General features: G+C 56.5%; 48 protein-coding genes and 1 pseudogene (2 of these 49 only partly in view). 26 read left to right on the forward strand and 23 right to left on the reverse strand.

Going from position 1 to position 57,671, the window contains the following annotated elements; all coding sequences use genetic code 11:
* Positions 1-1,139, forward strand: partial view of a CHAT domain-containing protein gene (locus PHX60_RS00265; RefSeq protein ID WP_300072959.1) — the 3' portion only. Its footprint begins 1,162 nt before the window's first position; only the last 1,139 of its 2,301 coding nucleotides appear in the window; its start codon lies off the left edge, out of view; it ends in the stop codon at positions 1,137-1,139.
* Here the strand turns inward: PHX60_RS00265 and PHX60_RS00270 are convergent.
* The 3 genes from PHX60_RS00270 to PHX60_RS00280 form a co-directional block, all read right to left on the reverse strand.
* Positions 1,136-2,452 (reverse strand): hemolysin family protein, encoded by a 1,317-nt coding sequence (locus PHX60_RS00270; RefSeq protein ID WP_300072961.1) that lies wholly within the window; start codon positions 2,450-2,452, stop codon positions 1,136-1,138. The two genes, PHX60_RS00265 and PHX60_RS00270, sit on opposite strands and share 4 nt — an antisense overlap.
* A 114-nt stretch (positions 2,453-2,566) precedes the next feature.
* Positions 2,567-2,890 (reverse strand): Grx4 family monothiol glutaredoxin, encoded by a 324-nt coding sequence (grxD, locus tag PHX60_RS00275; RefSeq protein WP_300072964.1) that lies wholly within the window; start codon positions 2,888-2,890, stop codon positions 2,567-2,569.
* 63 nt (positions 2,891-2,953) lie between these two features.
* Entirely contained in the window at positions 2,954-5,827 is a 2,874-nt protein-coding gene (locus PHX60_RS00280) for an ATP-binding protein (protein ID WP_300072967.1), read from the reverse strand.
* A gap of 89 nt (positions 5,828-5,916) precedes the next feature.
* Here PHX60_RS00280 and PHX60_RS00285 point away from each other — a divergent pair, with 89 nt between their 5' ends.
* Positions 5,917-7,035 (forward strand): ABC transporter substrate-binding protein, encoded by a 1,119-nt coding sequence (locus tag PHX60_RS00285; RefSeq protein WP_300072970.1) that lies wholly within the window; start codon positions 5,917-5,919, stop codon positions 7,033-7,035.
* A gap of 4 nt (positions 7,036-7,039) precedes the next feature.
* Here PHX60_RS00285 and prmC read toward each other — a convergent pair whose 3' ends face one another.
* The 5 genes from prmC to PHX60_RS00310 form a co-directional block, all read right to left on the reverse strand.
* On the reverse strand, positions 7,040-7,882 hold the full coding sequence (prmC, locus tag PHX60_RS00290; protein WP_300072973.1) for a peptide chain release factor N(5)-glutamine methyltransferase: 843 nt from the start codon (positions 7,880-7,882) through the stop codon (positions 7,040-7,042).
* An 8-nt stretch (positions 7,883-7,890) separates the two neighbouring features.
* On the reverse strand, positions 7,891-8,979 hold the full coding sequence (prfA, locus tag PHX60_RS00295; RefSeq protein ID WP_300072976.1) for a peptide chain release factor 1: 1,089 nt from the start codon (positions 8,977-8,979) through the stop codon (positions 7,891-7,893).
* Positions 8,980-9,056: 77 nt separating this feature from the next.
* Entirely contained in the window at positions 9,057-10,358 is a 1,302-nt protein-coding gene (hemA, locus tag PHX60_RS00300; RefSeq protein ID WP_300072979.1) for a glutamyl-tRNA reductase, read from the reverse strand.
* Between the two features lie 79 nt (positions 10,359-10,437).
* Positions 10,438-10,923, reverse strand: a complete 486-nt coding sequence (locus tag PHX60_RS00305; RefSeq protein WP_300072981.1) for a DUF1854 domain-containing protein — start codon at positions 10,921-10,923, stop codon at positions 10,438-10,440.
* A gap of 15 nt (positions 10,924-10,938) precedes the next feature.
* Positions 10,939-13,251 carry an ABC transporter ATP-binding protein gene (locus tag PHX60_RS00310; protein WP_300072983.1) on the reverse strand — a complete coding sequence of 771 codons (2,313 nt, stop codon included), beginning with the start codon at positions 13,249-13,251 and terminating at the stop codon, positions 10,939-10,941.
* Between the two features lie 115 nt (positions 13,252-13,366).
* Between PHX60_RS00310 and cphA (PHX60_RS00315) the strand changes: the two genes are divergently transcribed.
* The 8 genes from cphA (PHX60_RS00315) to PHX60_RS00350 are packed head-to-tail and all read left to right on the forward strand — an operon-like array spanning position 13,367 to position 25,294.
* Positions 13,367-15,592: a cyanophycin synthetase gene (cphA, locus tag PHX60_RS00315; protein WP_300072987.1), complete on the forward strand. Its 2,226-nt coding sequence runs from the start codon at positions 13,367-13,369 to the stop codon at positions 15,590-15,592.
* A 39-nt stretch (positions 15,593-15,631) separates the two neighbouring features.
* Entirely contained in the window at positions 15,632-18,199 is a 2,568-nt protein-coding gene (gene cphA, locus PHX60_RS00320; RefSeq protein ID WP_300072989.1) for a cyanophycin synthetase, read from the forward strand.
* 40 nt (positions 18,200-18,239) lie between these two features.
* The gene (locus PHX60_RS00325) at positions 18,240-18,734 is read left to right on the forward strand and encodes a CreA family protein (protein WP_300072992.1); all 495 of its coding nucleotides are present in this window, start codon (positions 18,240-18,242) and stop codon (positions 18,732-18,734) included.
* Positions 18,735-18,782: 48 nt separating this feature from the next.
* Complete coding sequence (locus tag PHX60_RS00330; protein WP_300072995.1) at positions 18,783-20,516, forward strand: site-specific DNA-methyltransferase; 1,734 nt, start codon at positions 18,783-18,785, stop codon at positions 20,514-20,516.
* A gap of 4 nt (positions 20,517-20,520) precedes the next feature.
* On the forward strand, positions 20,521-21,042 hold the full coding sequence (locus PHX60_RS00335; protein ID WP_300072998.1) for an AAA family ATPase: 522 nt from the start codon (positions 20,521-20,523) through the stop codon (positions 21,040-21,042).
* A complete protein-coding gene (locus tag PHX60_RS00340) occupies positions 21,039-21,260 on the forward strand; it encodes a hypothetical protein (protein WP_300073001.1) in 222 nt (73 codons plus the stop codon). The genes PHX60_RS00335 and PHX60_RS00340 overlap by 4 nt, the downstream gene beginning before the upstream one ends.
* Entirely contained in the window at positions 21,257-23,962 is a 2,706-nt protein-coding gene (locus tag PHX60_RS00345; protein WP_300073003.1) for a DEAD/DEAH box helicase family protein, read from the forward strand. The genes PHX60_RS00340 and PHX60_RS00345 overlap by 4 nt, the downstream gene beginning before the upstream one ends.
* Positions 23,963-23,971: 9 nt before the next feature.
* A complete protein-coding gene (locus tag PHX60_RS00350) occupies positions 23,972-25,294 on the forward strand; it encodes an SPOR domain-containing protein (protein ID WP_300073007.1) in 1,323 nt (440 codons plus the stop codon).
* On the opposite strand, the gene PHX60_RS00355 is transcribed toward PHX60_RS00350, so the two are convergent.
* From PHX60_RS00355 to PHX60_RS00380, 6 genes are all read right to left on the reverse strand, one after another.
* Entirely contained in the window at positions 25,282-26,625 is a 1,344-nt protein-coding gene (locus tag PHX60_RS00355; RefSeq protein ID WP_300073011.1) for a hemolysin family protein, read from the reverse strand. The two genes, PHX60_RS00350 and PHX60_RS00355, sit on opposite strands and share 13 nt — an antisense overlap.
* A gap of 94 nt (positions 26,626-26,719) precedes the next feature.
* Positions 26,720-27,928 carry an HDOD domain-containing protein gene (locus PHX60_RS00360; RefSeq protein ID WP_300073014.1) on the reverse strand — a complete coding sequence of 403 codons (1,209 nt, stop codon included), beginning with the start codon at positions 27,926-27,928 and terminating at the stop codon, positions 26,720-26,722.
* A gap of 18 nt (positions 27,929-27,946) precedes the next feature.
* Positions 27,947-29,353 (reverse strand): flagellar hook-associated protein FlgL, encoded by a 1,407-nt coding sequence (gene flgL, locus PHX60_RS00365; RefSeq protein ID WP_300073016.1) that lies wholly within the window; start codon positions 29,351-29,353, stop codon positions 27,947-27,949.
* Positions 29,354-29,376: 23 nt separating this feature from the next.
* Positions 29,377-31,389, reverse strand: a complete 2,013-nt coding sequence (gene flgK, locus PHX60_RS00370) for a flagellar hook-associated protein FlgK (protein ID WP_300073019.1) — start codon at positions 31,387-31,389, stop codon at positions 29,377-29,379.
* A gap of 25 nt (positions 31,390-31,414) precedes the next feature.
* Positions 31,415-32,338 carry a flagellar assembly peptidoglycan hydrolase FlgJ gene (flgJ, locus tag PHX60_RS00375; protein WP_300073022.1) on the reverse strand — a complete coding sequence of 308 codons (924 nt, stop codon included), beginning with the start codon at positions 32,336-32,338 and terminating at the stop codon, positions 31,415-31,417.
* 2 nt (positions 32,339-32,340) lie between these two features.
* Entirely contained in the window at positions 32,341-33,486 is a 1,146-nt protein-coding gene (locus PHX60_RS00380) for a flagellar basal body P-ring protein FlgI (RefSeq protein ID WP_300073025.1), read from the reverse strand.
* A gap of 597 nt (positions 33,487-34,083) precedes the next feature.
* On the opposite strand from PHX60_RS00380, the gene PHX60_RS00385 reads away from it, so the two are divergent.
* The 4 genes from PHX60_RS00385 to PHX60_RS00400 all read left to right on the forward strand — a co-directional run bounded on the left by PHX60_RS00385 (position 34,084) and on the right by PHX60_RS00400 (position 40,519).
* Positions 34,084-36,576: a hypothetical protein gene (locus PHX60_RS00385; RefSeq protein ID WP_300073029.1), complete on the forward strand. Its 2,493-nt coding sequence runs from the start codon at positions 34,084-34,086 to the stop codon at positions 36,574-36,576.
* Positions 36,577-36,707: 131 nt separating this feature from the next.
* On the forward strand, positions 36,708-38,444 hold the full coding sequence (locus PHX60_RS00390; protein WP_300073611.1) for a tetratricopeptide repeat protein: 1,737 nt from the start codon (positions 36,708-36,710) through the stop codon (positions 38,442-38,444).
* Positions 38,441-39,832, forward strand: coding sequence for a methyltransferase domain-containing protein (locus PHX60_RS00395; RefSeq protein ID WP_300073032.1), 1,392 nt, complete (start codon positions 38,441-38,443; stop codon positions 39,830-39,832). The genes PHX60_RS00390 and PHX60_RS00395 overlap by 4 nt, the downstream gene beginning before the upstream one ends.
* A 15-nt stretch (positions 39,833-39,847) precedes the next feature.
* Positions 39,848-40,519: a methyltransferase domain-containing protein gene (locus tag PHX60_RS00400; protein ID WP_300073035.1), complete on the forward strand. Its 672-nt coding sequence runs from the start codon at positions 39,848-39,850 to the stop codon at positions 40,517-40,519.
* A 1-nt stretch (position 40,520) separates the two neighbouring features.
* Here PHX60_RS00400 and PHX60_RS00405 read toward each other — a convergent pair whose 3' ends face one another.
* Positions 40,521-41,321: a hypothetical protein gene (locus PHX60_RS00405; RefSeq protein ID WP_300073038.1), complete on the reverse strand. Its 801-nt coding sequence runs from the start codon at positions 41,319-41,321 to the stop codon at positions 40,521-40,523.
* Positions 41,322-41,367: 46 nt separating this feature from the next.
* Entirely contained in the window at positions 41,368-42,306 is a 939-nt protein-coding gene (locus PHX60_RS00410) for a glycosyltransferase family 2 protein (protein WP_300073041.1), read from the reverse strand.
* Positions 42,307-42,373: 67 nt separating this feature from the next.
* On the opposite strand from PHX60_RS00410, the pseudogene PHX60_RS00415 reads away from it, so the two are divergent.
* Positions 42,374-43,103, forward strand: a pseudogene (locus PHX60_RS00415) (IS1 family transposase).
* Positions 43,104-43,210: 107 nt separating this feature from the next.
* On the opposite strand, the gene PHX60_RS00420 reads toward PHX60_RS00415, so the two are convergent.
* A complete protein-coding gene (locus PHX60_RS00420) occupies positions 43,211-44,581 on the reverse strand; it encodes an HlyD family type I secretion periplasmic adaptor subunit (RefSeq protein WP_300073044.1) in 1,371 nt (456 codons plus the stop codon).
* Between the two features lie 11 nt (positions 44,582-44,592).
* Complete coding sequence (locus PHX60_RS00425; protein ID WP_300073047.1) at positions 44,593-46,740, reverse strand: peptidase domain-containing ABC transporter; 2,148 nt, start codon at positions 46,738-46,740, stop codon at positions 44,593-44,595.
* 94 nt (positions 46,741-46,834) lie between these two features.
* On the opposite strand from PHX60_RS00425, the gene PHX60_RS00430 reads away from it, so the two are divergent.
* The 6 genes from PHX60_RS00430 to PHX60_RS00455 all read left to right on the forward strand — a co-directional run bounded on the left by PHX60_RS00430 (position 46,835) and on the right by PHX60_RS00455 (position 51,041).
* Entirely contained in the window at positions 46,835-47,116 is a 282-nt protein-coding gene (locus PHX60_RS00430; protein ID WP_300073050.1) for a hypothetical protein, read from the forward strand.
* Between the two features lie 64 nt (positions 47,117-47,180).
* A complete protein-coding gene (locus PHX60_RS00435; protein ID WP_300073053.1) occupies positions 47,181-48,146 on the forward strand; it encodes a PhoH family protein in 966 nt (321 codons plus the stop codon).
* A gap of 15 nt (positions 48,147-48,161) precedes the next feature.
* The gene (gene ybeY, locus PHX60_RS00440) at positions 48,162-48,620 is read left to right on the forward strand and encodes an rRNA maturation RNase YbeY (RefSeq protein ID WP_300073056.1); all 459 of its coding nucleotides are present in this window, start codon (positions 48,162-48,164) and stop codon (positions 48,618-48,620) included.
* Between the two features lies 1 nt (position 48,621).
* On the forward strand, positions 48,622-49,389 hold the full coding sequence (locus PHX60_RS00445; protein WP_300073060.1) for a sulfite exporter TauE/SafE family protein: 768 nt from the start codon (positions 48,622-48,624) through the stop codon (positions 49,387-49,389).
* A gap of 134 nt (positions 49,390-49,523) precedes the next feature.
* A complete protein-coding gene (gene htpX, locus PHX60_RS00450) occupies positions 49,524-50,399 on the forward strand; it encodes a protease HtpX (RefSeq protein WP_300073063.1) in 876 nt (291 codons plus the stop codon).
* A gap of 9 nt (positions 50,400-50,408) precedes the next feature.
* Positions 50,409-51,041 (forward strand): LysE family transporter, encoded by a 633-nt coding sequence (locus PHX60_RS00455; protein ID WP_300073066.1) that lies wholly within the window; start codon positions 50,409-50,411, stop codon positions 51,039-51,041.
* Positions 51,042-51,051: 10 nt separating this feature from the next.
* Here the strand turns inward: PHX60_RS00455 and hypD are convergent, their stop codons facing one another.
* From hypD to PHX60_RS00470, 3 genes are read right to left on the reverse strand one after another with little or no spacing between them, the layout of a single operon-like run.
* Positions 51,052-52,221 (reverse strand): hydrogenase formation protein HypD, encoded by a 1,170-nt coding sequence (gene hypD / locus PHX60_RS00460; protein WP_300073069.1) that lies wholly within the window; start codon positions 52,219-52,221, stop codon positions 51,052-51,054.
* The gene (locus PHX60_RS00465; protein ID WP_300073072.1) at positions 52,218-52,463 is read right to left on the reverse strand and encodes a HypC/HybG/HupF family hydrogenase formation chaperone; all 246 of its coding nucleotides are present in this window, start codon (positions 52,461-52,463) and stop codon (positions 52,218-52,220) included. The genes hypD and PHX60_RS00465 overlap by 4 nt, the downstream gene beginning before the upstream one ends.
* A 6-nt stretch (positions 52,464-52,469) precedes the next feature.
* On the reverse strand, positions 52,470-53,291 hold the full coding sequence (locus PHX60_RS00470; RefSeq protein ID WP_300073074.1) for a carbamoyltransferase HypF: 822 nt from the start codon (positions 53,289-53,291) through the stop codon (positions 52,470-52,472).
* 47 nt (positions 53,292-53,338) lie between these two features.
* Between PHX60_RS00470 and PHX60_RS00475 the strand changes: the two genes are divergently transcribed.
* From PHX60_RS00475 to PHX60_RS00495, 5 genes are read left to right on the forward strand one after another with little or no spacing between them, the layout of a single operon-like run.
* Positions 53,339-54,280: an IS5 family transposase gene (locus PHX60_RS00475; RefSeq protein WP_300073076.1), complete on the forward strand. Its 942-nt coding sequence runs from the start codon at positions 53,339-53,341 to the stop codon at positions 54,278-54,280.
* 20 nt (positions 54,281-54,300) lie between these two features.
* Complete coding sequence (locus PHX60_RS00480) at positions 54,301-55,797, forward strand: Ni/Fe hydrogenase subunit alpha (protein ID WP_300073079.1); 1,497 nt, start codon at positions 54,301-54,303, stop codon at positions 55,795-55,797.
* Between the two features lie 8 nt (positions 55,798-55,805).
* Positions 55,806-56,258, forward strand: coding sequence for a hydrogenase maturation protease (locus tag PHX60_RS00485; RefSeq protein ID WP_300073082.1), 453 nt, complete (start codon positions 55,806-55,808; stop codon positions 56,256-56,258).
* Positions 56,259-56,291: 33 nt separating this feature from the next.
* The gene (locus tag PHX60_RS00490) at positions 56,292-56,453 is read left to right on the forward strand and encodes a hypothetical protein (RefSeq protein ID WP_300073085.1); all 162 of its coding nucleotides are present in this window, start codon (positions 56,292-56,294) and stop codon (positions 56,451-56,453) included.
* Positions 56,454-56,507: 54 nt separating this feature from the next.
* On the forward strand, positions 56,508-57,398 hold the full coding sequence (locus PHX60_RS00495; RefSeq protein WP_300073087.1) for a M23 family metallopeptidase: 891 nt from the start codon (positions 56,508-56,510) through the stop codon (positions 57,396-57,398).
* A gap of 8 nt (positions 57,399-57,406) precedes the next feature.
* Here the strand turns inward: PHX60_RS00495 and PHX60_RS00500 are convergent, their stop codons facing one another.
* Together PHX60_RS00500 and PHX60_RS00505 are read right to left on the reverse strand one after the other, a co-directional pair.
* Complete coding sequence (locus tag PHX60_RS00500; RefSeq protein ID WP_300073090.1) at positions 57,407-57,646, reverse strand: DUF2442 domain-containing protein; 240 nt, start codon at positions 57,644-57,646, stop codon at positions 57,407-57,409.
* A 9-nt stretch (positions 57,647-57,655) separates the two neighbouring features.
* Positions 57,656-57,671: the 3' portion of a DUF4160 domain-containing protein gene (locus PHX60_RS00505; RefSeq protein ID WP_300073093.1), read on the reverse strand. Its footprint extends 254 nt past the window's final position; 16 of the gene's 270 nt are visible here — the last part of the coding sequence; the start codon falls outside the window, past its right edge; the stop codon is at positions 57,656-57,658.

Consider the following 57,671-nt stretch of genomic DNA (forward strand, 5'->3'; position numbering starts at 1 on the left):
AAGAAATTCGGGTGCAAGGGGCCAGCGATGCCGCCCAAAGCGTGCGTACCCGTGGACGCTGGAGCCAAACTACCAGCCAATTGCGCCAGCAGCGGCCCGAGTTGGCCTCGTTGGTGACGGTGGCCCCGGCTTCTTTGCCTGCCATCCAGCAACGCCTGCGCCCAAATGAAGTGCTGTTGGAGTTTTACGGCTCCAAAGATACCTTGGTGGCTTTTGTCGCCGATGGCCAAGGGGTGAAGGCAGTCACACTAGACCCGGCGCGCTTAGAGGAAGACATCCGCGCCCTGCGCCAAGCCATGAAAGAACCGGAAGAGTCGGCTGAGTTGGTGCAAGGCTTGGCCCAAGGGTTGCACCAGCGCTTATTGGCACCGTTGGGCCAACAATTGGCAGGCAAAGACTTGCTGATTGTGCCGCATGGTATCTTGCATTACCTGCCGTTCTCGATGCTGCACGATGGCAACGCGCCTCTGGTGGCACGCTCCAATTTACGCATCTTGCCCAGCTCTAGCGTGTTGCTGTATTTGGCCAGCGCTTCCCAGCGCCCCAGCAAACCCTTGCTGGTGTTTGGCAACCCTGATTTGGGCGATGCCAAGTTGGATTTACCCAGCGCTGAGGCGGAAGCACGCCATATCGCCCAAGGGATGGCACAAAGCACGCTGCTGGTGCGTGCTGCGGCCACCGAAACCGCTTTCAAGGAGCAAGCCCCCGCGCACCGCTATGTGCATGTGGCCTCGCACGGGCAGTTCAATGCCAGCACGCCCTTGGCTTCGCGCGTGTTACTGAGCAAAACGCCGCAAGACGATGGCTCCCTCACGGTGAACGAGTTGTACAACTTGCGTTTGAGCGCAGATTTGGTGGTGCTGTCGGCCTGCGAGACCGGCCTAGGCGGCATCATGAGCGGCGATGATTTGGTCGGGCTGACGCGCGCCTTTATTTACTCTGGGGCGCACAATGTAGTCGCCAGCTTGTGGGCGGTGGACGACGAAACCACCGCCGAGTTAATGCAAGATTTTTACCAAGCCGTGGCCGCTGGCATGGGCAAAACCCAAGCCTTGCGCCAAGCGCAAAACAAATTGCGGGCGCGTTATCCACACCCGTTTTATTGGTCGGCGTTTTACCTCACAGGCTCGGGCAGTTAGGCGGCTGGGGCCGTGGGGCTGCTGGCCCCAGTGTGTAGCAGCCGTGACACCATCACTTGGTCGATGCGGTAGCTGTCCACGTCCAGCACTTCAAATTTGTAACCGGCACAGGTCACGCTGTCGGTGCGCCGGGGCACGCGGCGTAGCATCACCATTAAAAAACCGGCCAAGGTTTCATAATCGCCGTCGTGCGGTAGCTCATCCAAGTGCAGCACCCGCAGCACATCACCAATCGGGGTGGCACCATCAATCAGCCAAGAGTTGGCATCGCGTTGCACAATTTGCTCTTCATCAAACGGCGAGACCAAACCGCCCATGACGGTACTCATGACATCGTTGAGCGTTACCAAGCCCACCACCAAGCTGTATTCATTCACGATGACGGCAAAATCTTCGTGTGCTTGGCGAAACTGGGTCAGTACCTCGGCCAAAGTAAGTCGGTCGGGGATGATTAACACCTTACGCACCAAGCTATCGTCCTGCAAAGAAATGGGCTGGTTGTTGAGTACGCGCTGAAACAGGTCTTTGGCATCCACATAGCCAATCACATGGTCGATGTCGCCCTCGCACACCGGGTAGGTAGAAAAGGGCTCGGCGGCAATGCGTAGCCGAATCACCGCGTCGGATTCATCGCGCCGAAAAAACGAAATGCGCTCGCGTTGCGACATGGCACTGCTGACCATGCGCGTATCGAGTTCAAACACATTGGTAATCACTTGCTGCTCGTTGGCAGCCAACACGCCCGCTTGGGTGCCCGCTTCCATCATGGCCAAAATATCATCCGAAGTGATACGCTCATCGCGCAGAGACGATAAGCCCAGCAGCCGAAACAAGGCATCGGCACAGCGGCTGTAAAACCAAACCAGCGGGCGCAGCAGCGCCATGCACAACAGCATGGGCGCGTGCAGGCGCAGAGCCAAACGCTCAGGTTCAGCCATGCCCAAGCGCTTGGGGAGTAAATCGGAAAACAGGATAAACAACGAGGTAATGAGCAAGAAGGAGCTCAAAAAACCGGCGGTGTCGGCCATCGACACCGGCAGCCACCACGCGAAAAAAGCCGTCAGGGACGGACTGAGCGCCCCCTCACCCACAATACCGCCCAAAATAGCCACCGCATTTTGGCCAATTTGCACCACGGTAAAGTAATCTCCCGGCTGCTCTTGGGTGCGTAAGACACCAGCGGCACGCGCGTTGCCATCGTCGGCCAGTTGGCGCAGGCGCAAGCGGCGCGAAGCGGCCAAAGAAATTTCGGCGGCAGAAAAAAAAGCACTGGTGGCAATCAGGGCCAGAATAAACAACAGGTGGTAGTGCATGGGGAGGCAGAAACGCAGCGTGGGCCGGGCTGTGTGTTGCAGCAGACAAGTGTAGCCGCTGGCGATGGGCGCAAAAAAGCCGCCCGTGGGCGGCTGCTGGTGCCTCTGGGGACTTTAGGCTGCTGTAATAACCTGCTGCAACTCGCCCGACTCGTACATCTCCATCATGATGTCGGAGCCGCCAATAAACTCGCCCTTGATGTAGAGCTGTGGAATGGTGGGCCAGTGGCTGTATTCTTTGATGCCTTGGCGGATGGCATCGTCTTCTAACACGTTGACCGTGACGATGGTTTTGGGGTCCACGCCACAGGCTTTGAGGATTTGAATCGCCCGGCCCGAAAAGCCGCACTGTGGAAAGCTGGCCGTGCCTTTCATGAACAGCAAAATCTGGCTGGATTTGACCAAGGTGTCGATGCGTTGTTGGGTGTCGTCGCTCATGGGAATATTCTCTGTTGGGGTTCAATCTACGAAGGAATACCCGATTATTTCATGCTGGGCGGCTCATGCTGGCGGTGGGGTTTCCGGGCGGGCAGCCAAGGCGGGCGGTTCCGACACCGGTAACCACAGCGTGACGGTGGTGCCTTGGCCCAAGCTGCTGTCAATCTCCAAATGCCCGCCACTGAGTTCGACAATTTCTTTCACGATGCTCATACCCAAGCCGGTGCCCGGAATTTGCCCCGAGGCATCGGCGCGGTAAAAGCGCTCGCAGACGCGCTGCACTTGTTCGGGTGTCATGCCGATGCCTTGGTCTTGTACCTCCACGCCCACTTGTGGGCCGTGGCCTTCGGTATGGGCATGGCAGTAGCGCAATTGCACCTCGCCGCCTTGCGGTGAGTATTTGTAGGCGTTAGACAAGATATTGAGCAGCGCCTGCTGGAGTTTTTTGCGGTCAATTTGTACCCACAGCGGCGCTTGGCTAGAGGGCAAATGGGGCGGCAAGCGCTCGGCGGGGGGCTTGTAGCCCGCCACCACTTCGGCCAGCACTTCTTGCAGGGCCACCTGCTCCAGCACAAAATCTTTGCCCCGGCGCGATTCGATGCGCGCTAAATCCAGCAGTTCATTGATGATGGAAGACATCAGCTCCGATTGGCGCGATACCGTCTCTAGCAGTTGATTGCGCTTGGGCGCATCAAACTCGCGCATCCGCAGCAGCTCGACATAGCCGTAAATGCTGGCCATCGGGGTGCGTAGCTCGTGTGCAGCGGTAGAGAGGAACTCGCTTTTCATGCGGTCCACTTCGGTCTCGTGGGTGACATCGCGGAAATACAAAATTTGCGACACCGTGGCCGCCTCGGACATGCGAATCAACACTTCAATCACCCGGCTGGCCGGGGCGGCCAGTTCAAACAGTTGGCGCTGCTCGTGCGTACTGGCATCACTGCTTTGCTGCGCTTGGCGTTGCTTTTTGTGCGCGGTGCGTAAGGCAGCTACCCCCGGAAAACTGGCCTGCGCCAAACATTTGCGCGCCAATAAGGCAGAAAAATCGTTTTCATCCAAACCCAGCACCTGTTCAGACTCCAGTTCCAGCATGTGCAAAAAAGCCCGGTTGGCAAAGGCGACTTTGAGGCGGCGGTTAAACAGCACAAAACCATCGGGGCTGAGGGCAAAAATGGTGTTGAGCTGTTCGGAGCGGTCTTGCAGTTCTTTGGTGCGCTGCACTACCAGCCGTTCTAAGTCCAAACGGTACAGCTCCAGCTCGGTCTGGATGGCGTAGCGCTCGGTAATGTCGCGCAGCAGCACCAGCACAAAGGTGCGGTCGCTCCAGTAGGCGCGGCTCAGGCTCAATTCTGCTGGGAAGGTGCTGCCATCTTTGCGCCGCAGTGTGGTTTCTAAAAAACGGCCATGTTCGCCTATTTCGGCCAGTAAAACAGTGATTTCGGCACGGCTATAGTGGGCTTCCCAGTCGTAGAGGTGCATTTGCTGCATCTCGTGCGGAGGATAACCCAGCAAAGCCGCAGAGCGCGGGTTGGCTTCAAAGACGCTGCCATCGGGGTTAAGAATCAATACGCCATCGCGTTCATGCTCAAACAGGGCGCGGCGGCGCGAGGCTTCTTCGACAATATGGGCCTGGGCGGCTTGTTGCTGGGCATTTTGGCGCTCAATGGTATCGAGCAGGGCATCAAAATGGCGCATCAGTTGCCCCAATTCATCCTCGTATTGGGGCGGGCCGACGCGGGCCGTGCGCTGGCCTTGGCTAATCGCCACCATCGTGTTACTGACCGCGTGCAGGCGTGAGGTCAGGGCGCGGCCAGCGCGCACAAACACCAGCGACAGCGCCAGCATGGCCAATGCCAGCAAGCCCGCTACCAAGGCCAGCAGCATGAGCATCATTTTTTGGTAGGGGCTGTAAGGAAAGGCGACCGCTATCATGCCAATGCGTTGGCCGTGGCCATCGCGGATAGATTCGTAGCCTGTCAGGTGTTGCTCATCGTTTAAAAAAATTTTACCGAGCCAACTTTGGCCTTGCTCTAGCACGGTGTGAACCACCTCAGGTATAGCCAAAGCCCCGACATCGTAGCTGCCGAGTTGGCGCTGGCGGCTAATGGCCACCCGCACGCCATCGACAAAAATAGCCGCCATGCCTTCGGCATCGTCGGGCAAGCTGCCGACCGGAAAAATCAGCTCGCGCATGTGCTCAATCAGTGAAGCATTTTGGTTGAGCAAAATTCCACCGACCAAAATCACATCCGGATTGTCCACCCCCAACGGAAAATGGGCCGCCGCATTCAGCAGCAGGCCGCGCACCGGGGCAGGCGGGGGCGCATTGGCAGCACGCGGGGCCGAAGGTGGCAACGCAACTTGGGCCAGTTGGGGAAACTGCGGCGAAAACGCAGCCAGTTCTGCTAATTCAAAGCGCTCGTAGGCGGCGTTGGTGACACCAATTTGCGCTTGCCGAACGACATACGATGTGCTGGGCAAACGGCTACCGCGCTGCAAGCCGGTGCTAGAGGCAATCACGGTGCCATCGGATTGGGCAATCAGCAAAAAATTCAGTCCGCCCCCTTTGGCGGCGGTATTCAAGGCTTCGTTGATGTCGGCTTCGGGGGCGCGTTGGCTAAGCAACTGGTTGATCCGTTCGGTATGCACCAGCTGCTCTACGCGCAAGCCCACATCGGTTTTGATTTGGTCTAAATAATTGCGACTGCTGGCCAAATTGCCACGCAGATTAGACAGCAACAGGTGGTTGGCGCGTTCGCCCCCCAGCAGCACCAAAACCCCAATCACGGTCGGAAACACCACCAGCAGGGGCATCAGCCCCAGCGCTAACAGCCGAAAGCGTAAAGAGGCATTCCAAGCCTGCCGCCAGCGCTGCACTAACGGCAACAAGGCACCAGCAGGCGCAGAGGCCGAAGGGGGCAAAGCAGAAGGGGGCATGGTATGCAGGGCAAGGGGCGCTAAATTGTATCTAAATGATAAAATGGACAAGGCGCAATCTGCTTTTGGGTGCAATTTTGGGAGTTAGCATGTCTTTTTTGCAGGGATTGCAGCGCGGGTGCTGGGTCATATTGGCTATTTTTTTGGCTGCCTGTGGGCCTAAGCCAGCCATCCAAATAGGATTTATTGGTGGCCTGTCCGATCGTAATTCGGATAATGGTCAAGCCGGGCTGCATGGGGTGATTTTGGCGGTAGAGCAATTTAACCGTGCCGGGGGAGTGGATGGCCGCATGGTAGAGCTGCTGCCACGCGACGATGCCCAAACCAAAGAAGTGGCCGCGCGCTCGGCGCAAGAGCTGGTCGATGCCCAAGTAGAGGCCGTGATTGGCCCTTTTACCAGCAGCATGGCCGAAGTGATTGTGCCTATCACGGGCAAGGCGGGTATTTTTCAGGTCAGTCCTACCATTACCTCGATGGCGTTTTATGGCCAAGACGATAACCTGTTTCGTATTAACCGCACCACCAGTGACAACGCGCACGACTATGCCCGAGTGATGTTAGGCCGTGGGCAGCACCATATTGCCGTGGCTTACGATTTACGCAACCGCAACTTTACCGAATCATGGCTGGCCGAGTTTCGCCATGCAGTCACCAAAGACAGCCGGGGCCAAGTCAGTGCGGTGCCCTATGATTCTGGCCCCAACACCGATTTTGCCCAAGTGGTGGCGCAGATGGTGCAAACCCGGCCCGATGCGCTGTTTTTTATCTCGGGGGCTTTGGATGTGGCCCGACTGGCGCAACAGGCGCGCAAACAAGCGCCCCAGTTGCCGATTGGTGCTGCCGAATGGGCCGCCACCGAGCAATTGGTCGAGTTGGGTGGCGAAGTGGTGAATGGTTTGCTGATTGTACAAAACTACGACCGCGATGACACCTCGCCACGCTTTAAAGAATTTACCGAGGCTTACTTCAAGCGCTTTCAGCGGATGCCGGGTTACAGTTCCGTCTCGGCCCACGATGCCGCCACGGTGGTACTGACGGCGCTGAAAAACCGCCAATCGGGCGAAACCGTCAAGCAAGCGGCGCTACGCAGTAGCCCATTCCAAGGCTTGCAACAGCAAATCACGTTTGATGCCAATGGCGACACCCAGCGCAAGGTATTTTTTACCGAAATCCACGGCGGGCGTTACGTGCAGGTGCCGGTGAAATAAGCGTTTAACCAAGCGGTCGTTGGGCACCACTGCAACGCTCGATGCCTGCCAAATCACAGCGCGATTGCACTTGGCACAGCCCGGCTTGGGACAGCAGCGCACGCACACTGGCGGCTTGGTCCCAGCCATGCTCTAGCAGCAGCCAGCCCCCCGGTGGTAAATGGGCCGGTGCTTGGGCCACAATGTGGCGGATGTCGTCCAGCCCGTCGGGGCCACTGGCCAAGGCTTGCAGGGGTTCGTGTTGCAAGCTGGCCAAATGGGGATCACCGCTCGGGATGTAGGGCGGATTCGAGACGATGGCAGCAAAGCGCCCCTCTAATCCTTGCAACCAATGGCCGTGCTGAAATTGCACCGCCAATCCCAAGCGCTGGGCGTTGGCTTGGGCCACCGCCAAGGCATCGGTGCTGGCATCCAGCGCCAGCACTTGGGCATCGGGGCGTTGTTGTTGCAGCGCTAAGGCAATCGCTCCGCTGCCGGAGCCCAAATCCAGCACCTTCGGTGTAGGCACGGCTTGCAACACTTCCAAAGCCCAATCGACCAAAGTTTCGGTATCCGGGCGGGGGTCTAACACGCGCGCATCCACCTGCAAGGGCAAACCGTAGAACTCTTTGACTCCCGTCAGGTAGGCCACGGGTTCACCGGCAGCGCGGCGCTGGCACAGGGCCAAAAATACGGCACTGGCCGCTGTGGGCAGGGTGTCGGTATCGTGGGCCAGCAGCCAAGCCCGGTCGTGCAGCGGGCGGCCCACGCTGTGCAGTAGCAGTATTTGGGCGTCGATGCGGGCCAAGCCAGCAGTATGTGCTTGGCGCAGGGCGGCGGCCACGGTGGTGGGGGCAAAAGCGGACATAGCCCGGTTCAACCCAATTGGCTGGCTTCGAGTTCGGCCAGTTGTTCGGCCTCGTGGGCGTGTTGTAGCGCTTGCAGTACATCGCCCAAATCACCTTCCATCACATACAGCAGTTTGTACAGCGTCAGGTTGATGCGGTGGTCGGTCAGGCGGCCTTGTGGGAAGTTGTAGGTGCGGATGCGGTCGCTGCGGTCGCCGCTGCCAATCAAGCCTTTGCGTAAGGCGGCTTCTTTGGCGGCACGTTCGCTGCGCTCTTTTTCTTGGATGCGTGCTTGCAGCACTTGCAGGGCTTTGGCCTTGTTGCTGTGCTGGCTGCGGCCATCTTGGCATTCGGCCACGATGCCGGTGGGCAAATGCACTACGCGCACCGCAGAATCGGTTTTGTTGATGTGCTGGCCACCGGCACCGCTGGCGCGGAAGGTGTCGATGCGTAAATCAGCCGGATTGAGCTTGATAGCTTCGGTTTCATCCGGCTCGGGCATCACGGCCACGGTACAAGCGCTGGTGTGGATACGGCCTTGGGTTTCGGTGGCGGGCACGCGCTGCACCCGGTGGCCGCCGGATTCAAACTTGAGCGCCCCATAGACGTTATCGCCCACGATACGTAACACAATTTCTTTGTAGCCGCCCAATTCCGCCGCGTTTTCGCTCACGGTTTCGACTTTCCAGCCCACGTTGGCGGCGTAGCGCATGTACATGCGTGCCAAATCTCCGGCAAACAAGGCCGATTCATCGCCACCCGTACCAGCACGGATTTCTAAAAAGGCATTGCGGCCATCGTCGGGGTCTTTGGGCAGCAGCAGGCGTTGCAGTTCGTCTTCTAACTGTACCAATTCGGCGCTGGCGCTGGCGATTTCTTCTTGCGCCATCTCGGCCATGTCGGGGTCGGCCAACATCTCTTGCGCTCCGGCCCAATCGCTTTCGCGTTGCAGGTAGCGCCGGTAACGGCCCGCAATGGCAGTGACTTCGGCGTGTTCGCGCGACAGGATGCGGTATTGGGCCATATCGGCCATGATGTCATCGCGCGAGAGCAAAAAGTCCAGCTCGCCGAGGCGCTGGGCATAACGCTCCAGTTGGCTTCTTAAAAAGGGTTTCATCGGGAAAAAATAGTGAAGGCCAAGCACCGATACAGGCGCTGGCGGTAGCAAAAAAATGGGCTGCCTGAACCGGCCAGCTAACGGCGGCCAGTGCCTTGTTGTTGGCGCAAAAACAGGCGCGAGACAGTGCGCGCCGTTTGCTGCCGGGTAGCTGCATCACCTGCGTGCAGCTCGACCAAGGTGCCATGCAGTAGCTTGTTGCTTAGCCCCTTGGCCAGTGCATCTAGCACGGTTTGGATGTCTTCGCCCTGCGCCAAGCGTTTGTGGGCGCGGGCAATTTCTGCCGCCTGCCAAGCTTCGGTTTGGGCGTGGATTTGCTGGATGAGGGGCACGACACCATGCTGTGGGTCGCGCTCGTCCAGCCAGTGCATAAAGCTTTGCACCCCGGCATCAATAATCGCTTCGGCTTGGGCTACGGCGGCTTGGCGGTTGGCTTGGGCAGTTTGCACCACCGTGGCCAAATCATCGACCGTGTAGAGATAGACATCTTCTAGTGCCTTGACTTCTGGCTCGATGTCGCGCGGTACGGCCAAGTCCACCATGAACATCGGACGGTGGCGGCGCTTTTTTAAGGCTCGCTCTACCGCACCCAAGCCCACAATGGGCAAACTGCTGGCGGTGCAACTGACCACAATGTCGAACTCGTGCAGGCGCTCGGGCAAATCGGCCAAGCGCATCACCTCGCCACCAAAGCGGGAGGCCAACTTTTCGCCGCGCTCAAGGGTGCGATTGGCAATGGCAATGGTTTGCGGGCTGCGCGCGGCAAAGTGCGTGGCCGTGAGTTCAATCATCTCACCCGCACCGACAAACAACACCTTGGTGCGCGCCAAATCTTCAAACAACTGGCTGGCCAAGCGCACCGCGGCGGCAGCCATGCTGATGGAGTGTGCGCCAATCTCGGTCGAGGTACGCACCTCTTTGGCCACAGCAAAGCTGCGCTGGAACAACTGGTTGAGCGTGGAGCCTAAAGCGCCCGCATCTTCGGCGGCGCGCACGGCACTTTTCATCTGGCCCAAAATTTGCGGCTCGCCCAGCACCATCGAATCGAGGCCGCTGGCGACGCGAAAGGCATGGCGGGCTGCGGGGCCGTTTTGTAGCACATAAGAGTGCGAACGCAACACATCGGGGCTAACCCCGCCACTGTGGGCCAGCCAGCCAAAAGTGCGCTCTAGCGCGCGTGCATCGCCCGCGCAGTAAATTTCGGTGCGATTGCAGGTGGACAAAATGGCCGACTCAATGCCTTGCTGGGGGCTGTCGGGGGCCAGCGCTTGGCGCAGGCCGTGCAGCGTAGGGGCGATTTGATCGAGCGCAAACGCAAAGCGGCCACGCAGGTCGAGCGGCGCGGTGGTGTGGTTAATGCCTAAAGCCCAGACTGCCATATTGGCCGCGATTATAAATTTTTGCCGCAGGCACTGTAGCGCGCTGGGGATAGCCGGGTGCTGCTACGCTGTGGGCCGCTTACAAAAACCGCTCCAACAAGCGGCGCGAAGCCTTGTCCAGCGTGTTGGTGTCGTCAATTTTGAACTGCACGCCATCGGCGCTGGCAATCAACAAACGGGTGCGCCCTGCCAGTTTGCGGATGTCTTCTTCGGCTTTTAGCACCAATTGGGTGGGGCCTCGGTCGGTTGCTACCTGCCAAGTGCTGGGGGTAGAAAAGCCAGAGACAGCGCCAATTTTTTGAATGGTTGGCACAAATTCGCGCACCGCCAATTCTGCTTCAATCAGCTGGCGCGGCACAGCGGGTACATCGGCCAAGCGTTCAATCCAGAGCAGTTCATGGCCGTCGCTGCCCACCAACGACAGCCCCTCGTCGGGGGCGGCAATGGGAAAGGCGCGCACCGGCTGCACATCGGTATGCTGGGTGCCATTGGGCAAAGTTAAGACTAAACGCCCGTGGGCATTGCGCTCCAGCAAGACGCTGGCGGTAGAAGAAATGCTACTCATAACATGGTGGCTTGGTTAGGAATTGCCCGCTGGGTGGGCTGGGTGAAGCTGGCTGCTGTCAATTACCAGCCCGGCGGCTTGGGCATCTTCTTCGGCGCGGCGCGCTTGGGCTTCGTACAAGCGCCAGTAAGCGCCTTGTTTTTCCATTAGCTCATCGTGCGGCCCCACTTCGACGATTTCGCCTCTGTCCATCACCACCAACCGGTCGGCCTTGCGTAGTGTGGACAAGCGGTGGGCAATGGCGATGGTGGTACGGCCTTGCACCAGATTGTCCAGCGCTTTTTGGATTTCCTTTTCCGTCTCGGTATCCACCGCCGAAGTAGCCTCGTCCAAAATCAGGATGCGCGGGTCAATCAGCAGGGCGCGGGCAATGCTGATGCGCTGGCGTTCGCCACCCGACAAGCCCTGACCGCGCTCGCCCACCAACGAATCGTAGCCATGCGGCAGGCGCAAAATGAACTCATGCGCGTGGGCGGCACGGGCTGCGGCCACAATCTCGGCGCGCGTGGCTTCAGGTTTGCCGTAGGCGATGTTTTCGGCAATCGTGCCAAAAAACAAAAACGGCTCTTGCAACACCAGCCCAATATGGCGGCGGTAGTCGGCCACCGCCATGCGGCGCACATCGACACCATCCAATTGAATCGAGCCATCGCTCACATCGTAAAAACGGCAAATCAGATTAACCAGCGTGCTTTTGCCCGAACCGCTGTGGCCCACCAAGCCAATCATTTCGCCGGGGCGGATATTCAAATCCAGCCCCTTAATTACTGCCCGGCTACCATAGCGAAAGCCGACATTTTGTAGCGTAATCGCCCCTTGCACTTTGCCTACTTTGACGGGCTGTGCTGGGTCGGGCACGTTGCTGACGTGGTCTAAGATGTCAAAAATACGCTTGGCCCCAGCAGCGGCTTTTTGCGTGACCGAGACAATGCGGCTCATCGAATCGAGGCGGCCATAAAAGCGGCCAATGTAGGCGATAAAGGCAGTCAAAATACCAACGGTGATTTCGCTGTGGGCTACCAACCAAATACCAAAACCCCAAACCACCAACAGGCCCATTTCGGTCAATAAAGACACCGTGGGGCTGAACAAAGACCAAGTTTTGTTCAGCTTGTCGTTGACTTCCAAATTGTGTTGATTGGCATCGTGAAAACGCTGCGCTTCGCGTTGCTCTTGGGCAAAGGCTTTGACCACGCGAATACCGGGGATGGTGTCGGCCAGCACATTGGTGACTTCGGACCAAACGCGGTCAATTTTTTCAAAACCGGTACGCAGGCGGTCGCGCACGGTGTGAATCATCCAGCCAATAAACGGCAGCGGCACCAGTGTCACCAGCGCCAGCCACGGGTTGATGCTGAACAAAATGGCGGCGGTCATGAAAATCATCAGCACATCGGTTAAAAAATCCAAGGCGTGCAGTGATAAAAACACGTTGATGCGGTCGGTCTCGGAGCCAATGCGCGCCATTAAATCGCCGGTACGCTTGCCGCCAAAATAATCCAGCGATAGCTTGAGCAAATGCTCGTAAGTGGTGGTGCGTAAATCGGCCCCAATGCGCTCGGACACCAGCGCCAAAATATAGGTGCGCGCCCAACCCAAGCCCCAAGCCGCCAGGGCCGACAAAAATAAGCCGCCAAGGTACATCAGCACCAGCATCGGGTCGATTTGCTTGCCGTTTTGGAACGGAATCAAAATATCGTCCATCAGCGGGATGGTCAGGTAAGGCGGCACCAGCGTGGCGGCGGTAGAAGCCAGCGTCAGGCCAAAACCAGCGGCCAATTGCCAACGATAGGGCCGGGCAAAGCGCCACAGGCGCAGCAGCACCCAAGTAGAGGTTTTGGCCGGTTGGGCGCGCGCGCAAGCGGGGCACTCTTCGCTATCGGGCGGCAGCGCGGTATGGCAGACCGGGCAAGCGGGCGCGGCCTCGGTAGTTTGTTGCACCGCATCGCCCGATTGCAAGTGCGCGATTTGCTGCTCAAAGCGCTGCACCAGTTGCAAGGCCGAGGCGTGCAGCCCCATCGTGAAGCGCCACAGCGCCAAGCGCTGCTGGGCATCGTGCAGCTCTAGGGTGGCTACGCCGCCATAATCGACCAAACGCAGGCTTTGGCCGGGGGCCAAGGCCCATACTTGCACCTCGGGGCTATCGGAAGTTTGGGCCAGCAAGCGCTGCTGGGTCAGGAGGATTTGGCCGCTGGCAAAGCGCAGATGGACACTCAGGTCAACCGCCAGCGCCGCCAAAACGTTTTCATGGGGAGCGAGCTTGGCCCGCAGTTCGGCCCCCAAAGGGCTGCCCGGAGTTTCCGAGCTATTCACGAGAGGATGTGGCATTTTCTAATAACGCTGCCAAGGCTTTATACGCTGACACCTGCCATGCGCGCACAATCACTTTCTTGCCCGCCGGGCCTGCAATACTCCCTTCTTCCACTTGCTTGACGCCGCCCCCATGCCGACATTCAACGACATCCAATTGCTACGTATCAACTATTTGCGTGGCCCCAATATCTGGACTTACCGCCCGGTCTTAGAAGTCTGGCTAGACTTGGGCGCACTGGAGGACTACCCCTCCAACCTGTTGCCCGGCTTCAATGAGCGCCTGACGACTTGGCTGCCCGCCCTGATTGAACACCATTGCGGCGTGGGCGAGCGCGGCGGCTTTTTGCAGCGCCTGCAAGAGGGCACTTGGTGCGGCCATGTGCTAGAACATATCGTGATTGAACTGCTGAACTTGGCCGGTATGCCCACCGGCTTTGGTCAAACGCGCAGCACTTCGCAACGCGGGGTTTATCGCATGGTGTTTCGCGCCCGCGAGGAGCAAGTGGCCCGCGTGGCCTTGGCCCAAGGCCACCGCTTGATTATGGCGGCCATCAATGACCAGCCGTTTGACGTGCAGGCCGCCGTGGCCTTGGTACGCACCGAAGTGGATGACCGCTACCTTGGCCCCAGCACCGCCTGCATCGTGACCGCCGCCGGAGACCGGGGCATTCCGCATATTCGCCTGAATGATGGCAACTTGGTACAACTGGGCTACGGGGCCAGCCAACGCCGCATCTGGACCGCGGAATCCGAATACACCAGCGCCATTGCCGAAGGCATCGCCAGCGACAAAGACCTGACCAAGAGCCTGCTCAAGTCCTGTGGCGTGCCCATTCCCGAAGGGCAAATTGTCAACAGCCCGGCAGAAGCCTGGGAAGCCGCCCAAGACATTGGCCTGCCAGTGGTGGTCAAGCCGTCGGACGGCAACCACGGTCGGGGTGTCACTCTGGATTTACGCAAACAAGAAGACATCGAAGCCGCCTACCATGTGGCCTACCCCGAAGGCAGCGATGTGATGGTAGAACGCTACATTCCCGGCGACGAGCATCGCTTGTTGGTCGTGGGGGGCAAGGTGGTAGCGGCTGCACGGGGCGAGGTGGTGGGCATCACGGGCAATGGCCGCGACACGGTGCGTGAACTCATCGAGAGCCAACTCAATTCGGACCCCCGGCGCGGCCACGAAGAAGAATACCCGCTAGAGTTGATTGACGTGGACAGCGATGCCAAGGTGCAATTGGAACTCAAACGCCAAGACCTAAGCGCCGAAGCCGTGCCCGCGGCCGGACAGCACGTGGTGGTGCAGCGCAATGGCAATGTGGCGGTGGATTGCACCGACGAGCTACACCCCGATGTGGCCTACATTGCCCAGTTGGCCGCCAAGGTGGTGGGGCTGGATATTGCGGGCATCGATATGGTGGCGCAAGACATCTCCAAGCCCTTGCACAGCCAAGGCGGCGCGATTGTGGAGGTGAACGCTGGCCCCGGTTTGCTGATGCACCTCAAACCTGCCGTAGGCGCACCGCGTCCGGTCGGGCAAGCAATTGCCGAGCATCTGTTCCCCATCGAAGAAGGCGAAGACGCACCAGCACCGGGCCGTATCCCGGTGGTGGGGGTGGCAGGTCGCCGTGGCACGGCCACCATTGCCCGCTTGGTAGCATGGCTGCTGCATCTGGGCGGCCACTTTACCGGCTTGGCCTGCCGCGAAGGCATGTTCATGAACGAACGTTGCGTCGATACCCGCGACAGCGCCCATTGGGCTGGCGCACACCGCCTGCTAGTCAGCCAAATGGTGCAGGCCGCTGTGATTGAAAACGATGCCCGCGTCATCTTGCAAGATGGTTTGGCCTATGACCGCTGCACTGTGGGTATCGTCACCGACATGGATGGCTTTGACACGTTGGCTGAATTTGACATCCAAGAGCCAGCGCAAATGACCAAAGTGCTACGCACCCAAGTGGACGTGGTACTAGAGCAAGGCGCGGCGGTACTCAATGCTGCCGAACCTCAAGTGGCCGATTTGGCCCCGCTGTGCGATGGCGATGTGATTTTGTATGCGGCCGAGCCTGATTTGGCCACCGTAGTGGCGCACCGCAACCAAGACCAAGGCCGCGCCGTGCTGCTGCGCGATGGCAAAGTGGTATTGGCCACTGGCAGCAGCGAAAAATCCATTGGTACGCTGGAGCGCCTCACGGCTGGCCGTGAAGCGTTGGCCGCAGACGTGCCTACCCTGCTGGCGGCAGTGGCTGCTGCTTGGGCGCTGGACATTGCCCCTGACCTGATTGCCGCTGGTATCAAAACCTTCGAGCCTGCCACACCGGCCCCCCATGCCGTGCGTGCGCCGGTATTGCCCCTGTAAGCGCCTCGCCCCCTTTAGCTGCCGAAAGAAGAACCCATCATGGACGTTTCCCGCATCCGTGCCCTGCGTGGCCCCAACCTCTGGAGCCGCAATACCGCCATTGAGGCCGTGGTCTCTTGCACCCCCGCTGAGCGTGCGATGGCCCAACTCGATGGCTTTGAAGCCCGCCTGCGGGCGCTGTTTCCGGCCATTGGTACGCTGCACCCCGAAGGCAGTGACAGCGACATCTCTTTGGCGCATGTGCTGCAATCGGCTGCGTTAGCGCTGCAAGCGCAGGCCGGTTGCCAAGTCACCTTTAGCCGCACCGCCCACACCACCGACCCCGGTGTCTATCAAGTGATTGTGGAATACACCGAAGAAGCCGTGGGCCGCAAAGCCTTTGAACAAGCCCAAGCCTTGATTGAAGCCGCACTGAGCGGCGGCCAGTTTGATGGAGTGGCCGCAGTGGCCGAATTGCGCGAACTGGACGAAGACGAGCGCCTTGGCCCCAGTACCGGCGCAATTGTCGATGCTGCGGTGGCGCGTGGCATTCCGTACCGCCGCCTGACCCAAGGCAGTTTGGTGCAATTTGGCTGGGGCAGCAAACAGCGCCGCATCCAAGCCGCCGAGTTGGACTCCACCAGCGCCGTGGCCGAATCCATTGCCCAAGACAAAGACCTGACCAAACGCCTGCTGCACGCTGCTGGTGTGCCCGTGCCGCTGGGTCGCCCGGTAGAAAGCATGGACGAGGCTTGGGCCGTAGCCCTCGAAGTGGGCCTGCCCGTGGTGGTTAAACCGCAAGACGGCAACCAAGGCAAAGGCGTTACCGTCAACATTACCGAGCGCGCCCAACTGGACGATGCCTACCGCGTGGCCGAAGAATATGGCACGGTGATGGTAGAACGCTTCTTGCCCGGCCACGACTACCGCCTGCTGGTGGTGGGTGACCATTTGGTAGCCGCCGCCCGGCGCGAGCCACCCCAAGTGCTGGGCGATGCCATCCACACCGTGCGCGAACTGGTCGATTTGGTCAACTTAGACCCACGCCGAGGCGAAGGCCATGCCACCTCCCTGACCAAAATCCGTCTGGACGATATTGCCGTGGCCCGTTTGGCCGCCCAAGGCCTCACGCCCGACTCGATCCCGGCCAAAGGCCAGCGCGTGGTGTTACGCAACAACGCCAACCTGTCCACCGGCGGCACCGCTACCGATGTGACCGACGATGTACACCCCGATTTGGCCGCCCGCGCTGTGGCAGCAGCACAAATGATTGGCCTGCACATTTGCGGCGTGGATTTGGTCTGCGAAAGCGTATTGCACCCGATTGAAGAGCAAGGCGGTGGCATTGTCGAAGTCAACGCCGCCCCCGGCCTGCGGATGCACTTGGCCCCCAGCTATGGCAAACCGCGCAATGTGGGTCAGGCCATGATTAACCAGTTGTTTGCCCCCGGCCAAGATGGCCGCATTCCGGTAGTGGCTGTCACGGGCACGAATGGCAAAACCACCACCGCCCGCTTGATTGCCCATCTGTTCTCGGCCCAAGGCTTGCGCGTGGGCATGACCAATACCGATGGCGTGTATGTGAATGGCCGCCAAATTGACAGCGGCGACTGCTCCGGCCCGCGCAGCGCCCGCAATGTGCTGCTGCACCCCGAAGTGGATGCAGCCGTGTTTGAAACCGCACGCGGCGGTGTCTTGCGCGAGGGCTTGGGCTTTGACCGCTGCCAAGTGGCCGTGGTCACCAACATTGGCGAGGGCGACCACTTGGGCCTGAACTACATCACCACGGTAGAAGATTTGGCGGTACTCAAGCGGGTGATTGTGCAAAACGTGGCCCCCGATGGCTATGGGGTACTCAACGCTGCCGACCCGATTGTGGCGGCAATGGCCCCGGCTTGCCCCGGCAAAATCATCTTCTTTGCTGCGGACCGCCACCACCCCGTCATGGCAACGCACCGCGCCCAAGGGCATCGCTCGGTCTATGTCGATGGCGACTCCATCGTGGCCGCTGAAGGCTCGTGGCGCGAAACCATCCACCTGCGCGATGTGCCCATCACACGCAACGGCAAAATTGGCTTCCAAGTCGAAAACGTGATGGCTGCCGTGGCCGCTGCTTGGGGCGCTGGCCTGCCGTGGCAAACCATCCGCCGTGGGCTGTCGGGCTTTGTCAATGACAGCGACAACGCGCCGGGCCGCTTTAACCTGATGGACTACAAAGGGGCCACCGTGATTGCCGACTACGGCCACAACCCCGATGCCATGCGTGCCTTGGTGGCCGCCGTGGATGCACTGCCCGGCCACCGGCGCAGTGTGGTGATTAGCGGTGCGGGCGACCGGCGCGATGAAGACATCCGCGCCCAAACCGTGATTTTGGGCGCTGCCTTTGATGATGTCATTTTGTACCAAGATGCTGCCCAGCGTGGCCGCGACGATGGCGAAGTGATTGCCCTGTTGCGCGAAGGCCTGCAAGGGGCCAGCCGCACGCGCCATGTCGAAGAAATCTACGGTGAATTCAAGGCCATTGATGCCGCACTGGCCCGCCTCAACCCCGGCGATTTGTGCTTGGTGCTGGTGGACCAAGTGGAAGAAGCCTTAGAGCATCTGGCGCAACGCTGCCGCGAGGCTTAAAACGCCGTAGGTGCAAGGTGTGCGGCACAATCCGGGCACCATGCACACACTTTCTTCTCTTTGCTGCCGTAGCGCTGCGGGGCTGCTGCTGGCGCTGGCCAGCATAGCGGCCCATGCCAGTGGCGAAAAAATCGGCACGGTAGATACCGCCTTCAAGTGGATAGGCCGCGACCACGACATTCTGGTCGAAGCCTATGACGACCCCGGCGCACCGGGCGTAACTTGCTACGTCTCGCGGGCGCGCACCGGCGGTATCAAAGGCACGCTAGGCTTGGCCGAAGACCGTGCTGAAGCCTCGATTGCCTGCCGCCAAACCGGCCCCATTAGCTTTCCTAAGCCCTTGCGCCAGCAAGAAGAAGTGTTTAGCGAGCGCATGTCCTTGTTATTCAAACGCTTACGCATTGTGCGGATGGTGGATCGCACACGCAACACACTGGTGTATCTGACCTACTCAGAAAAGCTGATTGACGGTTCACCGCAAAATAGCGTCACAGCCGTGCCGGTGGACAGAAGTATCCCGATTCCGGTGCGCTAAATACAAAACAACGACCATCGCGCACAGCGCAAGAGGGGCTAGGCATCCATGCCAACATTGAACTGGATCGGCAAAGATGCCGTTACAAAGCACCATAAAAATGTGCCGTTTCGCCTGCTAGAGCCAGTGCCGGAACTCTCTTGCGGCCCGGCAGATGCAGGCAACCTGATTGTGCAGGGCGATAACCTGCACGCGCTCAAAGCACTGCTGCCGCGCTACGCCGGACAGGTCAAGTGCATCTATATTGACCCGCCCTACAACACCGGCAACGAGGGCTGGGTCTATAACGATAACGTGAATAGCCCTGAAATCCGCCAATGGCTGGGCGAGGTGGTGGGCAAAGAAGGCGAAACGCTAGACCGGCACGACCGTTGGCTGTGCATGATGTACCCGCGTTTGGTGCTATTGAAGCAATTTTTGCGCGAGGATGGATTAATTTTCATTTCGATAGATGACAATGAACAGGCATCTTTGCGTTGGCTGATGGATGAAATTTTTCAGCAAAAAAACTTCGTTGCACAATTTATTTGGAATACCGAAGGACATACAGACAATCAGTTTCATGTCAAGGTAAATCATGAGTATATTCTCTGTTATGCTTTAGATTCAGAGAAAGTAAAATTTGGGCACGTCATTGACCCCAATACCAGAGAAGAAAGCAATCTTTGGGCTGGATTCGCCCAAAATTCAATTACAAAAAATGGGCCTGCCAATCCCCCCAATGAAATTGAGTTGCCAGCTGGATTTCCACTGTCTGCTGAAACTATAAACCTGCCTGCTAGTGAAATTCCATACGGATTAATTCAGGCAATGGTCAATGAAAAACTCTCAAGCAACCCCCTGAAACGGCGCTTTGGAAATGTCCAATTTCCGCTTAGGTTAGACCCAATGGTAGGGAACAATCGAAAGCTCCTAAAGCCTTGCAGGGTTTTTTCTGGATGGGCTAATTCAAAAAAATTGAAGCGATTTATCGACAACAATTTTTGCCCTTTGGATGATGATGGAGGGCAGTTAAAATTTTTCCTCTCTGAGAGCGGGGTTATTTATTATCACAGAGAGCGTGGAGAAAAGGCGCGGAACATTCTTTCTGTTTTAAGAGGTTTCAGCACCACAGAAAAAATGCGTGCTGAAATAGAAAAAATGGGACTGTATTTCAGCTACCCAAAGCCAAAAGATCTTATCAAATATCTTATAAAAGTAGGCTCTGATGCAGGGGATATGGTTTTAGATTCCTTTGCTGGTAGCGGCACAACCGGTCAAGCCATCATAGAATTGGCCGCAGAAGGAGAGAAGAGAAATTTCATACTGATTGAGGTTGACAAAAAAACGGCGGAAAAAATAACCGTACCCCGCTTAAAAAATATATCCGATGGATTTATAAATACAGCGGGCGAGCAGGTAAATGGCCTCGGCAGCGGCTTCCAATTCTGCCGCCTGTCCGCAGAACCGCTGTTCGATGCCAACGGCCACATCCGCAGCGATGTCACGTTTGCTGAACTGGCCAAATTTGTCTGGTTCTCTGAAACCCAAACCGGCTACACCGGCCAAGCCGATTCACCCCTGTTGGGCATCCACCAAGGCCGCGCCATTTACCTGCTCTACAACGGCATTCTGAAAGACCAATCCGTCGGCGGCGGCAATGTGTTGACTGATGCGGTTTTTTATCTTTTACCCAAGTTCTCTGGCCCCAAAGTCATCTATGCCGCTGCCAAGCGCCTGAGTACGCGCACCGCCCGCGAAGGCATCACCTTCAAGCAAACGCCCTACGCGCTGGAGCTTTGACCCGATGGCCGAGCGCAAAGTCATCATCATCGCCGGCCCCAACGGGGCAGGCAAAACCACCTTTGCCCGCGAATTTTTACCCAATGAGGCGGACTGCCCCCAATTTTTGAATGCCGACCTGATTGCGGCTGGCTTGGCACCATTTGCCCCCGAAAGTGCCGCTTTACCCGCAGCGCGGCTGATGCTGGCAGAACTGGAACGGCATTTTCAAGCCGGGCAAAGCTTTGCCTTTGAAACCACACTCTCGGGGCGGGCCTACCTGCGCCACATTGCCCGTTGGCGTGCTGCTGGCTACCGCGTAGAGTTGATTTTTCTACGGCTGGCCAGCGCACAGGAGGCGGTGGCACGGGTGGCCCAGCGGGTGAAACAAGGCGGACACCATATCCCTGAAGCTGTCATCCGCCGCCGCTTTGAGGCCGGGCTAGACAACCTGAGCCGCCATTACGCCCCTGCCGTGGATGCGTGGGCGCTGTACGACAACTCGGGCGAAGAACCGATTTTGCTGAATTGGAGTGAAGCCGCATGACCCCTTTCCAACCGATTGAGAACGCCAACAATGCCGACTTGCGCGGCTCCTTACTGGCCCTGCAACGCGCTGCCCTGCGCGCCCGGCAAATTGCCGCACAGACCGGCACTGCCGTGGTGGTGGTGCGTAATGGGGTGCTAGAGCATATCTATCCCCAAGCGGGCCACACCGACAGCGCGCCGCAGGATGCGGCTTCTGTCAACGGAAAAGCTACATGAGCGCCTTCACACCCAAACGCTACCAAGAGCAAGTGCTGGAGAGCGTGCAAGCCTATTTCAAGGCTTGCCACGAACTGCCGTCGCCCTCGATAGCCTTTACCGCCACCACCGAACGCTTATGGGGGCAAGGCAACCCCTACTACCCCTTGACGGGATTTCCGCCGGATATGCCCTACTTTTGCTTGCGTGTGCCCACCGGCGGCGGCAAAACTTGGCTGGCCGCCAAGAGCGTGCAGCTGGTCAATACGCACCTGCTACGCTGTGAACACAGCGTTATCCTGTGGCTGGTGCCCAGCAAGCCCATCCGTGAGCAGACCCTCAAGGCACTCAAAAATCGCGCCCACCCTTACCATGCCGCACTGCGCGAGGCTGGCCCTATCACCGTATTGGATTTGGACGAGGCCAAAAGCATCACCCGCGCCACCTTGGACAGCTCTACCACCATCATCGTGGCCACGCGACAAGCGTTTCAAGTGGAAGAGGAAGAATGCCGCAAGGTGTACCAGTCCAGTGGCGCACTAATGCACCACTTTGACAACCTGTCACCCGCACAGCGCGATGCTTTGTTACGCGATGGTGAAGGCACAGAGCGCACCACGCCCTATTCACTCGCTAACGTGTTGCGCTTGCGCCGCCCGTTTGTCATTGTGGACGAAGCGCACAACAGCCGCACCGAATTGGCTTTTGATATGCTGGCACGCTTTCGCCCCAGCGGGGTCATGGAGCTTACCGCCACGCCGGATTTGGAACGCACACCCAGCAACGTGCTACACAGCGTGTGCGCCGCCGAGTTGAAGGCGGAAGAAATGATCAAGCTGCCAGTGCTGCTGCAAACCGAACCGAATTGGCAGCAGTGTTTGGCCGATGCCCTTGGCCGCCGTGAGGCGCTGCACCAGCTGGCCGCTGAAGAACAGCGTGCCGGTGCGCCCTATTTGCGCCCCTTGGTGCTGATACAGTCCGAGCCGCGCCGCGCCGGTGTGGAAACACTGGATTTTGAGCGGGTGAAAAACGAGTTGCTCAGCAACCACAATATCCCGGCCCACGAGATAGTAGTGGCCACTGGCGACGAAAAAGGGCTAGAGCAAATCGAGGCCGATTACCCATTGGGCATTGCCGACCCAGCTTGTCCAGTCAAGTTTGTTATCACCCAGAAGGCACTGGCCGAGGGCTGGGATTGCCCGTTTGCCTATATTTTGGTGAGCATGGCATCGTTATCGTCGGCCACGGCGGTAGAGCAATTGCTGGGGCGCGTGTTGCGCCAGCCAGGGGCCAGCCAGCGGCAGGCCAAGGCGCTCAACCAATCCTATGCCTTCGTGGTCTCGCGCAACTTTGCCGACACCGCTGGGGCTTTGCGTGACCGGCTGGTGGCTGGCGCTGGTTTCGAGAAGCGCGAGGTGGCAGAGTTTGTCACCGCTGCCAAGGCAGAACAGGCGCGACTGGACTTGGAAGGCCACGCTGGGCGTGTCGTGGTTCGCCCCGTCACCATTACCCTGCCAGAAAAGCCCAACCTGAAAAGCGTGCCCAAACCTGTGCGCGACAAGGTCAGCTGGGATGGCAAACTCAACACCCTGACCATTAGCACCCCACTGACCGAGGACGAGGCCGAAGTTCTCAGCGCTTCAGTCACCTCGGAAACTGCCGCAGCGGCCATCGTACAAGCCGCCGAAGCCAGTCGCACCACGGCCATCGAGTTCTTTCAGACTCCTGCCGAATTGGGGGTGCGCTTTGCTGTGCCGCAGTTGGCCTTGCGTGTGCAGGGTGAGCTGATTTTGTTCGATGACCCGGAGGTATTGGAATACCCGTGGGACTTGTCACCCTACGATGCGGCCCCCACTGCCGATGAGCTGTTCTTACTCGGCGCTGGCCTGAAAGTGGCCGAAGGTGGGGAGATTGACGTGGATAACGCTTCTGGTCGCGTGACTGCGCGTTTTTTGCCTGAACTGCAACGCGATTTGGGGTTGGTCTATCAGCCCGAACACTGGGATACCATTCGCCTTGCCACTTGGCTTTGCCGCAACTTGCCAGAACCATCTTTAACCCACACCAGCAAACAGGCTTTTGTGGCGGCATGGCTGGTTGATTTGCTGCGCCGGGAGGGCTTCACCTTAGCGCGTGCCAATGTGCAAAAATTTTTGATACGCCAGCTGTTAGAAGCGCGTATCCGAGACTTGCGCCAGCAGGCGGTGAGCAAAGCCTACCAGCAACTGCTGTTTGGCAGCGATGTTGCATCGCGTGTAGCGATAACCGACCAGTATGCCTTTGAGTTTCACGCCCAAGCCTACGCCCCCAGCCGCGATTACGACGGGCGCTTTGGTACCTTCGATTTCCGCAAACATTTTTATGGCCGTATCGGTGATTTCGACAGCAAAGAAGAGTTCGAATGCGCTTGCCAGCTGGATATATGGGCGCAGCAAGGCCGCATCGAGTTTTGGGTACGCAACCTGGTGCGGCGCGAAGCTTGCTCGTTTTTTCTACAAAAAGCTGATGGCCGGTTTTACCCAGATTTTCTGTGCCAGTTACCCGGCAACACAGACCACCCAAATGCCATTCTTGCAGTGGAATACAAAGGCGCAGACCGCTGGAATAATGCCGAAGACGACCGCCTGATGGGTGGCCTCTGGGCCAAGCTGTCCGAAGGCCGTTGCCGCTTCGTGATGCTCAAGGAGAGGCGCTGGGATAGGATAGCAGAGGCGCTGCAATAAGTAACCACAATGACCACCCCCGACGCCGCTTCAACCACCGCCACACCCAATCCCACCCCCGATAGCCCCTTGATGTCGCTCTACCGCCATGCCTTGGGGCCGGTGGGCATTGAGCGCAATATCCGGGTGTTCTCCCAGTTTGAGGCCACGGGCCGCACCCGCCCCGGTTGGAACGGGGCCGCTGCCTTTCTCACCCTGCATTGGATGGTGTTTCACCGGCTGTGGCGGCCAGCGGGTTTGTATGCCTTTTTAGCTGCGCTGCTGCTGGGGCTGTTTTGGTGGGTTGATGCTGCCACCATGCCCACCTTGGCCTCGGTGCGCTGGTGGCTGTTGTTGGCTTTTGGCGTGGTGGGCACGCTGCTACCGGGCTTGTATGGGGATGCGCTGCTCTATGCCCAAACTGAATTGCGCGTTCACAACGCGATTGCCGAAGCACAAACCTTGGCCCAAGCGCGCACCTTGCTGGCACGCCGCGCGGGCAGCAACCGGCGCATGGGTTGGCAAGCGCTGGCCCATGTGCTGCTACTGGCACTGGGCGGCGTGTTGGCTTTGGTGGGCATGGCTCCCCCACAACAACCCTTGTTAAGCAGCCAAGCGCCTGAACCTACGATGGCCAGCCCGTTGCCACCCACGCCAACACCAACACCAACGCCAGCTCCAACCCCCATTTTGCCGATACAGGGCGCTACACCCACGGTTGCCGCATTGCCACCGACACAGCCAACACCGTCAGCACAGCCGACACCACCGGTATCCGCCCCAACGCCACAGCCGCCGCCCGAAGAAGCCCAGCGCCTTCCAGCCAAAGTAGCCATCAAGCCCCCACCAGAGCCGCTGCCCAAGCCACAAGCCAAGGTTTACAGCAGCCGAGATGCCAGCCATCCAACACCTGCGGCCCCAACACCACCCCACCCCGTGCCGGTATTTGTGCCTGCACCAGAGCCAGCACCGGCGCGCCCTAACGCGCCAAGCAAAACACCGGTAAAAACACCCGCCAAAACACCGGGCAAGGTAGCGGTACAAACCGCCCGCCCAGCCACACCAGCCGCCAGTGCAGCGGATGAGAAAAAAAAGGAAAAAGACAAAGAAAAAGACACCGCCACCGGGCGCTTTTTTATCCACGCGGGCACCTTTGCCTTGGCCAGCAATGCAGAAAAAGTCCATGCGCGCATTGAACGCGCGGGCTTGCCCGCCACACTGCAACACTTTACCAATGCAGACAAAGACTTGATTCGGGTGCGCGTAGGCCCCTTTGCCAGCCGCGCCGAGGCCGACCGCGCCGCTGCCAAGCTGCGCGCAATGGGCCTAGATGCCATGATTTATGGCCGCTGAACCAGCGTGGCCTCGGTGGTGGATAAATCGGTCTCGATTAAGGGATTTTCTGGCAAGCGCGAGGCCAAAATTTTGTCGATGGTTTTGCCATCCATGTCCACCACTTCGAGCTTCCAGCCTTCCCATTGCACGGTATCGGTTTCTTTGGGCAGGCGCCCGGTCAGCAGCATAATCATGCCACTCAGGGTGTGGTAACGGCCACGCTCTTCTTCGGGCACACTGGCCAAGCCCAGCCGGTCTTTGAGTTCTGGCACCGGAATATGGCCATCGAGCAGCCAACTGCCATCTTCGCGCTGCAAGGCCCAAGAGGTTTCGGGGTCACGCGGTTGAAACTCGCCGGTAATGGCTTCAATCAAGTCTTGCAGCGTGACAATGCCTTGCACCTCGCCGTACTCGTCAATCACAAATGCCATGTGAACATCGGACAGACGGAAGTTGTCGAGCAGCTCCATGCCCGTGATGGTTTCGGGCACGTACAGTGCCGCCTGCAAATGCTGGCTAGACAAGGCATGGTCACCTTCGCGCAGGGTGCGCGCCAACCACTGGCGCGCGTTAATCACGCCCCGGATGTTATCCATGCCGCCTTGCACCACCGGAAAACGCGCATGGTCAGAATCTTCTATGCGGCGCAGATTTTCTTCAAACGGTGCATCCAAATCCAAACACACCACATCGCCGCGCGGCACCATCAGTGAGCCGATTTGCCGGTCATCCAAACGGAACACATTGCGTACCATCGTATGCTCGTGCGATTCAATCACACCTGCCGTAGTGCCTTCTACCAGCATGGCATGGATTTCTTCTTCCGTCACGGGGCTGCCGCTGGTTTCTTTCACGCCCAACAAGCGCAGCAAAGCGCGCGTAGAGCCGGACAAAAGCAGCACAAATGGCTTGGTTGCCACCGCCAGCAAATGGATGGGCCGCGCTACCAAGCGGGCAAAGGTTTCTGGATGCGATTGGCCAATGCGCTTGGGCACCAATTCGCCCACCACAATCGAAAAGTAAGTAATTAACACCACCACCAAACCGGTGGCCGCGTAGCTGCCGTAAGGTTGGGGCACGCCCAAATTTTGCAGCGAAACCGCCAAAGGCGCTGCCAAGGCGGCCTCGCCCACAATACCGTTGAGTACCCCAATCGAGGTAATGCCAATTTGAATGGTCGATAAAAACCGGGTCGGGTCTTCGCCCAATTGTGCGGCAGCTAAGGCGCCGTGGTCGCCCTCATCAATCATCTTTTGTAGCCGGGCTTTGCGCGCCGTGACCAGCGCAATCTCCGACAAGGCAAACAAGCCATTGAGCAGGATGAGGGCGAAAAGTATTGCTATTTCCATACAAAGGGAGCCTATTACTCCCTGAAAGTGGTGAAGCTTTACATTGTATGACTGCGTGCGCGTGCCCGGTTTGCGGGTAAGCGCGCAGACTGGTTTAAGCGTTGCGCCCGCGTGGCACTTCTAGCTCAGACAGGGTACGCAGCAGCGCCCGGTTGACTTCTTCCGGCGGCAGCTCATTTTCTTCGCACAATTGCTGGATGGCAGCGGCGTTGTCTGTCTCTAACAAGGCGGCCAGTTGCAAACTCGGTGCGTAGGGGCCAGTGCCTTGCACAATCGCATCGTAGATGCGTTCAGACAGCGGAATGCGGTTGAGGATATTGCCGATAGGCTCGCGCAGTACCAAGTCCAATTGCGAGAACAGCCCACACAAATAGACCTCGCGGCGCAGTTCGTTTTCTACCCCAGCATCCAACAGGCGTGAGGTCAGTTGCGCGCGCATCACCATCGACTGATAGACCGGGTCTAAATCTGGCTCGGTGCTGGCATGGGGTAACTGGCTGCCCAACCAACGTTGGATGGAACCATAGCCCATCATCATCAGCCCCCGGCGCAAGGAGTCAATGCCGGTACGCAAGCCCAGTGCCGCCGAGTTGGTGTAGTTCATGAAGCGGTAGGCCAGCACTGGGTCTTGGCTCAGGATGTCTTCAAAGGTCTCTAGCGATTGCTCGGCATCAATCGCCTGCATCAGCTTGGCGATGGTGGCGTGCGCTGGCTTGGCGTGGCTGTGGCGCAGGCTGTAAATGACATCTTCGGTCGGCCAACCTACCAAGGCCAAGGCATTGCGCTGGTCTAGGCAGTGCTGCATCACCAGACGGCTGGCGATGCCTTCGTACATTTGCCCGGCCAAAATAGGGCTGCTGTCTGGCCCGGCGCGCAAGGCGGCCAAAGCCATCTCGGGGCTTAGACTGAGCAAGCTGCTGGTAAAGTAGCGTGCGACTTCGGCCGGGGGCAGCAGACTCAAATCACCACGCCAGACCAAGCGCTGCCCGCGCGCATGGGCGGCACGCACCTGTTCCAAAATATCGGGGTTGAGCAACCAGCGTCCCTGCACCTCAATCAAAGGGGCACCGGGGTTGGGATGGCGCAAAAACTCTTGCAGCAAACTGGGTTGCTGCGGGGACAACAACACCGGCGGCGAGTTTTCTGACCAAATTTCGCGCAGGGTGCGTAGCAAATGGGGCAGATTGAGCGCCACTGCCTCGTCGCGGGCGTGGACAAACAGCTGCACCCCCATCAGCCGCCGGGCGCGGCTCCAGAGTGGCCGATAGCCTAATGTGAGGCTGCCCAGAACCGATTGCACCATAAGCGACTAGAACCTTTGTTAGGCCATGTAATTGAACAGCGAGGTCTTTTGTACCATAGAGTAAGACTTGAGTGCCGCTTCGTAGCCAGTTTGCAGTCCTTGAAATTTGGAAATACCATTGACCATGTCCAAATCTTCGGCGCGCGAGCGGTCGGCTTCTAACTGAATCGAGCGATTTTCTTGGTCGCCCATGATGCGGTCAGCGCGGTTGAGTAACTCACCGGCATAGCCACGCACGGTATGGATGCGCTCCATCGCTTTATCCAAATTGCCCAAGGCTTGTGCGCTGGCCTGAATGGCCGCATTGTTGTCGGTGGCCCCTTTGAGTTCGGCAATCGCGGTATCAATCACGCTAAAAAGGCCGCTCTTGGGTTGCAAGGTAAAGGTATCGCCATTGGCGGGGGCCAAGGTGATGGTGCCATCGACGGCCTTGGTGGGCGTGGCGTTGATGGTGAATTTCACGCCGGGGATAAATTTGCCCACGGCAGCATCTTCGTTGCCCACGCCAGCAGTGGCCTCGGCGGCGGCTTGCGAGATTTCGATGTTCAAAGGCTTATCTACCGGAAAATCGGCCAGCGTGACGGGTTCAAATTCCTCGCCCGTGGTAGTGTTGGTTAAGGTGTAGGTTGCTGTCAGAGTGCCAGCATCGGTGCCGGGGCCAACATTGCTAAACTGAATCGTGTAAGCATCCCCCGTGACAGCGCTCTGGTTCACCACCTCGACCGTACTGGTACCAATTTTGCGGTTGGGTGTAACCGCTGGGATTCTGGCTTCTGTGCCATCGACGGCACTCGGTGGCAGTTCGGTCAGGGTGCTGGCCTGAAAGGCCGCATGATAGACACCATCGCGCTCGGACTTGAAGGTAAAAGCGGCATCGCCATCCAAACCAATCGGAATATTGCTGCCGTTGGCGGCTACCTGTCCGGCCAAGCCGTCAAAGACGTAATCTAAACCCGACGACTGCGGCCCCAGCAGCGGCGATAGCCCACTGCCCAGCGCGGCAAACAGCGGCTGGCCGTTGGTGTCTTTGCGGCTCGACAGCTCAAACATTTGGTCGCGCAGACTTTGCAGTTGGTTGGCCAAGGTTTGCCGGTCTTTGGGGGTGTGGATGCCATTGCCCGCATTGACCAAAATTTCACGCACTTCTTGGCTCAGATTGACGGCCTGGCGCAAGGTGGACTCGGCTTGGGCAATTGAGTTGCGTTGCAAATCCAAGGCACGCTGTTCGGTTTGGATGCGGCTGATGCGTGTTAAAGCGCGTTCGGCTTGGGCAGCGGCTACGGGGTCATCGCTGGGCTTGACCACGCGCTTGCCCGAAGTTAAATTTTCTTGCAGGTTGGTCAGTTCGCTGTTGCGCTGGGTAATGTTACGCAAAGCGCTGTCATACTGATTGGCGGTACCGAGGCGGTAGATCGAGGTGCTCATGGTGGACTCCGTTCAGTGTGGGCTTAGCGGCCTACGGTTTGAATCAGGTTGTCAAAGATGTTTTGCGCGATTTGAATCATCTTGGCCGAGGCTTGGTAGGCTTGCTGGTATTGAATCAAGCGCGCGGCTTCTTCGTCCAAGTTCACCCCTGACACGGCGGCGCGTTCATTTTCTAAATTACCCGCAATGGTGGTGGACAGTTGCGCGGCAAATTGGGCGCTTTGGGTGCGGGTGCCAATTTGCGCCATCGCACCCGCAAAACCATCGGTCAGGCTGCCACCATCAAAAATTTTGGCATCGCGCAGGTTCATCAAGGCTTTGGCGTTGCCCGCATCGCGCACGTAGATGTCGCCATATTGTGGGTCTTTGGCATTGCCCACCACCACGGTGTCACCGGTTTTTGGCATCCCGTTGAGGGTGATTTCCCAGCCATCCACGCTGATGGTTTGCCCAGGGGTGTAGGTAAACGGGGCGGTCAGTGGGGTGGGTGGGTTGGTAGAAGTATCTACTGGACTGGCCGTATTGCCGGTCAAGGTAAAAGTAGTCGGCGAAGCTGTGGCATTGAAGGTCAGGGTCACGCCAGTGCCCGTAGGGGGCAAGGTCAATGCCGGATTGCCTGTGGCCTTGAGGCTCACCAATTGCAAAGAGCCGTCGTTGCTTGGCCCCATTGCGGCATTGATAGCATTGGCTGCAGCCAAATCACGTGGCGAAAACCGTGCCGCTTGCATTTGGTTGGCGGCATTTTGCAGCGGGTTAATCAAGAATTGGTCGCCGTCGCTGGCCCCTTCAAAAGCTTCGGTATCTGGAGCGGCGGCACCGTTGGTCAGCTTTAAGCCTTGGCCCAGCATCAGGGTATTGAGGTCATCGTTGTCAGTAAAGCTAAACACCTTGCCATCGGCTTGGCGTGTCACGGTGCCACCACCACCGACAAAGCGCACCACATAATTAGAAGGTTGCAGCTTGCTGGGGTCCACTACCTCCAAGCCCATCGTCAGGTCTGGGTTTGCATTGCGCTGGCCATTGACGGCATTGCCCAAGGCAATCGGGGTAAACAGATTCTCACCCAAGGCACCATCCAAGGTCAGGCCTTGGCGGTTTTGCAGGTTCAGGGTTTCACTGATAGAAACGGCCAAGCGCCCCAGCAGGTTGCGCCCTTCGGCCAAATCGTTGTTTTGAAAGCGCATCAAGGCCGATACTTCACCGCCGCCCAACACGGCTTCATTGAGTTCGATTTTTTGCGTGCTGCCTGCGGGCGTGAACAACAGTTTTTTCTGTGCGCCGTTGGTGTTAAAGTTTTGCGGGTCCCCTATCGACAGGCTACCGGCGCGGTCACCCATCACCAGTGGCTGGCTGTTGGCGACAAACAGCGTGACCGAGCCATCATCGGCGGCCACTTGCGAGGTTTGCACATACTGGTTGATGTCGCGGATGAGCTGGTCGCGCCGGTCGAGCAAATCATTGGCTTGTTGGCCCTTGCCCCGCGCCAAGGTAATCTGGCGGTTGACTTCGGCCATGTCTTTGGCCAAGTTATTCACCACATTGACACCGTTTTGGGTTTGATAATCCACCGTGGCAGCAATTTCGTCCATACGGCCAGAGGCATCGCGCATCCGCTTGGCGGTTTCGTCCATGCGCGTTAGCACCACGCCACGCGCGGTCAAATCGTTGGGGGCATTCACCACATCCGAGAGCGCATTCATCATGTCATTGATGGCAGCGCCCAAGCCCGAGGTACCGCCCGTAAACACATCTTGCAGTTGCTTGAGGCGGTCTAGGCGCACGGCATCGCCTGCTTGCACCGAGGCAGCGGCGCTGGCTTGGCGTGTGAGCAATTCGCTGTGGTTACGCAAAATGCCATCCACATCCACCCCGGTACCGATGTAGCCATCGATGGTAGAGTGGCTGGGCATGGTACGCAAAGACACCGTTTGGCGCGAGTAGCCTTCGGTGTTGACGTTGGCAATGTTGTGGCCAGCGGTCTGGATGGCGGTCTGGTTGACCTGCAAGGCGCGTGCGCCAACGTTCAAGAGGCTCATGGTTTAGCTCCTCACGGGTAGGAAATTAAGCCTGATCGCGCTGGGCGCGCAGGGCACTTTGGATGGCACCGCTGAGCTTGCGGGCATAGGCTGGGTCGGTGGCGTAGCCTGCTTTTTGCAGCGCGCTGGCATAGGCTTCAGCCGAGCCGGTTTGGGCGCGCGCCTGCTCATAGCGTGGGCTGTTGTTGATCAGGCGGGCGTAATCGCGGAACGAGTCTTCATAAGAGTCATAGGCGCGGAACTTGTCCACCACTTTGCGCGGTACGCCGTCGATGTATTCGGTCGTGACAATCTCTGCCACCTTGCCCGTCCAACCCTTGCCAGCTTTGATGCCAAACAGGTTGTGCGAGTTGCTGCCATCGCTGCCACGGATTTCGCTTTTGCCCCAGCCAGTTTCGTGGCCAGCTTGGCCCAACATGTAGGCGGCTGGAATGCCGCTTTCTTGCGCCACGCGCTCGGCGGCGGCTTCGTGGAAATCCACAAAATCATCGCGCCCTTTGGGTGCTGGGCCGGTGTTGGCCACCGCGTTGCTGGCCGCCGTGGGGCGCAAGGCGGCGGCACTTTGGCTGCTGCGCGCCAAACTCAGGGTAGAGGGCACCGCCAAGGTGGCATCGGCCCCACCCATTTGCCGCGACAGTTGGCGACTAATGGCCTCGGACAGGCCACCGGGCTGGCCCGACATCGTGACGGACAATTGCTGATCGAGTAAATCGGTACCCAAATCGGCTTGGCTGCTTTCCATCAGACCCGATTTCATCGTGGCTTCGCGCATACTCTTAATCATTTCGCGCATAAACAGCGATTCAAACTGCTTAGCGGCCTCTTTGGTGGAGGCAGCGCTGTTGTTACCAGCTTCATATTTGAGCTGATTGAGCGAGCGCACATCGGCGGCCAGTGCATTGGTGCCCAACGATGTGCCAGCAGAAGAGGGGGTGAGGGCCAGCGCCATGATCAGATAACCTCCAATTCAGCATTGAGCGCACCGGCGGCCTTGATGGCCTGCAAAATCGCCAACAGGTCTTGGGGTGTCGCGCCCAATTGGTTCAAAGAACGAATCACATCCGCCAATTGCGCCGAAGGTGGCACTTGAATCAGTGCGCCCGGCTCTTGGGTAATCTTGATGTCGGTTTTTTCCGTCACCACGGTTTGGCCCTGCGATAACGCATTGGGCTGGCTGACCTGCGGTGTCGAGCTGATGGTGATGGACAAATTGCCGTGGGCAATCGCGCAAGGCCCCAGCGTGACGGCTTGGTTCAGTACCACCGAGCCGGTGCGCGCATTAATCACCACTTTGGCTGCCGGGCTGCCGTTGTCGATAGTCAGCTCTTCTAAATCGGCAATAAAATTAACGCGGCTGCCGGGGTCGGTGGGGGCTTGCACCTGCACCGTGCGGCCATCCGTCGCTGTGGCCCGGCCAGCGCCCATTTTGTTGTTGATGGCTTGGGCTACCTTGCGCGCGGTTTGGAAATCTGAACTGTTCAGTCCCAAAGTGATAGAACCGCCTTCGTGCAGCGGCGTGGGGACGGCGCGTTCTACTTGCGCCCCTTGGGGGATACGTCCGGCACTCAGGTGGTTGATTTGCACTTTGCTGCCACCTTGAGCGGCCCCGGCACCTCCAACGACTATGTTGCCTTGCGCCAAAGCGTAAATCTCGCCATCGGCACCGCGCAGGGGGGTCACAATCAAGGTGCCGCCTTTAAGCGATTTGGCATTGCCCATCGACGAGACGCTGATGTCAATCATCTGACCGGGCTGGGCAAAAGCGGGCAATTGGGCCGTCACGACCACTGCCGCCACGTTTTTCAGTTGCAACTGTCCAGCGGCATTGGCGGGCAAGCTAATGCCCATTTGTTGCAGGTAGTTCTGCATCGCTTGGGTGGTGTAGGGCATCTGGGTCGTTTGGTCACCCGTGCCATCTAAACCCACCACCAAGCCATAGCCGGTCAGTTGGTTGCTACGCACACCCTGCACGGCAGCCACCTCTTTGATGCGCAAGGCATGGGCGGGCAGAGCGGTACACAGGGCCAACATCAGCACCCCCAGCCAGCGTGGGGCCACCAAACGTTGGGACAGAGAGGGGGAGGTGACAGCATTCATGCCGTCGATTGTGGAATCAGTCCCCTTGGGCAAAATGGCGGAAAAGCGGGGGGTTGACCGGCTATTTAATCAAGTTGAGGCACTCATGCTGCGGCTAAAGTGCAGCTAACTTGGGTCTTTCGGCTGAGACCTTAGGTAGAACTTAAGTTCTTACAACACTTGCCGATACCAAAGATGGCCTTACTTGGCAAATTATGGTTTGGATGCTAAAGTAAGGCAGACTATCGAACCAACTCCTTCTGTGCTTGGGCTGTTACCGGTCAAATTTGTACAGAAATTCAGCTCTTGAAAGGAGCATGTATGACTATCGTTACATCATTCACCACCGCCCAAGTCAGAGGGCTAACTCCAACGCAAATCGCTGCTCTAACCACAGCTGAATTCGATGAGTTGAGTCCCAGTCAGTTAGGTGTACTCACCTCAGGACAGTTGGCAAGCGTCACTACAGCACAGTTGGCTACGCTAAGTTCTGCGGACATCCCAAACCTCTCTACTGCGGCCATTCCAGGCTTGGTAGCAGGATCTCTGACATCGAACCACACGATCGGGATGATCCCGGCACAGGTCAAGGCACTGACCTCGGCACAGGTGTCACTGATGAGTACAGCCGCCTTTGACGGCTTGACATCGGCCAACCTGAGCGGTCTGACCTCGGTTCAAACACGGGCTATGAACTCAGCGCAGCTCGCCACCATCAATTCGGCAGAAATTGCCAGCCTGTCCACCTCGGCCATTAGAGGCCTAGACGCGGCAGCGGCTCCCGGCTTGGGTTCATCGCAGACCAGCGGGATGATCCCGGCACAGGTCAAGGCACTGACCTCGGCACAGGTGTCACTGATGAGTACAGCCGCCTTTGACGGCTTGACATCGGCCAACCTGAGCGGTCTGACCTCGGTTCAAACACGGGCTATGAACTCAGCGCAGCTCGCCACCATCAATTCGGCAGAAATTGCCAGCCTGTCCACCTCGGCCATTAGAGGCCTAGACGCGGCAGCGGCTCCCGGCTTGGGTTCATCGCAGACCAGCGGGATGATCCCGGCACAGGTCAAGGCACTGACCTCGGCACAGGTGTCACTGATGAGTACAGCCGCCTTTGACGGCTTGACCTCGGCCAACCTGAGCGGTCTGACCTCGGTTCAAACACGGGTTATGAACTCAGCGCAGCTCGCCACCATCGGTTCGGCAGAGATTGCCAGCCTGTCCACCTCGGCCATTAGAGGCTTGAACGCGGCAGCGGCTCCCGGTTTGGCTAGCTTGCAGACCAGTGGGATGAACGAGGGACAGGTTAGGGCACTGACCTCGGCACAGGTGTTACAGATGAGTACGGCCGCCTTTGACGGCTTGACCTCGGCCAACCTGAGCGGTCTGACCTCGGTTCAAACACGGGCTATGAACTCAGCGCAGCTCGCCACCATCGGTTCGGCAGAGATTGCCAGCCTGTCCACCTCGGCCATTAGAGGCTTGAACGCGGCAGCGGCTCCCGGCTTGGGTTCATCGCAGACCAGCGGGATGAACGAGGGACAGGTTAAGGCACTGACCTCGGCACAGGTGTTACAGATGAGTACGGTCGCCTTTGACGGCTTGACTTCGGCCAGCCTGAGCGGTCTGACCTCGGTTCAAACACGGGTTATGAACTCAGCGCAGCTCGCCGCCTTCGGTTCGGCAGAAATTGCCAGCCTGTCCACCTCGGCCATTAGAGGCTTGAACGCGGCAGCGGCTCCCGGCTTGGCTAGCTTGCAGACCAGCGGGATGAACGAGGGACAGGTTAGGGCACTGACCTCGGCACAGGTGTCACTGATGAGTACGGCCGCCTTTGACGGCTTGACCTCGGCCAGCCTGCGCGGTCTGACCTCGGTTCAAACACGGGTTATGACCGCAGTGCAGCTCGCCACCATCAATTCGGCAGAAATTGCCAGCCTGTCCACCTCGGCCATTAGAGGCCTGAACGCGGCAGCGGCTCCCGGCTTGGATTCATCGCAGACCAGCGGGATGAACGAGGGACAGGTTAAGGCACTGACTTCGGATCTAATTGCCCAACTTTCTACTCTGGCGTTTAGTGGGCTAACTCCCGCGCATCTAACCACTGCACAGATCAAGGCGTTAACTGATCCACAGATTGACACTTTGACAACAACAGAACTTGCCACACTGAGTCAAGCACAGATGGTCGCCTTCACCGATACGCAAAAAGCGGGGATGGATACTGCACAAACCGGTGCTCTCATGTCATCTCCCATTGTGCTTGACTTGAACGGTGACGGCGTGCGCACTGTCTCGGTGGCCGAGGGCGTGCAGTTTGCTCTGGGCACCGATGGCCTGTTGCGCCAAACTGGTTGGGTGTCACCTGCCGACGGTCTGTTGGTGCGTGATCTCAATGGCGATGGCATCATCAACAATGGCCGCGAGCTGTTTGGTACCGCCACTGAACTCAGCCCCGGTGTCACCGCCGTAGATGGCTTTGCCGCCTTGCGCGCCCTTGATAGCAATGGTGATGGCCGTATCACCTCTGCCGATGCCGCCTTCTCTGAATTGGCTGTCTGGAAGGATGGCGATGGCAACGGCATCACAGGCGCTGGTGAGCTGGTGAGCCTGCAAGACGCTGGTGTCGCTGCGCTGCATTTGGACGCTAAAGTCTCCACCGAGACAGACAACGGCAACTTGTTGGGCTTGGTTTCGTCCTACGAAACCACCGATGGCACCCAGCGCGATTTGGTCGATGTCTGGTTTGTTCAAGGGGATGTTGCAGCCGATTCCTTGCGCGCCGCCGTCAGTGACCTGACCGAATCCTTGGGCAGTTATCTCGACAACGGCACAGGAGGAGCAGCAGGGGGCGGAGATTCGGCTCTGCAAGGCAACAATACGCCATCCTCCACCTTGGCCGAAGCCGGTAGCCCGAACAACAACGCGCCAGCGACTCCCGCAGCGCTACTGACACCGTTGTCGGACTACTACCGCAGTGCTGGTGCAGGGTTCGTTCCGGGTTCCGAGGCTGGTACCAATTTGGTCGGCTTGTTGTCCGGTACTGGCTCACAGACCTCGCCATTGTCATCCGCACCGTTGGCAGCGGTGGATACGATCAAGGTCAAGTAGGCCGAGCTGTGATCCACGACCAGCCACTTCGGTGGCTGGTTCACAACGGGCTGTACCTTGATCGGGACAGCCCGTTTTTCTTGTTATTTTGATTGTCTATGCCTGTATCTTCACTCTCTCTCAATGACCTGATGGCGCAGGCCGATGCTTTGCAACAACAAAAGCTGGTAGATCAAGCCATTACCTTGTACCAGCAGTGGCTGCTGACACACGATGCCGATCCCTTGCGCTTGGTGGCGTGGTTTAATCTGGGTGTTTTATTAAGTGACAAACAACGCATTGCCGAAGCCCAAGCAGCTTACGAACAGGCGATACAACTTAACCCCGATTTTTTTCAGGCGCGCTTAAATTTAGCGCATACGCTAGAAAATCAAGGTCAGCGGCAAGAGGCCATTAAACGATGGCAACAAGTATTAACCGATTTAGAAAAAACCGGTTCATCCGATCAAGCCATACAGCTACATGCTCTCAATAATACTGCGCGAGCCTTAGAGTTAGAACATCGCTTTGATGAGGCTGAAGCCTATATGCTGCGTAGCCTGCAAGTTGATCCGACACAATCGCCAGTATTGCAGCATTATGTGCATGTAAGGCAAAAACAATGTGCTTGGCCAGTTTATCGGCCCGTAGCTGATGTCACTGTCAACCAGCAGTTACTGGCCACCTCTGCATTGGCTATGCAGGCTGCTTACGATGACCCCGCAGTGCAATTATTGGCAGCGCGCGAGTTTGTCCATGCCAAAGTCCAAGCAGCAGCACCTCGTCGGCCACCACGGCAACGGGCACCTGGCGAGCGCATTCGGGTCGGCTACCTTTCGGGCGATTTGTGTATGCACGCGGTAGGCTTGCTCACCGTAGAGCTGTTTGAACTGCATGACCGCCAGCAATTTGAAGTATTTGGTTTTTGTTGGTCGCGTGACGATGGTTCACCTTTGCGCGAACGTATTATCCGCGCCTTTGATCACCATATTCGGATTGGTCATTTGGATGACAATGCCGCAGCACAATTGATTGCCGCCTGTGGTATTGATATTTTGGTGGATTTACAGGGACTCACTTCTGGAGCGCGGCCTAATATTTTGGCCCAACGTCCGGCACCGGTGCAAATCAGCTACTTAGGTTTGCCTGCTACCTGCGGTATGCCTGCTATTGATTATATTTTGGCTGATGCGTTTGTGTTCCCCCCAGAACTCGAACCTTTCATGACCGAAAAACCCTTGCGGATACCCCACTGCTACCAAGTCAGTGACCGCCAACGCAGCGTCGGCCCTGCCTTGACCCGGGCCAGTTGTGGCTTACCAGAAGATAAATTTGTTTTTACCTCATTCAATAACAATTATAAATTTACGCAAGAAATGTTTAGCACTTGGATGCGTATCCTCGACCAAGTTCCAGACAGCGTGCTGTGGCTACTGGCGGATAACCCTTGGGCAGAAGCTAACATGAAAAAGCAAGCACAGGCTTGCGGCGTGGATACAGCCCGTTTGGTTTTTGCAGCGCGCGCTACACCAACTGAATACATGGCCCGCTTGCAGTTGCCAGACTTATTTTTAGATACTTTCCCCTATAATGCAGGCACTACGGCGAATGATATTTTATGGATGGGAACACCTATTTTGACTTATTCCGGAAAAAGTTATATTTCACGCATGTGTGGTAGCCTGTTAACGGCAGTAGGGTTACCAGATTTAATCACTTATAGCTTGGCAGACTATGAAGAAAAAGCGGTACAACTGGGCATAAACCCACGCAGACTGGCAAGCTACCGGCGTTATCTTAACGAATTCCGCCAGCAGAGTGACTTATTTGATATACCACAGCTGGTCAAAGACATAGAGCAAGCCTTTCTTTTTAAGGTTCAGTCATGATAGAAATTGTAAGTGCTACCCGTTGGTCAGAAGAAGAATTCTGGAAAAATTCGGCACTTGGAATATCTTTAAGTCGGTTGTTTTTCGATCAACGGATCAAACACTGGATTGCCTTTAAAAATAGAAAAGGTTTACCAGAAATATTTAACCAACGCATCCATGCAGAAAATGACATAGAAATTATCGTTTTCATCCATGATGATGTATGGATCGACGATTTTTTTCTCGCAGACCGAATTCTCGATGCAGTTAAATCGTACGATATTTTTGGCGTGGTTGGCAACAAAAATAGAAAACATCTACAACCATCTTGGGCCTTTATAAATACTTCCGGCACTTGGGACATCCAAGAAAATCTGAGTGGGGCTGTCGCCCACGGAGATATACCTTTTGGCAAGGTAGGTTATTTTGGCCCATCTCCCGCCGAGTGTGATTTATTAGATGGGGTGCTGATAGCAGTTAGCAAATCAAGCCTCAAAAGAACAAAAATCCAGTTTGACGAAATTTTCGATTTTCACTTTTATGATGTGGATTTTTGTATTACTGCACAGCAGCAAGGACTGAAAATTGGAACTTGGCCGCTTGCCATCACCCATCAAAGCACTGGAGGATATGGCATCAATTGGCTCAACGCGTATCAGATTTTTTGTAAAAAATGGAGCATCATTCCGCCAGAATCTGGTACTACTGGTCAAAAAATTTCTTTAGCACAAAATATGAAACAAACACCAGCCCACAACCTCATTAACAACGAGTTAATGGCTATGATCCCTGCGGGAACACGTCGCATTGTCGATGTTGGTTGCATGCATGGTCAAATGGCCCATGTTTATAAAAATATCAATCCCACCGTTCACTACACTGGTATTGATATAGATAAAGACTATGCTGAAGTAGCAAAGCAGCATTGTGATAATGCCTTCGCAGCAGATATTGAAAAATTAACCCCCTCAGAATGGGATCAACTCTTCCCTTCAGATTGTTGGATTTTCGGGGATTGCCTAGAGCACCTACGTGATCCTTGGGCCATCTTGAAGAAAATCAGAAGTTGTATCGATTCTGACGGCTGTGTGCTGGTATGTATCCCTAATGCCCAACATTGGGGAGTGCAAATGCGTTTGCTATCAGGACAGTTTTATTATGAAGATAGTGGCCTGCTGGATAGAACCCATCTACGCTGGTTTACCAGAGAAACCATGTTAGCGATGTTTCAGAAAACAGGCTGGGCAGTCACGGCTGGTCTGACCAGAACGTTAGGGCCTTTCTCTGAGCAAGAACCAGTTCTACAAGGCATACGTGCTTTTGCCACTGCCTGTGGCCTAGATCCTGAAATGGCTATGGCAGATGCTTTGCCGTTTCAATACATGTTTAAATTGGTTCCTGCATAATTATTAGGCATTGCAATGAAACAAACCCCTGCACATGATATGGTCAATTATGATTTATTGAACCTCATTCCTGTTACTGCACGCAGAATTGTGGAAGTAGGCTGTATGCACGGACAAATGGCCAGAGAGTACCTTCTCCGCAATCCTACTGCTAATTATGTTGGTATAGATATTGATCCAGATTACGCCAAGGTTGCAGAGCAATTCTGTACACAAACCTTCTCAGGAGATATAGAATCGATCAATTCAGAAAAATTTAGCCAACTATTTCCCAGTGATTGTTGGATTTTTGGCGACTGCTTGGAGCACTTGCGGGATCCGTGGTCTTTATTAAAGAATATTAGAAGCAACATTGACCAAGATGGCTGCTTACTGGCCTGCATTCCAAATGCACAGCATTGGAGTGTGCAATGGCGATTGCTGTCTGGAAAATTCCACTATGAAGACAGTGGTTTGATGGATAAAACGCACTTGCGCTGGTTAACCCGCACTACTATGGTAGATATGTTCACCTCTACCGGCTGGAAAATAGAAAATCTCTTTGATCGTATTCCGAACGAAATTCCCTTTCAGGCTTTTGCTCTCAAGGGACTAGAAGATTTTGCAAGAATTTGTGGATTTGATGTGAATACAGCCAAGCACGACGCTATGCCGATTCAGTACATTTTTAAAGTAGTTCCGGCTTAAATTAAGAATTAAAAACGGTGTTCCGAATATGAGAATAAGCATCTATATATTCTGAAAACCCTTGCTCTTTAAAAGCCATTTTAAGTGCATCACAGACGATGGCTTCTTGCCGAAACTGGCCCAACTTAGTGGCAGACCATGCAAACTCAAACGGATCTTTGGTCTTGGTTCGCCATTTTTTCTGCATCGTCAATATCAATGAAGCGATTCCCTCCATGATGAATATTTTTCGTTGTGCATTGGGATAGTTGGTCGCTTGTGTGAGCTTGGCTTTCAGTGGGCTGTCCGCACCCTCACAGATAGAAAAAAGCTGCTCATTAATGAGTAACCATTGACGCCAAAAATCAGCCTTAGCAACAAAATAGTTGGAAAAAACAATTTCTCTGGAATCCATAATGATGGCTCTGAGATTGACGTGTATTCCTATAGTGGCTAAAAACTCCTCACAGGCATCAATTTTCCCGGGATTAAATATTTCACCACCTTCAAACACATTGATAAAAAAAGCGCCAATATCTGGCTGGGGTGAAAAAAGAAAAACGTCGGCATCATCACTATTGATACTCACAAAATTGAAGACATCCGTGTAACTTAACCCTGTTTTCTGAGAAAATTTTGGAGAAAAGAATCCATAAAATACATTGTCATCCAGCGGATGATTGAGCAAAAAATGACGAATTGGCCAATACTCAAACCAGTCGGGGCGTTCATTCTTCAAATTATTCAATACAGGAAACCCCGCAGGGGCCTGTTGCAAGGTTTCAGTGGAATATGCAATGTGGTGTAAGTGAATTTTTTTCATCAAAAATCAAGAATTTTGGTTTAACAAATCAAATGAAAGAAATTTTTTATTTATGTTTTTGTCTAATAAAGATAATTTCTTCAATAAGTTGAGATATATATTTATCAAGTCTTTCGATGGTTGATAAGTTTGCCAAATGCTGGTATTTCAACTCTTGATTGCCAATAATTTTAATTGGATCGAAAGCAATTTTAAATTCATCCAAAGATGAGGGGTCTTGACCGTAAATCAAAGAAAATTTGATAATTTCTTCTTTTGATAAATCATAGCCATTACTTCTTATTTCGTTAGATAAATAAATCCAGTGCAGTGCCTCTCCACTAAGTTTGTTCGACTTCAATGCTATGCTATGAGAGTTTAATAGTAGTTTAGCGATGGCCTGCTCTTTGCTTCGGATTGGTATGTGTGCTAATTTTGATTTGATAGGATATATTTCCCATTGACCACCAAGAATAGATTGAATTCGATGGTTTCCGGCCCATACTTGGCAATCTCCGAAGAGGTCTTTAGGAACGATAGATTTATAATGAACTACACCTTCAGGATCTCGCCTATGCGTCATGTGGGTGGTAATATTTAAATCTTTGTTAACTGCCTCAAAATTGGGCATATATGTTTTCCAACCTATTCCTGGATAAAATCCAGCAGGACACATTGCAAGTTCATTGGAGAAATAATTTTTTGATTCTGCATCAATAAATTCATCTGCATCCAGTAAAACACAAAAATCGAAATTTCTCTCGTCTATGGCAAGTTGATTGATGGCTGCATTAAAAATAATCTCTTGTTGGTGATCTTTCGCTGGGAAGGTTTTGATATCTATGTTTAAACCTTCGTTCTTCAAGAGTAAAAGAATTTCCAAGGTTTTATCAGTGCTACAGTTGTCAACAACCAAGAGATGATCAAGGTAGTTTAGGTTATGTCTCACAAACGATTCAATGATGTCTGCTTCATTGCGTACACAGGTAATTCCAGTAATAAGCATTTTTAGATTTAATTGTTCTGTTGGGTAGTGGTGAAATCACAAATAATTGATTATTTTAAGAAATTTAATGATTGAAGAAAAAATTATTTATCTCTGCCGTTCATGCAAAAGTGACAACCTTGTAAAAAATGGGCGCTCCATGAGTGGAAAGCAGCAGTACATCTGTAAGGCATGTGGATGTAGTGGTGGTGTCAATCCTAAGGAGAAATACAGTGAATAAGAGAAAGAAAAAAAATAATTAACGCTTACTTTGAGCGCCCCAGCATGAGAGGCATTGAGCGTATATTTGGCGCAACTCGTCCCACACTCACAAAATGGTTAAAAAAGCTAATCTTGAGCCAGCGATAGAGGATACATTACAGCCTGCCAAGCACGAAGATGTTTTAGAGCTTGATGTGGTCTGGTCGTTTGTACACCAGCGCACCAATAAACGGTGATTGTGGATTGCTCTGTGCCGCCGCACTAGTAGGCAGGTGGTAGCCTATTTTATTGGAGACCGTAGCGAACTTAGCTGTAAGGCGTTATGGGAACAAATACTAGAAATTTATCGTAAATTGCACACCTATAGTGACTTTTGGAATGCTTACAAAAAAGTTTTTCCCGAGGAAACCCACAGTAGCGTTGGAAAATAATCTGGTGAAACAAGCCATGTTGAACGCTGGAATAACATCCTACGACAATGGGTTTCGCGCTACACTAGAAAAACTTTGTCGTTCTCTAAATCTGATAAATTTCACAACCTTGTCACTCATCTTTTTATACGAAAGTGCAATTTAAATTTTTTATTTAGAAGTTAATAATTTAAAAAATAAAAACATTTGAAATTTTACCACTACTAATTCTTGATGAGCTACAGCATGATAATTTTTAAAAATTTGTTGCAACATATTTTTACTTGAAAATTTCAAGGCTCTCGAATTGCTTCATCCAGCCCCCGCATTACCGGGTACATCACATACGACATCACGGTGCGCTTGCCCACCACAATTTCTGCACTGAGCGACATCCCAGGAATGAGGGGCGCATTGCGTGGCAGGTTGCGTAATTCATTCTTTTGCAATATGGCCCGGCCCAAATAGTAAGGGGCATTGGCTTGACCGCTCAAGCTGTCTTTGGTGAAGGCATCTTGCCCCAGTTTTTCCAATTCACCTTGAATCAGACCATGTTTTTGGAACGGAAAGGCATCAATTTTGAGGCGCACCGGGTCATGCAGTTTGACGTAGCCTACATCCTGTGCCGCAATTTGCATTTCTGCTTGCAGGGTTTCGCCCAAGGGCACCAAGGTAATCAGCGGTTCAGCCTCGCGAATCACCGAGCCGGTGGAGCGGGCAGCCACTTCTTGCACTACTGCATCGTGGGGGGCAATCAGTTCAATCATGCGGCTGCGGCGTTCTACTTTTTTCAGTTGTTCCGCGATGGTATCGCGCTCGCGGCGCACTGTCACCAGCTCTTCGGTGGCTTTTTGTTGCCATTCGCGTATGAAGGCATCTTTTTCGGCTTCGGCACCGGCCAGTTCTTTTTTCAGTTCTAAACTGCGGTTGCGGGCGCTGATGAGTTCGCGCTCGACTTCTTGGCGGCGTTCACGGCTTTCCAACAGTTTCATGTTCGACTGGAATTGCTGCGCCGTGAGCTTTTCGTTCATGGCCTCAATATCGCGCAACGATTGCACCCGTGCGGTCAGGCTTTGCACGTCATGGCTGTTGGTTTGGATGGCAGCTTTGGCGCGGTCAATGCTTTCATCCAAGCGCGATAAGCGGGCGCGGTAGCTGGCCAAGCGCTCGTTTTGCAAGCGCCATTGCAGCAGTTCATCGGGGTTTTGGCTGGCTGGGGGTGCCGTAGTTACGCTGTTTCTGAATCCCGCTTGTTCGCGCTCCATGCGCTGCACTTGGGCCTCTAGGCTGTTAAAGCGGTCTTGGGATTGGGCTAAATCGGCGTTGATAAAGGTGGGGTCTAACACGGCCAGCACCTGCCCTTTTTTCACGATTTGGCCCGGTTGCACATGCAGGGCGGCAATTTGTGCGGTTTCTAGCGGTTGCAGTACGGTATTGGGTTGTCCTGTCACCAGTTTACCGCGTGCCGTGACGATTTGATCGACTTCAAACACGCTGGCCCACACAATGGCCGTAACGATTAAACCCAGCAGAATATAGATGGTGACCGACATGCCGCCGGGGGGAGGTGTCTTCTCTAGGGCTTCGGCATCGGGCAGAAAGGCCACCGTCCAATCCTGCACGGCGGGTGCAGGTGCAGGACTGGCCTTGGCTGTGGACGGCACAGCGGCAGGGCTTACATGTGGCTGGTTTGTTGGTTCCATAGCTGTGTGTAGGGTTCGCAACGGCCCAGCAGTTCTGTGTGGCGGCCTGCATCGGATAAGCTGCCACGTTCAAAAACAAAAATTTGATCCGAATGTACCAAAGTAGATAAGCGGTGGCTGACGATGATGACAGTACGCCCAGCGGCGATGCGGCCCAGATTGCGAATAAAGATGGCCTCGCTTTCGGGGTCCAGGGCGCTGGAGGCTTCATCCAAAATCAAAATGCGCGGTGCGGGCAGCAGCGCACGGGCAATCGCCAAGCGCTGGCGTTGACCGCCCGAGAGGTTGGAGGCGTTTTCTTCCAGCAGGGTGTCGTAGCCTTGGGGTAGGCGCTCGATAAACTCATCGGCCCCAGCGGCTTGGGCAGCGGCCACAATCAGCTCAAAGCTGGCATCGGGGCGGGCCATCGCGATGTTCTCGCGCACGGTGCCTCGAAACATGAAGTTGTCTTGCAACACCACGCCAATGCTGCGGCGCAGGTGGGCTAGGTCAATTTCGCGGATGTCAATGCCATCAAAGCGAATCACGCCTTCTTGTACCGCGTACAGCCCTTGAATCAGGCGGGTAAAGGTGCTTTTGCCCGAGCCACTGCGCCCCACCACGCCGACCACGGTGCCGGGGTCTATGTTCATTTGGATGCGGTCTAGCGCCGTCATGGCTGCGCCGGGGTAGCGGAAGGTGACAGCATCGAGGCCAATTTGCCCCTTGAGTACCGGGCGCAGGCCGCCGGACGATTTGCGCTCGGGCGGGTGGTTCATCACTTCGCCCAGCATTTTGACCGACAGCGCGGTTTCTTGGTATTGGTGTACCAAACCCACAATTTGCACCAACGGCCCGACCACGCGGTTGGACAGCATCTGAAAGGCAATCAAGCCGCCCACGGTCAACTCTAGGCTAAACACATCCATCGCCCCAATGGTGATGATGCTGACCATCATTAACTTCTCTAGCAAATTGGTGATGGTGGCGGCAGTGAGCGACATGCGCCCAACACCAAAGTGCATTTGGATGGTGGTAGCGGTGCGCTGCTCCCAGACTTTGCGCTGTTTGGGTTCAATCGCCAAGGATTTGACGGTACGCATCCCGTGGATGGTTTCAATCAACATGGACTGGCGCGTGCCCTCGGCGGTATAAAGGGCTTGCAAGCGCTTATTGAAGGGCTTAATCAGCGCCAGCACCACCAAGGCCATCATGACAGAAAAGCCAAACACCACCAGCGCCAGCTTGGTGCTGTACGAGGCCAGCAGCGGAATAAACAAAATCAGGCCAATGGAGTCTAGCGCGGTAAAGAACAGTTGCCCGGTCAGAAAACTGCGGATAGCTTGCACCTGCTGCATGTGGCGTGCAATCACCCCGGCGGTGTGGCTCTCAAAATAATCAATCGGCAATGAGAGCAAATGGCTGAAGGTGCGTTTGGACAGGCGCACGTCCATGACGTTGGTGGCGTGCAGCAGCAAATATTGGCGCACAAAGCTAAAGATGGCCTCAAACAGCATCACCCCGACGATGGCCACGGCCAACACGGTCAGGGTAGAGTAGCTTTGGTGTACCAGCACCTTGTCAATCACCAACTGCGAAAAAATAGGCATCCCCAGCCCGAGCAGTTGCAGCATGATGGCGGCAATGGCAATATCCCGAAAGGCTTTGCGTTGGCGAAAAATCTCGGGAATAAACCAGCGCAGGCCAAAGGGTTGGTCGGCATCAAGCCAAGCGTATTGGCGTTTGAGCAGCACCAAGCTGCCGGACCACAGCGCGGTCAGTTCGGCTTCGCCCCAGAGGCGCACGCGCCGGGCGGGGTCTTGCGGGTCTAGGACGGCGACTTTGCGTTGCTGGTCGGCGGGGTCGGTCTCTACCCCAGCAATGATGAGCGAATGGCCATCGTGCTTGCGCGCCAGCATCGGAAACACGCCCTGAAACTGTACCAAGCTGGCCCAGTTGGTTTGTACGGTTTTGGCTTGCAGGCCGATGTCATTGGCCATGCGGCGCAGCAAAGCATCGTCTGGCTCGCTGGCGGGCAAGGCGTACTCGTGGATCAGGCGTTCAGGCAGGGCCTGAATACCGTGGTGTTGGGCAACCACTGTCAGGCACTGCACAGTGGAATGGCTATAGGCAACGCTCATGGCAGGTAATGTAGCCGAAAGTGGTGCGTGTCTATCGCAAACTCGGCCACTGCATTACAGTAGAACATCGTTTTGCACCTTGAAGGAGCTTGCCATGCAACGATTTTTTCTGCGGCTTGCCGCTATTGCGGCCATCAGCACCTTGGCCGGTTGCGTGGTGGCTCCTGCACCCGACCGTGGCACCGTTTATTACCAGCGCACCGCCCCCGCGTCCTATGAGCAACAAGCGCCCGTTTATTATTACGAGCCTGCACCCAGGGTGGAGTATGTCGGGCCGCCGCTGTGGCCCTTGCTGTGGTTTGGGGCGGCTTGGCACTGGTCAGGGCATCGGCACTCTGGCTACCGGGGTTACCGTGGCGGTGGGCGGCGGCATTAAAGCGCATGTTGTGCTTGCTGGTTCTCTATGATGGTGCCCCTGCCTCCATCAGCTACCCTGCACCGTGATTCTTCGCCACACTTTTATCCCCCACAACAATACCCGTCTAACGCACCTGTGCGGCCCGGCGGATGCCCATCTGCGTACCATCGAGGCCGCCTTGCAGGTCAGCATTGCCCACCGGCATGAACAGTTCAAAATTGATGGCCACAAAGCCCGCGCCACCCAAGCGCTAGAACTGCTGCAAGCGGTCTATGAGCTGGCCGACCGCCCCATCACCGAGGACTACCTGCAACTGATGTTGGCAGGCGATAGCGCCATGAACGAGGCCGCCAGCACGGCCCCCACCCTGAGTACCCGCCGCGCCGATTTGCGCGCGCGCACCCCCACCCAAGCGATGTACCTTGAGAACATCGCCACACATGACATCACCTTTGGGATTGGGCCAGCAGGTACGGGCAAAACCTATTTGGCCGTGGCCTGTGCGGTGGATGCGCTAGAACGCAGCAGCGTGCAGCGCATTGTGCTGACGCGCCCGGCGGTGGAAGCGGGTGAACGGCTGGGATTTTTACCGGGCGATTTAGCGCAAAAGGTGGACCCCTATCTGCGCCCGCTCTACGATGCTCTGTATGAGCTAATGGGCTTTGACAAGGTGCAAAAAGCCTTTGAGCGCAACGCCCTAGAGATTGCGCCGCTGGCTTTTATGCGTGGGCGCACGCTCAACAATGCGTTTGTGATTTTGGACGAGGCACAAAACACCACCCCCGAGCAGATGAAAATGTTCCTCACGCGCATTGGCTTTGGTGCCAAGGCAGTAGTCACGGGTGATGTGAGCCAAATTGACCTGCCCAAAGGCGCGATGAGCGGCCTGATTGAGGCCGAGCGCGTACTCAAGCGCGTCAAGGGCATTGCCGTGACCCGCTTTACCAGCGCCGACGTGGTGCGCCACCCGCTGGTGGCGCGGATTGTGGATGCCTACGATGCGGCTGGTCGTCCGGCTGCAACCCGTGCGCGCAATAGCGCACTTTGAACCCTTTTTTCTGCTATGTCCTTGCCTGCCCTGACTTTTTCCCTGCAATTTGCCCGCTTTGATGGCGTGGCCCAGCACCGCGCTGCTTTGCCGCGCCACAAAGTGATGCGTTGGGTGCGCCACGCCTTGGCCAGCGATGCCGAAATCACGGTGCGGATTGTCGATACCAAAGAAGGCCAACAACTCAACCGCGCTTACCGCGAAAAAGATTACCCCACCAACGTGCTAACGTTTGACTATGCCCAAGAGCCGGTCATACTGGCCGATTTGGTGTTGTGCGCCCCGGTGGTCGAGCGCGAAGCGCGCGAGCAAAATAAATCGCTACAAGAACACTATGCCCATTTGCTGGTGCATGGTACGCTGCACGCCCAAGGCTGGGACCACGAAACCAGCGAGCAAGATGCACAGGAGATGGAAGCCTACGAAACCGAAATCCTGCGCGGCTTGGGCTTTACCGACCCCTACGCCACCTGAGATGTGGCCGGCTCTACCGGATGCCCTGTTGCTGCTGGCGGCAGCCTTTGGTGCCGGGGCGCTCAATGCAGTGGCCGGTGGCGGTAGTTTTTTAACCTTACCGGCTTTGGTCTGGACAGGGGCGCCGCCGGTGGTGGCCAATGCCACGGGTACGGTGGCTTTGTTGCCGGGCTATCTGGCCAGCGTGTGGGGCCAGCGCCAAGATATGCAGGCCCCGCCGGGATTAAGCCTGTGGGCAGTGGCATTGTTATCGTTGTTGGGTGGGGCGCTGGGGGCTGGTTTGTTGCTGTTGACACCCCATGCTACTTTTAGCCGCATCGTGCCTTGGTTGTTGTTGCTGGCCACCGCCTTGTTTGCTTTTGGCCCTTGGCTGCGGCAATGGGCATCAGGAACGGCAGGCACTGCTGGCGCTGCGCCGCGTTGGCGTGTTGGGGTCGGGTTGCTGGCGGTGGGTGTTTATGGTGGCTACTTCAATGGCGGCTTGGGCATTTTGCTGCTGGCCTTTTGGAGTTTGTGCGGGGCCATGTCGCTGCACCAGATGAATGCACTTAAAAATGGGGTTTCCGCTTTGCTGGCGGCGATTGCCGTGGCGGTGTATGCCGCCGGTGGTGTGGTGCAGTGGCCGCAGGCCCTGCTGATGATGCTGGCGGCTACCGCCGGTGGCTACACCGGGGCGCGGCTGGCCCGGCGCATTCCGGTGCCGTGGTTGCGGGCAGGCATTGTGCTGACGGGCTTGGCGATGGCGGCGCTGTTTTTTGCCCGAGGCTAAAACGGAGGCGCAAAGAACTTTTGCTTCTAGCCTCCCTCTAAGTTACTTTGCAACCTATCTGCACCAAAAACGCAAACTGTCGCGTTTTTTGGGGGTGTTGGGCCTAGCTTCGTCCTTATAGAAAAAAATTGTCTATGAAACGCATTTTGTTATTTGTCTTGACCAACGTGGCCGTGGTGGCCGTGCTGGGCATTGTGGCCAGCTTGTTGGGGGTGAATCGCTATTTAACTTCCGGCGGCCTTCATCTGGGGGCCTTACTGGGTTACGCGCTGGTGATGGGCTTTGGCGGGGCCATCATCTCCTTGCTGATTTCTAAGCCGATGGCCAAATGGACATCGGGGGTGCAAATTATTGAGCAACCGCGCAACCAAGACGAAGCTTGGATTGTCGATACCGTGCGTAAGTTTGCCGATAAATCGGGCATTGGGATGCCCGAAGTGGGCATTTTTGAAGGGGAACCCAATGCCTTTGCGACGGGGGCCTTCAAAAATTCGGCGCTGGTGGCGGTGTCCACTGGCTTGCTCCAAAGCATGACCCACGAAGAAATTGAGGCCGTGATTGCCCACGAAGTGGCCCACATTGCCAATGGCGATATGGTCACCATGACGCTGATTCAAGGGGTGATGAACACCTTTGTCGTCTTTTTGTCGCGCGTGATTGCTTATGCCGTCGATAGTTTTTTACGCAAGGGCGATTCAGAAAATTCTGGCCCCAGCATGGCCTACACCATCACCGCGATTGTGCTGGACATTTTGCTGGGCTTTGTCGCTGCCATCATCGTGGCTTGGTTCTCGCGCCAGCGCGAGTTCCGCGCCGATGCTGGCGCTGCCCAATTGATGGGCCGCAAGCAGCCCATGATTAACGCCTTGGCCCGTTTGGGCGGCGTACATCCGGCAGAATTGCCCAAGAGCATAGCGGCTATGGGCATTGCCGGTGGCATGGGCCAATGGTTTAGCACCCATCCACCGATTGAAGAGCGCATTGCGGCGCTGCAAAACGCCAGCCACTGAGCCACCACCATGGAGTTTTCTACTTGGCTGGCACTGTTTGCCGCCTCCTGGGCCATCAGTATTTCTCCGGGGCCAGGGGCGGTAGCCTCGATGAGTGCGGGGTTGAACCACGGTTTTCGCATCGGTTATTTCACAGCGTTTGGGCTGGTGCTGGGTATTTGGGTGCAAATCGTGGTGGTCGGGCTGGGCTTGGGGGCTTTGATAGCGGCCTCCAATACAGCTTTTGCAGTGGTGAAGTGGCTGGGTGTGGCTTATTTGGTGTGGTTGGGCATCCAACAATGGCGCGCCCCGGCGGTGCCGATGGTGGCCAAAATAGAAGGCGAGCGCCCGCAAGCCTCACGTGCCAGCATGGTGTTGCGTGGTTTGCTGGTGAATATCGTCAACCCAAAAGGCACGGTATTTTTGCTGGCAGTGGTGCCACAATTTATCAACTTGGCCCAACCGCTGCTGCCACAGTATGTCGCGATTGGCCTGACCATTGCGTTTACCGATTTGGTGGTGATGGCAGGTTACACCGCCTTGGCTGCCCGTGTGCTGGGCACTTTGACTTCTACCGCCCATATTCGGGCCATCAATCGCATTTTTGGCGGTATGTTTGTGCTGGCTGGGTCCTTGCTGGCGCTGTTGAAGCGCGCCACCTAGCCGTGGAAACCTATGGGAAGGTAGCAGCGTTCGCCATTGAAGCGGCAGGGTTGAGGCTGGGCGCAAGCGCCACCACCCCACGGAAGCGGCCATAACTGTAATGCGCCGCACAGGCCCCTTTTGACGACACCATGCACGAGCCTATGGGATGCTCAGGTGTGCAGGCGGTGGCAAAAATGCGGCATTGCTCTGGGCGTTTTTCGCCGCGCAAAATGGCAGCACATTCGCAGGCTTTGTGGTCTGGCACCGGCTGGTAGGGTGCAACAAAACGTTGTTCGGCATCAAAGGCCGCCCAAGCCGGGCGCAAGCGCAGGGCCGATTGCACCAAGCTGCCCAAGCCACGCCAGTCAAAAGCGGGGCGCAACTCAAACACCTGCTCCACCAAGGCTTGCGCTTTGCGGTTGCCTTCAGGTGTCACAGCACGGGTGAACTGGTTTTCCACTTCAGCGCGGCCTTGGTTGATTTGCGCCACCAACATCTGAATGGCGCGCAGCACATACAGCGGTTCAAAGCCCGCAATTACCACCGGCTTGCCATAGTCGCGCGCAAACGGCACATAGGGTGCGCTGCCAATCACGGTAGAAACATGCGCTGGCCCGACAAAACCATCCAGCTGCACCCCGGTTGGGGCGGCCAAAATGGCGTGCATGGCTGCCGGAGTCAGCACATGGTTGCACAACACAGAAAAATTCTTCAATCCTTCGGCATGGGCTTGCAACACGGCCACGGCGCTGGGGGGCGTGGTGGTTTCAAAGCCAATGGCCAAAAACACCACTTGGCGCTCGGGCTGTTGGCGGGCGATTTGCAAGGCATCCAAGGGCGAATAAACCATGCGTACATCGGCCCCTTGGCCTTTAGCCCGCAGCAAAGATAACTTGTGCGAAGCCGGTACGCGCAGCGTGTCGCCATAGGCACACAAAATCACCTGCTGCTCTAACGCCAGCTGAATGGCTTGGTCAATGCGGCCAATCGGCAGCACACACACCGGGCAGCCGGGGCCGTGGATTAGTTGGATGGAGGGCGGTAACAAATCCACCAGCCCATAGCGCGAGATAGCATGGGTATGGCCGCCGCAAAACTCCATCAGCCGATACTGACGGCCGGGTTGCACTTCGCGGGCAATGGCTTGGGCCAGCCCTTGGGCGATGTGGCCGTCGCGGAAATCATCCACATACTTCATGGCGCGGCCCCTGTGGCAGGGGATGCTGTAGCCCAGATTTCTCGCAACAGGGCCAGCGTGGCTTCGGCCTCTTCCACATCCAACTTTCGCAGTGCGAAGCCGACATGCACTATCACATAGTCGCCCACGGCCACATCGTCCACCATCGCCAGCGAGATGGTTTTACGTACCCCATCCAAATCCACCACGGCTTGGTCTGGGGCAGGCAATTGCACAACTCTGGCAGGTACAGCCAAACACATAGATGTTTATCCTTTTTGCTCGTCTTGTAAGCCAGCGCGTGCTACCCATGCTTGACCCAATGCAATCGCATTGTCCCCGGGGGTCAAGCTACGGGCGGTAAGACAGCGCAGTCCGCGTGCGGCACAGTGTTGGCGCATGGCTGCCAACAGGTATTGATTGAACCAGCAGCCCCCGCCCAGTGCCACCGTGGTAATCCCTGTGGTGGCTATGGCTTGCTCTAGCCAAGCACACAAAGCGGCAGCCACCGTGGCATGAAAGCAGGCGGCACCCCGGCCTGCGTCAGGCTCATCAGCCAGTGCAGCCAACAGGGGCAATGAGTTAAGTTGCCCATCGGCTTGCAACTCCCAGCCTTGGGCGAGGGGCACACAGGGGCCATAGGCTTGGGCGGCCTGCTCTAACGCAATCGCCGCTTCGGCCTCGGTGTGCATGATGCTGCACAGGCCCAACAAACCGGCAGCCGCATCAAACAAGCGCCCCATGCCAGAGGTAGCCGGACAACGTAGACCCCGTACTAGCAGTTGCGCCACGCCAGCTGCCGCACTGTGTTGAGCAACACGTACTGGAATCTCCGCACCCCGGCCAAAGGCGTGCAGGGCCGCTGCTGCCATGCGCCAAGGCTCTTGCGCCGCCCGGTCGCCCCCCGGCAAGGCCAGCGGGTGCAAATGCCCCAAGCGTTGGCAACGGCTGCCGTGGACTTGCAACAGCTCGCCGCCCCACGCCGTGCCATCGTGGCCCCAACCCACGCCGTCTAACGCCAGGCCCAACACCGGCCCTTGCCAGCCATGTTCCGCACAAATGGCAGCAATATGGGCATGGTGGTGTTGCACCGGCTTTGTTGCACAAATCCCCCGACCAGCAGGTAAGCTAACGTCCCATGAGTGAAGCCGCACCCGCCAAGACCCGCTACAAAACCACCAACTGGCCCGAGTACAACGCCGCCTTGAAGGCCCGCGGCTCGCTGACCCTGTGGTTCGATCTTGACATGCAATGGCTGGCCACCCCAGTGGCAAGCGCGGTCGCCAGCAGATTTTCCGATGCCAGCATCCAGTTTTACTTGAGCATGAAATGCCTGTTTGGGCTGGCCTTGCGCCAAAGTTTGGGCTTCGTGCAAAGTCTGCTACAGCTATCGGGGGCAAACTGGCCGGTGCCCGATTACAGCACCGTCAGTCGCCGCCAAAAGAGCTTAGCGGTAGAGCTCATCGCTTACCGCAACCGCAGCGAAGGGCTGCATCTGCTGGTCGATAGCACCGGCATCAAGTTCTTGGGCGAAGGCGAATGGAAACGCAAAAAGCATGGCCCAGAGTACCGCCGCCAATGGCGCAAGGTGCATCTGGGCATAGATGCCCAAACGCTGGAGATATGTGCCATTGAGGTGACCGACAACAGCGTGGGCGATGCCCCGATGTTGCCGCATTTGTTGGAGCAAATCCCCCCAGAGCAGGACATCATCAGCGTCAGTGGCGATGGTGCCTATGACACCAAGGCCTGCCACGAGGCTATTGCCCAGCGTGCAGCACAAGCGATCATCCCACCGCGCAAAAATGCCCAATTCTGGAAAGAAGGCTGCTCCGTGGGAGCCAAGGTACGCAACGAGGCGGTCAAAGCCTGCCAACGTTTCGGTCGTGGGCTATGGAAGAAATGGAGCGGTTACCACCGGCGCAGCCTGGTCGAGACCAAGATGCACTGCTTTAAACGCTTGGGTGAGCGGGTGATGGCGCGCACGTTTGAGCGTCAGGTGGTGGAGCTGCAAGTGCGCGTCGCTTTGCTCAACCGCTTCACACAAATGGGCCGTCCTGTGACGGTGCCTGTGGCATAAATCCGTCTGGGGTAAGGGGAATGCCGTCTTTTTTCAGATTTGTGCAACAAAGCCGCTTTGAACTCGAAACCGCCACCGTGGCCAGTGAATCTTTGCGCCGCGTGGCCATTGACCCAGTCTCTCGCGTCGAAGGCCACGGCAAAGTCACCCTGCTGCTGGACGAAAACAACAAAGTGCATCAGGTACGGCTGCACATTGTCGAGTTTCGTGGCTTTGAGCGCTTTATCCAAGGGCGGCCCTATTGGGAAGTGCCGGTGATGGTGCAACGCCTGTGTGGCATTTGCCCGGTGTCGCACCATCTGGCCGCCAGCAAAGCACTGGATGTGATTGTCGGGGCCAAGCAACTCACGCCCACGGCCGAAAAAATGCGCCGCCTGATGCACTACGGCCAGATACTGCAATCGCACGCGCTGCACTTTTTTCACCTCTCGTCACCCGACCTGCTGTTTGGCTTTGACTCCGAAGTAGCGCAGCGCAACATTGTGGGCGTAGCAGCCAAGTACCCCGATATTGCCAAGCAAGGCATTCTGCTACGCAAATACGGCCAAGAGGTGATTCGCCTCACGGCAGGCAAGCGCGTGCATGGCACAGGTTCGGTGCCCGGCGGTGTCAACCGCTCCTTGACTGGGGCCGAGCGCCAAGAATTGCTCAAAGACAGCTACCAGATGATTGCTTGGAGCTGCGAGGCCGTCAAAATCATCAAAGAGCTGCACCAGCAAAACCCGGCGCTGTACGACCAATTTGGCAGCTTCCGCTCGCACTGGATGGGCTTGGTCGCCCCGAATGGTGATTTAGACCTCTACCACGGCGGCCTGCGGGCCAAAAATGCCGAAGGGAAAATTCTGTTTGACCATGTGGACTACCAAACCTACGACCGCCTCATCACCGAGGAGGTCAAGCCGTGGAGCTACATGAAGTTCCCCTACCTCGCCCAGCTTGGCCCCGAGCAAGGTTGGTATCGGGTTGGCCCCTTGGCACGGGTGCAAACATGCGACCACATTCCCACCCCGTTTACCGAGCATGAACGGCGCGAGTTGGCCGCCTATGCGGGCAGCGAGCCGATGCACGCTTCGCTGGGCTACCACTGGGCGCGCATGATAGAGATGCTGTTTGCGGCTGAGATGATCAAAGAGCTGCTGCACGACGACGACATCGAAGGCAGTGATTTGCTCGTGACCGGCCAGCGCCAGCGCGAAGGGGTGGGTGTGATTGAAGCACCCCGTGGCACGCTGTTCCACCACTACCAAGTCGATGAGAACGATTTGGTCACGATGGCAAATTTGATTGTCTCTACCACCAACAACAACCACGCCATGAACACCGCCGTGCGCGAAGTGGCGAAAAAATATCTGGACGGCCAACAGATTACCGAAGGGCTACTCAACCATATCGAAGTGGCCATCCGCGCTTACGACCCCTGCCTGTCTTGTGCCACCCATGCACTGGGCAAAATGCCGCTAGAAGTCTTGCTGCTGGATGCCCAAGGGCGCGAGTTAGACCGCCAATATAAAGCCTAAGCCTACCCATGCCTGCCAACACCTTGGTTTTTGCCTGGGGCAACCCCAGCCGGGGCGACGATGCCTTGGGGCCACTGTTTGCCGAAGCCGTGCAAGCCATGAATTTGCCGCAGGTAGAGTGCCTGACCGATTTTCAATTGCAGATAGAACACACGCTTGATTTGGTCGGGCGGCAGCGTATTTTGTTTGTCGATGCTTCTTGTGGCGTGTCGGATGGCGTGCAGCCGCCGTTTCATTGTGCGCCCTTGCACCCAGCACGCGATAGCAGCTATACCACCCATGCCATGAGCCCAGCAGCATTGTTGCAGGTTTTTGCTGATGTGCAAGGCCACGCGCCGCCCCCCAGTTGGCTGTTGGCGATTCCCGGCCAAAGTTGGGAGTTGGGCCAGCCCCCCAGCGCTGCCGCGCAAGCGCGTTTAGCCCAAGCACTGGATTGGGCCGGGCAGTGGTTGCACGCATAACGAATCAACATTTTTGTGTCGCCGGAGTCGAACATGGCATTTTTTTCTGTATCCCACCTGCGTACCCTGCTCGTTGGCGGGCTGGCCTTGGGGCTGGCGCTGCGTTACCAAGCAGCACGCTATCAGCACTGGACACTGGCGGGCTTGGGCAGTGTGTGCAGCGCAGCTGGGCTGTATCTGTTCAGCCACGTTTGAGGCAGCCTCAGCACGCCAAAGTGCTGGTCGGGTAGTATCGAAAATTTTATGACCATGACTTCATCGCCTTCTCCTTGGATACTTCCCTCCATGCAGCGCCGCACCACCTTGCTGGGGGGCTTGGCTTATCTTGCGCTCCCAACGCTGGCGTTGGCAAAACCTTCGGCCTCCAGCGCTACGGGGGCCGCCGATAGATGGCCGCGCCATACGCCGGTGCCCGGTGGCATAGCGCGACTCTCGCTCGGGGCGGCACCCCAGCGCCCCGTTGTGCGGGCGGGTGAGGTGCCGGTACTGGTGTTGGGCGATGCCATTGAATGGACAGCACTGGTGGGCATTGCGCTGGCGGCCAGTCCCGGCAGCGCCCAAATTACGGTGCAACAGCCCAGCGCTGCGCTGCGTACCCTGTCTTACGACATCGAACCCAAGCAATACCCCGAGCAGCAACTCAAGGTAGCGCCGCGTACCGTGGATTTAGCCCCCGAAGACTTGGCCCGCCATGAGCGCGAACGCGCCCACCAGCGCAAAATTATGGCAACCTTCAGTGAACCGTGGCCACAAAATTTGCAAATGCAAGCCCCGACACCAGGGCGACGCTCTAGTTCTTTTGGTTTGCGTCGGGTATTTAACGGACAACCCCGCGCCCCACACAGCGGCATGGACATTGCTGCCGCCACTGGCACGCCAGTGCTGGCCCCACTGCCGGGGCGGGTGATTGACGTGGGCGATTATTTTTTTAACGGCGAAACCGTGTGGCTAGACCACGGTGGCGGTTTACTCTCTATGGTGTGCCACCTCAGCCGCGTGGATGTGCAGGTGGGCGAAAAACTCACGACCGGCCAGCGCTTGGGTGCCGTAGGGGCCACAGGCCGCGCCACTGGACCGCATTTGCATTGGGGCGTGATGCTCAACCGCGCGATGGTGGATCCGGCGCTGTTTTTAAGCTAAAAATTGAGCTAATTTTTGAGTGGGACTGAGCGATCGTAGAGAGTTTCCGGTGCGATGTCTAAATCGCCCGGCCAACAAACTGTATCCAATGCAACGTAAGCTTGTTTGAATTTGGATACATCTTTCAGCTGGGTAAAAACACCTCGATCAAGGTAGGGGCGCGCATCAAACAGGCGGTGTGAGCCATCGTTAAACCAAAGCTCTAGCGTAAAATCGTCTTTGGAAATAACTTTTGTTACCGATTCCATGAAATATCCTTAGCGTAAAGGGTCA

Origin of the sequence: Giesbergeria sp., from assembly GCF_028686475.1 — a bacterium.
Lineage (GTDB): Bacteria > Pseudomonadota > Gammaproteobacteria > Burkholderiales > Burkholderiaceae_C > Simplicispira.

Coding starts and splice junctions, on each gene's coding strand:
- PHX60_RS00270 (WP_300072961.1), bottom strand. CDS start 2,452: ATGCACTACCACCTGTTGTTTATTCTGGCCCTGATTGCCACCAGTGCT.
- grxD (WP_300072964.1), bottom strand. CDS start 2,890: ATGAGCGACGACACCCAACAACGCATCGACACCTTGGTCAAATCCAGC.
- PHX60_RS00280 (WP_300072967.1), bottom strand. CDS start 5,827: ATGCCCCCTTCTGCTTTGCCCCCTTCGGCCTCTGCGCCTGCTGGTGCC.
- PHX60_RS00285 (WP_300072970.1), top strand. CDS start 5,917: ATGTCTTTTTTGCAGGGATTGCAGCGCGGGTGCTGGGTCATATTGGCT.
- prmC (WP_300072973.1), bottom strand. CDS start 7,882: ATGTCCGCTTTTGCCCCCACCACCGTGGCCGCCGCCCTGCGCCAAGCA.
- prfA (WP_300072976.1), bottom strand. CDS start 8,979: ATGAAACCCTTTTTAAGAAGCCAACTGGAGCGTTATGCCCAGCGCCTC.
- hemA (WP_300072979.1), bottom strand. CDS start 10,358: ATGGCAGTCTGGGCTTTAGGCATTAACCACACCACCGCGCCGCTCGAC.
- PHX60_RS00305 (WP_300072981.1), bottom strand. CDS start 10,923: ATGAGTAGCATTTCTTCTACCGCCAGCGTCTTGCTGGAGCGCAATGCC.
- PHX60_RS00310 (WP_300072983.1), bottom strand. CDS start 13,251: ATGCCACATCCTCTCGTGAATAGCTCGGAAACTCCGGGCAGCCCTTTG.
- cphA (WP_300072987.1), top strand. CDS start 13,367: ATGCCGACATTCAACGACATCCAATTGCTACGTATCAACTATTTGCGT.
- cphA (WP_300072989.1), top strand. CDS start 15,632: ATGGACGTTTCCCGCATCCGTGCCCTGCGTGGCCCCAACCTCTGGAGC.
- PHX60_RS00325 (WP_300072992.1), top strand. CDS start 18,240: ATGCACACACTTTCTTCTCTTTGCTGCCGTAGCGCTGCGGGGCTGCTG.
- PHX60_RS00330 (WP_300072995.1), top strand. CDS start 18,783: ATGCCAACATTGAACTGGATCGGCAAAGATGCCGTTACAAAGCACCAT.
- PHX60_RS00335 (WP_300072998.1), top strand. CDS start 20,521: ATGGCCGAGCGCAAAGTCATCATCATCGCCGGCCCCAACGGGGCAGGC.
- PHX60_RS00340 (WP_300073001.1), top strand. CDS start 21,039: ATGACCCCTTTCCAACCGATTGAGAACGCCAACAATGCCGACTTGCGC.
- PHX60_RS00345 (WP_300073003.1), top strand. CDS start 21,257: ATGAGCGCCTTCACACCCAAACGCTACCAAGAGCAAGTGCTGGAGAGC.
- PHX60_RS00350 (WP_300073007.1), top strand. CDS start 23,972: ATGACCACCCCCGACGCCGCTTCAACCACCGCCACACCCAATCCCACC.
- PHX60_RS00355 (WP_300073011.1), bottom strand. CDS start 26,625: ATGGAAATAGCAATACTTTTCGCCCTCATCCTGCTCAATGGCTTGTTT.
- PHX60_RS00360 (WP_300073014.1), bottom strand. CDS start 27,928: ATGGTGCAATCGGTTCTGGGCAGCCTCACATTAGGCTATCGGCCACTC.
- flgL (WP_300073016.1), bottom strand. CDS start 29,353: ATGAGCACCTCGATCTACCGCCTCGGTACCGCCAATCAGTATGACAGC.
- flgK (WP_300073019.1), bottom strand. CDS start 31,389: ATGAGCCTCTTGAACGTTGGCGCACGCGCCTTGCAGGTCAACCAGACC.
- flgJ (WP_300073022.1), bottom strand. CDS start 32,338: ATGGCGCTGGCCCTCACCCCCTCTTCTGCTGGCACATCGTTGGGCACC.
- PHX60_RS00380 (WP_300073025.1), bottom strand. CDS start 33,486: ATGAATGCTGTCACCTCCCCCTCTCTGTCCCAACGTTTGGTGGCCCCA.
- PHX60_RS00385 (WP_300073029.1), top strand. CDS start 34,084: ATGAGTACAGCCGCCTTTGACGGCTTGACATCGGCCAACCTGAGCGGT.
- PHX60_RS00390 (WP_300073611.1), top strand. CDS start 36,708: ATGGCGCAGGCCGATGCTTTGCAACAACAAAAGCTGGTAGATCAAGCC.
- PHX60_RS00395 (WP_300073032.1), top strand. CDS start 38,441: ATGATAGAAATTGTAAGTGCTACCCGTTGGTCAGAAGAAGAATTCTGG.
- PHX60_RS00400 (WP_300073035.1), top strand. CDS start 39,848: ATGAAACAAACCCCTGCACATGATATGGTCAATTATGATTTATTGAAC.
- PHX60_RS00405 (WP_300073038.1), bottom strand. CDS start 41,321: ATGAAAAAAATTCACTTACACCACATTGCATATTCCACTGAAACCTTG.
- PHX60_RS00410 (WP_300073041.1), bottom strand. CDS start 42,306: ATGCTTATTACTGGAATTACCTGTGTACGCAATGAAGCAGACATCATT.
- PHX60_RS00425 (WP_300073047.1), bottom strand. CDS start 46,740: ATGAGCGTTGCCTATAGCCATTCCACTGTGCAGTGCCTGACAGTGGTT.
- PHX60_RS00430 (WP_300073050.1), top strand. CDS start 46,835: ATGCAACGATTTTTTCTGCGGCTTGCCGCTATTGCGGCCATCAGCACC.
- ybeY (WP_300073056.1), top strand. CDS start 48,162: ATGTCCTTGCCTGCCCTGACTTTTTCCCTGCAATTTGCCCGCTTTGAT.
- PHX60_RS00445 (WP_300073060.1), top strand. CDS start 48,622: ATGTGGCCGGCTCTACCGGATGCCCTGTTGCTGCTGGCGGCAGCCTTT.
- htpX (WP_300073063.1), top strand. CDS start 49,524: ATGAAACGCATTTTGTTATTTGTCTTGACCAACGTGGCCGTGGTGGCC.
- PHX60_RS00455 (WP_300073066.1), top strand. CDS start 50,409: ATGGAGTTTTCTACTTGGCTGGCACTGTTTGCCGCCTCCTGGGCCATC.
- hypD (WP_300073069.1), bottom strand. CDS start 52,221: ATGAAGTATGTGGATGATTTCCGCGACGGCCACATCGCCCAAGGGCTG.
- PHX60_RS00465 (WP_300073072.1), bottom strand. CDS start 52,463: ATGTGTTTGGCTGTACCTGCCAGAGTTGTGCAATTGCCTGCCCCAGAC.
- PHX60_RS00475 (WP_300073076.1), top strand. CDS start 53,339: ATGAGTGAAGCCGCACCCGCCAAGACCCGCTACAAAACCACCAACTGG.
- PHX60_RS00480 (WP_300073079.1), top strand. CDS start 54,301: ATGCCGTCTTTTTTCAGATTTGTGCAACAAAGCCGCTTTGAACTCGAA.
- PHX60_RS00485 (WP_300073082.1), top strand. CDS start 55,806: ATGCCTGCCAACACCTTGGTTTTTGCCTGGGGCAACCCCAGCCGGGGC.
- PHX60_RS00490 (WP_300073085.1), top strand. CDS start 56,292: ATGGCATTTTTTTCTGTATCCCACCTGCGTACCCTGCTCGTTGGCGGG.
- PHX60_RS00495 (WP_300073087.1), top strand. CDS start 56,508: ATGACTTCATCGCCTTCTCCTTGGATACTTCCCTCCATGCAGCGCCGC.
- PHX60_RS00500 (WP_300073090.1), bottom strand. CDS start 57,646: ATGGAATCGGTAACAAAAGTTATTTCCAAAGACGATTTTACGCTAGAG.